47 protein-coding genes (1 of these 47 running past the window's edge) are annotated in these 57,671 nt (G+C 36.2%); 13 read left to right on the plus strand and 34 right to left on the minus strand.

Features of this window, described 5'->3' with window-relative positions; all coding sequences use genetic code 11:
• From istA to C8K15_RS15115, 13 genes are all read right to left on the minus strand, one after another.
• Positions 1 to 731 (minus strand): IS21 family transposase (gene istA / locus C8K15_RS15055; RefSeq protein WP_108587258.1); only part of this gene is annotated, 731 nt, incomplete at its 3' end.
• Positions 732 to 1,364: 633 nt separating this feature from the next.
• Positions 1,365 to 2,669, minus strand: a complete 1,305-nt coding sequence (locus C8K15_RS15060) for an O-antigen ligase family protein (protein ID WP_158268331.1) — start codon at positions 2,667 to 2,669, stop codon at positions 1,365 to 1,367.
• Positions 2,670 to 2,828: 159 nt separating this feature from the next.
• A complete protein-coding gene (locus C8K15_RS15065) occupies positions 2,829 to 3,986 on the minus strand; it encodes a DegT/DnrJ/EryC1/StrS family aminotransferase (protein WP_108587206.1) in 1,158 nt (385 codons plus the stop codon).
• The gene (locus C8K15_RS15070; protein ID WP_255421125.1) at positions 3,987 to 4,619 is read right to left on the minus strand and encodes an acetyltransferase; all 633 of its coding nucleotides are present in this window, start codon (positions 4,617 to 4,619) and stop codon (positions 3,987 to 3,989) included. It lies immediately after the preceding gene.
• Positions 4,620 to 4,621: 2 nt separating this feature from the next.
• The gene (locus tag C8K15_RS15075) at positions 4,622 to 5,236 is read right to left on the minus strand and encodes a sugar transferase (protein ID WP_108587208.1); all 615 of its coding nucleotides are present in this window, start codon (positions 5,234 to 5,236) and stop codon (positions 4,622 to 4,624) included.
• Positions 5,237 to 5,262: 26 nt separating this feature from the next.
• The gene (locus C8K15_RS15080) at positions 5,263 to 6,552 is read right to left on the minus strand and encodes a nucleotide sugar dehydrogenase (RefSeq protein WP_108587209.1); all 1,290 of its coding nucleotides are present in this window, start codon (positions 6,550 to 6,552) and stop codon (positions 5,263 to 5,265) included.
• Positions 6,549 to 7,781: a glycosyltransferase family 4 protein gene (locus C8K15_RS15085; protein ID WP_108587210.1), complete on the minus strand. Its 1,233-nt coding sequence runs from the start codon at positions 7,779 to 7,781 to the stop codon at positions 6,549 to 6,551. The genes C8K15_RS15080 and C8K15_RS15085 overlap by 4 nt, the downstream gene beginning before the upstream one ends.
• Before the next feature lie 381 nt (positions 7,782 to 8,162).
• Positions 8,163 to 9,257 (minus strand): glycosyltransferase, encoded by a 1,095-nt coding sequence (locus C8K15_RS15090; protein ID WP_108587211.1) that lies wholly within the window; start codon positions 9,255 to 9,257, stop codon positions 8,163 to 8,165.
• Between the two features lie 147 nt (positions 9,258 to 9,404).
• The gene (locus C8K15_RS15095) at positions 9,405 to 10,835 is read right to left on the minus strand and encodes a lipopolysaccharide biosynthesis protein (protein ID WP_108587212.1); all 1,431 of its coding nucleotides are present in this window, start codon (positions 10,833 to 10,835) and stop codon (positions 9,405 to 9,407) included.
• 81 nt (positions 10,836 to 10,916) lie between these two features.
• On the minus strand, positions 10,917 to 12,749 hold the full coding sequence (locus tag C8K15_RS15100; RefSeq protein ID WP_108587213.1) for a polysaccharide biosynthesis protein: 1,833 nt from the start codon (positions 12,747 to 12,749) through the stop codon (positions 10,917 to 10,919).
• Between the two features lie 106 nt (positions 12,750 to 12,855).
• Complete coding sequence (locus C8K15_RS15105) at positions 12,856 to 13,626, minus strand: tyrosine-protein phosphatase (protein WP_108587214.1); 771 nt, start codon at positions 13,624 to 13,626, stop codon at positions 12,856 to 12,858.
• Positions 13,627 to 13,682: 56 nt separating this feature from the next.
• Positions 13,683 to 14,384 (minus strand): CpsD/CapB family tyrosine-protein kinase, encoded by a 702-nt coding sequence (locus C8K15_RS15110; protein WP_108587215.1) that lies wholly within the window; start codon positions 14,382 to 14,384, stop codon positions 13,683 to 13,685.
• Between the two features lie 4 nt (positions 14,385 to 14,388).
• Complete coding sequence (locus tag C8K15_RS15115) at positions 14,389 to 15,117, minus strand: YveK family protein (RefSeq protein ID WP_108587216.1); 729 nt, start codon at positions 15,115 to 15,117, stop codon at positions 14,389 to 14,391.
• 161 nt (positions 15,118 to 15,278) lie between these two features.
• On the opposite strand from C8K15_RS15115, the gene C8K15_RS15120 reads away from it, so the two are divergent.
• From C8K15_RS15120 to C8K15_RS20390, 4 genes are all read left to right on the plus strand, one after another.
• A complete protein-coding gene (locus C8K15_RS15120) occupies positions 15,279 to 16,118 on the plus strand; it encodes an SGNH/GDSL hydrolase family protein (protein WP_108587217.1) in 840 nt (279 codons plus the stop codon).
• Between the two features lie 13 nt (positions 16,119 to 16,131).
• A complete protein-coding gene (locus C8K15_RS15125) occupies positions 16,132 to 17,061 on the plus strand; it encodes an LCP family glycopolymer transferase (RefSeq protein WP_108587218.1) in 930 nt (309 codons plus the stop codon).
• Between the two features lie 494 nt (positions 17,062 to 17,555).
• Positions 17,556 to 18,854, plus strand: coding sequence for a C40 family peptidase (locus C8K15_RS15130; protein WP_108587219.1), 1,299 nt, complete (start codon positions 17,556 to 17,558; stop codon positions 18,852 to 18,854).
• Between the two features lie 237 nt (positions 18,855 to 19,091).
• Positions 19,092 to 19,253, plus strand: coding sequence for a hypothetical protein (locus tag C8K15_RS20390; protein WP_233260516.1), 162 nt, complete (start codon positions 19,092 to 19,094; stop codon positions 19,251 to 19,253).
• Between the two features lie 71 nt (positions 19,254 to 19,324).
• On the opposite strand, the gene C8K15_RS15135 is transcribed toward C8K15_RS20390, so the two are convergent.
• The 13 genes from C8K15_RS15135 to C8K15_RS15195 form a co-directional block, all read right to left on the minus strand.
• Complete coding sequence (locus C8K15_RS15135) at positions 19,325 to 20,776, minus strand: S1C family serine protease (RefSeq protein WP_108587220.1); 1,452 nt, start codon at positions 20,774 to 20,776, stop codon at positions 19,325 to 19,327.
• Between the two features lie 113 nt (positions 20,777 to 20,889).
• On the minus strand, positions 20,890 to 21,702 hold the full coding sequence (locus C8K15_RS15140) for a hypothetical protein (RefSeq protein ID WP_108587221.1): 813 nt from the start codon (positions 21,700 to 21,702) through the stop codon (positions 20,890 to 20,892).
• Positions 21,703 to 21,719: 17 nt separating this feature from the next.
• Positions 21,720 to 23,990, minus strand: coding sequence for an N-acetylmuramoyl-L-alanine amidase (locus tag C8K15_RS15145; RefSeq protein WP_233260517.1), 2,271 nt, complete (start codon positions 23,988 to 23,990; stop codon positions 21,720 to 21,722).
• A 39-nt stretch (positions 23,991 to 24,029) separates the two neighbouring features.
• Positions 24,030 to 26,423, minus strand: coding sequence for a SpoIID/LytB domain-containing protein (locus tag C8K15_RS15150; RefSeq protein WP_108587222.1), 2,394 nt, complete (start codon positions 26,421 to 26,423; stop codon positions 24,030 to 24,032).
• A gap of 180 nt (positions 26,424 to 26,603) precedes the next feature.
• Positions 26,604 to 27,944 (minus strand): cell wall-binding repeat-containing protein, encoded by a 1,341-nt coding sequence (locus tag C8K15_RS15155; protein ID WP_108587223.1) that lies wholly within the window; start codon positions 27,942 to 27,944, stop codon positions 26,604 to 26,606.
• 159 nt (positions 27,945 to 28,103) lie between these two features.
• On the minus strand, positions 28,104 to 29,150 hold the full coding sequence (locus C8K15_RS15160; RefSeq protein ID WP_108587224.1) for a glycosyltransferase family 4 protein: 1,047 nt from the start codon (positions 29,148 to 29,150) through the stop codon (positions 28,104 to 28,106).
• Between the two features lie 148 nt (positions 29,151 to 29,298).
• The gene (locus C8K15_RS15165) at positions 29,299 to 30,417 is read right to left on the minus strand and encodes a glycosyltransferase family 4 protein (RefSeq protein ID WP_108587225.1); all 1,119 of its coding nucleotides are present in this window, start codon (positions 30,415 to 30,417) and stop codon (positions 29,299 to 29,301) included.
• A 25-nt stretch (positions 30,418 to 30,442) separates the two neighbouring features.
• Positions 30,443 to 31,159 carry a WecB/TagA/CpsF family glycosyltransferase gene (locus C8K15_RS15170; RefSeq protein WP_108587260.1) on the minus strand — a complete coding sequence of 239 codons (717 nt, stop codon included), beginning with the start codon at positions 31,157 to 31,159 and terminating at the stop codon, positions 30,443 to 30,445.
• A gap of 58 nt (positions 31,160 to 31,217) precedes the next feature.
• Positions 31,218 to 32,501, minus strand: coding sequence for a nucleotide sugar dehydrogenase (locus tag C8K15_RS15175; protein ID WP_108587226.1), 1,284 nt, complete (start codon positions 32,499 to 32,501; stop codon positions 31,218 to 31,220).
• A 450-nt stretch (positions 32,502 to 32,951) separates the two neighbouring features.
• Entirely contained in the window at positions 32,952 to 34,811 is a 1,860-nt protein-coding gene (locus C8K15_RS15180) for an LTA synthase family protein (RefSeq protein ID WP_233260520.1), read from the minus strand.
• A 183-nt stretch (positions 34,812 to 34,994) separates the two neighbouring features.
• Positions 34,995 to 36,617 carry a M20/M25/M40 family metallo-hydrolase gene (locus tag C8K15_RS15185; RefSeq protein ID WP_108587227.1) on the minus strand — a complete coding sequence of 541 codons (1,623 nt, stop codon included), beginning with the start codon at positions 36,615 to 36,617 and terminating at the stop codon, positions 34,995 to 34,997.
• Between the two features lie 31 nt (positions 36,618 to 36,648).
• A complete protein-coding gene (locus C8K15_RS15190) occupies positions 36,649 to 37,818 on the minus strand; it encodes an aminotransferase class I/II-fold pyridoxal phosphate-dependent enzyme (RefSeq protein WP_108587228.1) in 1,170 nt (389 codons plus the stop codon).
• Positions 37,819 to 37,824: 6 nt separating this feature from the next.
• Positions 37,825 to 38,484: a GntR family transcriptional regulator gene (locus C8K15_RS15195; RefSeq protein ID WP_108587229.1), complete on the minus strand. Its 660-nt coding sequence runs from the start codon at positions 38,482 to 38,484 to the stop codon at positions 37,825 to 37,827.
• Positions 38,485 to 38,747: 263 nt separating this feature from the next.
• On the opposite strand from C8K15_RS15195, the gene C8K15_RS15200 reads away from it, so the two are divergent.
• Together C8K15_RS15200 and C8K15_RS15205 are read left to right on the plus strand one after the other, a co-directional pair.
• Positions 38,748 to 39,302, plus strand: a complete 555-nt coding sequence (locus C8K15_RS15200) for a helix-turn-helix domain-containing protein (protein WP_108587230.1) — start codon at positions 38,748 to 38,750, stop codon at positions 39,300 to 39,302.
• Between the two features lie 58 nt (positions 39,303 to 39,360).
• A complete protein-coding gene (locus tag C8K15_RS15205) occupies positions 39,361 to 39,588 on the plus strand; it encodes a hypothetical protein (protein WP_108587231.1) in 228 nt (75 codons plus the stop codon).
• A 485-nt stretch (positions 39,589 to 40,073) separates the two neighbouring features.
• Here the strand turns inward: C8K15_RS15205 and C8K15_RS15210 are convergent, their stop codons facing one another.
• The 4 genes from C8K15_RS15210 to C8K15_RS15225 form a co-directional block, all read right to left on the minus strand.
• Positions 40,074 to 40,991: a nuclease-related domain-containing protein gene (locus C8K15_RS15210; RefSeq protein WP_108587232.1), complete on the minus strand. Its 918-nt coding sequence runs from the start codon at positions 40,989 to 40,991 to the stop codon at positions 40,074 to 40,076.
• Between the two features lie 338 nt (positions 40,992 to 41,329).
• Positions 41,330 to 42,256 (minus strand): DMT family transporter, encoded by a 927-nt coding sequence (locus C8K15_RS15215; protein WP_108587233.1) that lies wholly within the window; start codon positions 42,254 to 42,256, stop codon positions 41,330 to 41,332.
• A 103-nt stretch (positions 42,257 to 42,359) separates the two neighbouring features.
• Positions 42,360 to 42,797, minus strand: coding sequence for a MarR family winged helix-turn-helix transcriptional regulator (locus tag C8K15_RS15220; protein WP_108587234.1), 438 nt, complete (start codon positions 42,795 to 42,797; stop codon positions 42,360 to 42,362).
• Between the two features lie 142 nt (positions 42,798 to 42,939).
• Positions 42,940 to 43,551, minus strand: a complete 612-nt coding sequence (locus C8K15_RS15225; protein WP_108587235.1) for a 3'-5' exonuclease — start codon at positions 43,549 to 43,551, stop codon at positions 42,940 to 42,942.
• Between the two features lie 171 nt (positions 43,552 to 43,722).
• Here C8K15_RS15225 and C8K15_RS15230 point away from each other — a divergent pair, with 171 nt between their 5' ends.
• Both C8K15_RS15230 and brnQ read left to right on the plus strand, forming a co-directional pair.
• Positions 43,723 to 44,286: a biotin transporter BioY gene (locus tag C8K15_RS15230; RefSeq protein ID WP_108587236.1), complete on the plus strand. Its 564-nt coding sequence runs from the start codon at positions 43,723 to 43,725 to the stop codon at positions 44,284 to 44,286.
• A gap of 580 nt (positions 44,287 to 44,866) precedes the next feature.
• Positions 44,867 to 46,186, plus strand: a complete 1,320-nt coding sequence (gene brnQ / locus C8K15_RS15235) for a branched-chain amino acid transport system II carrier protein (protein ID WP_108587237.1) — start codon at positions 44,867 to 44,869, stop codon at positions 46,184 to 46,186.
• Between the two features lie 152 nt (positions 46,187 to 46,338).
• Here brnQ and C8K15_RS15240 read toward each other — a convergent pair whose 3' ends face one another.
• Together C8K15_RS15240 and C8K15_RS15245 are read right to left on the minus strand one after the other, a co-directional pair.
• A complete protein-coding gene (locus tag C8K15_RS15240) occupies positions 46,339 to 47,631 on the minus strand; it encodes a YflT domain-containing protein (protein WP_108587238.1) in 1,293 nt (430 codons plus the stop codon).
• Between the two features lie 141 nt (positions 47,632 to 47,772).
• The gene (locus tag C8K15_RS15245) at positions 47,773 to 48,603 is read right to left on the minus strand and encodes an STAS domain-containing protein (RefSeq protein WP_108587239.1); all 831 of its coding nucleotides are present in this window, start codon (positions 48,601 to 48,603) and stop codon (positions 47,773 to 47,775) included.
• 65 nt (positions 48,604 to 48,668) lie between these two features.
• On the opposite strand from C8K15_RS15245, the gene C8K15_RS15250 reads away from it, so the two are divergent.
• Entirely contained in the window at positions 48,669 to 49,400 is a 732-nt protein-coding gene (locus tag C8K15_RS15250; RefSeq protein ID WP_108587240.1) for an NADPH-dependent oxidoreductase, read from the plus strand.
• Between the two features lie 489 nt (positions 49,401 to 49,889).
• Here C8K15_RS15250 and C8K15_RS15255 read toward each other — a convergent pair whose 3' ends face one another.
• The gene (locus C8K15_RS15255) at positions 49,890 to 50,849 is read right to left on the minus strand and encodes an NAD-dependent epimerase/dehydratase family protein (protein WP_108587241.1); all 960 of its coding nucleotides are present in this window, start codon (positions 50,847 to 50,849) and stop codon (positions 49,890 to 49,892) included.
• A gap of 253 nt (positions 50,850 to 51,102) precedes the next feature.
• On the opposite strand from C8K15_RS15255, the gene C8K15_RS15260 reads away from it, so the two are divergent.
• Complete coding sequence (locus tag C8K15_RS15260) at positions 51,103 to 52,602, plus strand: UDP-N-acetylmuramoyl-L-alanyl-D-glutamate--2,6-diaminopimelate ligase (protein WP_108587242.1); 1,500 nt, start codon at positions 51,103 to 51,105, stop codon at positions 52,600 to 52,602.
• A gap of 213 nt (positions 52,603 to 52,815) precedes the next feature.
• Here the strand turns inward: C8K15_RS15260 and C8K15_RS15270 are convergent, their stop codons facing one another.
• Positions 52,816 to 53,541: a gamma-glutamyl-gamma-aminobutyrate hydrolase family protein gene (locus C8K15_RS15270; protein WP_108587244.1), complete on the minus strand. Its 726-nt coding sequence runs from the start codon at positions 53,539 to 53,541 to the stop codon at positions 52,816 to 52,818.
• A 502-nt stretch (positions 53,542 to 54,043) separates the two neighbouring features.
• On the opposite strand from C8K15_RS15270, the gene C8K15_RS15275 reads away from it, so the two are divergent.
• The 3 genes from C8K15_RS15275 to C8K15_RS15285 all read left to right on the plus strand — a co-directional run.
• The gene (locus C8K15_RS15275) at positions 54,044 to 54,442 is read left to right on the plus strand and encodes a GNAT family N-acetyltransferase (RefSeq protein ID WP_233260518.1); all 399 of its coding nucleotides are present in this window, start codon (positions 54,044 to 54,046) and stop codon (positions 54,440 to 54,442) included.
• A 116-nt stretch (positions 54,443 to 54,558) separates the two neighbouring features.
• Positions 54,559 to 55,878 carry a copper resistance CopC/CopD family protein gene (locus C8K15_RS15280; RefSeq protein ID WP_108587246.1) on the plus strand — a complete coding sequence of 440 codons (1,320 nt, stop codon included), beginning with the start codon at positions 54,559 to 54,561 and terminating at the stop codon, positions 55,876 to 55,878.
• Positions 55,879 to 55,938: 60 nt separating this feature from the next.
• Positions 55,939 to 57,671 carry the 5' portion of a collagen-like domain-containing protein gene (locus C8K15_RS15285; protein WP_158268334.1) on the plus strand. Its footprint extends 1,555 nt past the window's final position, so the window shows 1,733 of its 3,288 coding nt (coding positions 1-1,733); it begins with the start codon at positions 55,939 to 55,941; the stop codon falls past the right edge of the window.

The raw sequence follows: 57,671 nt of genomic DNA on the forward strand, positions 1-57,671 counted from the left end.
ACTTGACCCTTTTCATTGCCTTTTGCCGGTGCACAAAACTGTGCATCAAATAAGAAAGCCGATCGAAATTGGATAAAAGCATCTTGTTCTTCACGTTTGGAGCCTTCGAGTACTCTTTTTACAGCTGTTTTCATGTTGTCATAAACGATTGTTTTTGGCACGCCACCAAAGTAATTAAATGCATCCATATGTCCTTGAAATAGAGCTTCTTGCCGTTGATGAGGAAATACCTTCACGAAGATTTTCCGACTATACAAAAGACGGATACAGAAAAGCATGCATTTGACTTCGACCCCATTTAGTTCAATGATCACTTCTCCCCAATCAAATTGAGCGAACTCTCCTGGACTGTATTCCAGCGGAATAGAGGCGAGTGGTGTTAGTAAATTCCACTCCAATTTTAACTGTCGCACAAAACGGCGTATGGTTGATTCACCACCAGTAAATTGATACTCACTAACGAGGCGGCGATAAATTTGCGCAGCTGAATGGCGCTGTTTCTGAGGAGCTGTTTCATCATCTTTAAGCCATTGAATAATTAATGGTTTAACAGAATCTACAGCTGGCATTTTTGTGGTGACGGTGCGAGTATACTTTGGAATTTCAGTCTGTTCTAACGCTTTTCGAATGGTTTGACGCGAATAACCCAGGTCTTTTGATATTTGACGAATAGACCTACATTCCACAAAGTGAAGTTTTCTGATAAGCTCAATATTAGCCATCTTTATCATTCCTTTTCCTCCCATATCATGCTTGTTCTAGACAAACATTATGATACGGGATTGGGTGATAAAGGTGGTCAACTTTTTGATGAGCGAAACCTACTAAGGTGGTCAACTTTTATATTAGCGTTTACAACGGTCTTAAACAAAAGGTGCCAACCATGCTAAATATTAATAAAATTTCTAGTTAAATCGACTGCATTTAAAGCATAAAATTGATACACTTCAAAATTGTTCATCAAAAATTTCCAATTAAATTGTCATGGGTGGCACCGCTTAAATTATGACAATTTACAGGAATGATAATTCATGCAGGATCAATTATGTAAAAACCATTGCTTACCGCTTTCAGTAAAGTCTTCATGCAATTGTAGTGAATAATTTGAATATTCTTTTGCACAGGTACCCGATTTATAAATTTCAGAATCGTTTAAAGTTGTTTTCAACACTTTACATGTTTAATTGGGTCACATTGTATCAATAGGGTATCAGGCCGCTTTGGACGTCAATCCAAAGGAATATAAAAAGCACGACTCGTAGGGAGTCATGCTTCCGTGTTTTGCTTATTTTGTTACCTCACAGTTTGCTCAGACAGTGAATCATGCTACCAAACTTCGATAGTTCAATAAATCCAAATTGATTTCAAATATTAGCCACTTTTGAATCCATATCAACACACTTCTGACTTTTAACCTTTTTATAATAGACGTTAATAACCGCAATCGCGAAACCGAACATCAACCACATTGGGAGTAAATAGATAGTACTACTTGCGCTTATAGCCGCTGGAATAAATCCAATCATTGCCAAACACGACGAAGATGCGTAATAACCGAGAGTTTCGTTTTTTGCTCGATATGATATACGAAAAAGCCGAAATGTTATAGTCGCATACCATATAACAAATAAGAAGAAGAATAATACGCCACCCTCAACTAATATCTCGATCCAAAAATTATGCATTGATGCACTCTCGCCAAAGCCGCTATGAATAGTTTTAGAAGCCCCACCCCCAATACCTATTCCATAGGTATCCTTCAAGGACTCCAACCCTTGGTTAATTAATGTTCTTCTTACATCTATGGAGTCACCTTTTTCGTTTTCTCCCGTAAGTGTATTGGCAAAAGCAACAACTGAATATTTTACCCCTATCCCAAAAGAACTGTTATAAAAATAATTTGTGATAATCGGGATAAAATAATAAAAAGGTAGAATAATTGTGATTCCAATTAAGAACTTTATCTTTTTGTAAAAAAGAAGGCTTAAAAGAAACATAAGTAAAATAGCTAATAGATTTGCTCTAGAGCCTGAAGCATTTATAATTATTATGACTGCCACAACGCCTAACCATTTAATTCTAGCGTTTTTGTGGAATAGAAAAAATGGAAAGATAATTGCCATGGTTGTTGATAGGTTATTGGGATTCCATTGGAATCCCGTCGGCACACCCTCCGAATTTGCTAAGCCAGCAAGAATATAAGTATCAGACGATGCTCTTCCAAATAAATGAAGATAAGAAGAGAATGGAGAAACAGGCAATCTAAACGGTGTGTAAACTTCTAAAAGAGAAAGAAAAATCTCTAAAGAAAAAGCAACGCATGAAATTTTAAAAATATTAGATAATGTTTTTTCATTATCTCCATAGTAAACAATACTAAGTGCTAATACTCCTCCGCATGTGATATAAAAAATATACAAAGCAGTGGAGGAAGGGCTAATAGACCAAAGCAACGTAAATGTATAATATATAAACATGAATACAAAAAAATAATGAAGTTTCGTTGACTGGACTTTTATTGGTAACGGTTTTTTAGTTGCGATTACGATTAAAGAAAGAAACATTAATCCCATGGCTAAATGGAATAAATATAAAGAAGAGAAGCTGATTGCAGCTCCACAAATCGCGGTAAAAATATAAAAATGTATGATACTACTAAATTTTATCACAGCGTCTAACCATCCTAATAAATGTACATACCATCGTATTCTAATACGATATATGTCATTTCTCATATTATCCTAATAATAAATATTTGTATTTAATGTTATATTCAGACCTTGGTATACAAAAAACCAGTCTGTAAAACACTGACTAGTCATCATAATTTAAACTTTACTGTTAACTACAATTAAATGCTTTTTAAGCACTTCTATTACTTGTTCTTGCTCTTCAACAGTCATATTCGACCCACTAGGCAAACAAAGTCCTCTTTCGAATAATCTTAGACTTACATCATCATTCTCTCCATGGGAATAATACTTACAACCTTCAAACAAAGGCTGCAAATGCAGTGGTTTCCAAACTGGACGAGCTTCGATATTTTCTTCTGCTAAAGCATCAATCAGATTATAAGGGGTTAATTCTATTTTCTCTGGATCTAACGTCAATGTTGTTAACCATCGGTTTCCGTAAGTATCTTCAAGTTCTGGCATAAACTCTAAGCCATCTATTTCACCTAAAGCTTCCACATATCTTTCAAACACAGCTCGACGAGCATTTACACGTTCATCTAGTATTTCTAGTTGTGCACGACCAATGCCTGCTAACACATTGCTCATTCGGTAGTTATAACCTACTACACTATGTTGATAGTGCTTAGCTTGATCACGTGCTTGAGTTGCCAAGAAGCGAGAACGTTTTAATTGTTCAATGTCATCCGACACTAGCATACCCCCGCCCGATGTTGTAATAATCTTATTCCCATTAAATGAAAAGACACCAAACTTACCGAATGTTCCACTCTTCTTCCCTTTATAAGAAGCACCCAGTGATTCTGCTGCATCTTCAATAACTGGAACGCCGTACGCATCACATAGTGTCATCAATTCATCCATTTTTGCACTTTGTCCATAAAGATTAACAATCAAGACTGCCTTTGGTAAATTACCTTCCGCTTTCGACTCAACAAAAGCTCTTTCCAAAGCAATTGGTGACATATTCCATGATTCGTCGTCAGAATCAATAAATACTGGCTCTGCCCCTAAATAAAGAATAGGATTAGCGGTAGCAATAAATGTTAGGGATGAACAAAACACGCTGTCCCCTTGTCCAACTCCTAATAGATCCAAGGCTAAATGAATAGCTGCTGTTCCTGAACTAACTGCGGACGCACCTTCACTTCCTGCATAAGTAGCAATTTCAGCTTCAAATCCATCCACATTTGCCCCAAGTGGTGCAATCCAGTTAGTATCAAATGCTTCTTTTATGTATGCTTGCTCATTTCCGCTCATGTGAGGGGAAGATAGAAAAATACGATTGTTCATTTACAGTCCTTCTCTCTTAATAACTCTTGCAGGAACTCCAACAGCAGTAACTCGATCTTCAATATCTGAAACAACGACAGAACCTGCTCCAATAACTGACCAATTGCCAATAGATTGCAAAGGAATAATTGTTGAGCCTGCTCCAATATGTGAACCTTCGCCAACACTGACTCCACCGGTTAGGATACTTCCTGGAGAGATATGGACACAATCTTCCACGATACAGTCATGCTCAATCACAGAATTAGTATTTAGAATAACGTGATTTCCAATCCTTGCATCTGCATTAATTACAACACCAGGCATAACAACAGTACCGATACCAATAACAGCACTATCACTAATTACAGCATTTTCATGCACAATAGATATAAAATCGCTATCTACAAAATTAAATTTATCAACTATATTCTTCCGTACCGTATTATTACCTATAGCAATTAATACTTTTGCGGAATACTCAATCATAATTTCTTTCAAGATTGCTAAAGGACCCTTAATAAATCCTTCAGCAAAGTGCTTTTCTAAATATTTGTCATCAAGTTTAGCTACAACTCGAAAACCCTTAATCGAATGCACACAATCTGTAATAACTTTTGCATGACCACTATCACCAACTAAAATGATATTCAAAATTATTCACAACCTTCGTGATTGGATTGACGGCTTCCTTGAAACTTAGTCATTGTTGCTTGTCCATCTTGACTAATGCCTTCAGATTTAAAAACCTTTAAAACAGTCATAACTAGAATCTTCATATCTAACAAAAATGATTGATTTTCCACATACCAGATATCATATTCAAACTTTTGTTCCCAAGAAATTGCATTACGACCATTTACTTGTGCCCACCCTGTAATTCCAGGTCTGACATTGTGCCTCATAGCTTGCTGATCATTATATAAAGGTAAGTACTCAACTAGTAAAGGTCTTGGACCTACAAAGCTCATATCACCTTTAAAGACATTCCATAACTGTGGAAGCTCATCTAAACTATATTTACGGATTGTTTCCCCAAAAGTAGTAAGACGAATATAGTCGGGTAGTAATTGTCCAAGTCCATCTCGTTCATCCGTCATAGTTCTAAATTTATAAACATAAAACGATTTACCATTTAGTCCAGGTCTCTCTTGTTTAAATAATACTGGTGAACCTATTTTCTTTTTAATTAATAGTGCTGTAATTCCGATAATAGGTGAGAAAAAAATTAATGCTAATGAACTTACTAAAAAATCAAAAATTCTTTTCATTTAAAATCTCTTTTCTTGTTCTTTGATTACCTACTAACCACACCTGAGTTATTTAGAACTGCTACCTCTTTTAAATTCCCAAAGTTAATATAAGTAATTTTATCCGAAGTTACATTTACACAATTCCTTGTATCAAAGATTAGTGGGTGTTTCATAATCTGAATCAATTTCATTTCATCTAAATCTTTAAATTCGTTATGATCTGTAAGAACTACTACACATTCTGCATCTCTAATAGCTTCTTCAAAACCTGATAATTTAAATTGAACTTGGCTCTGATTTACATGTGGATCAAATATTGCGAGATTAGACCGAGATTTCAATAAACTATTTACTATATCCATAGCGGGACTTTCACGAACGTCATCAATATTTCCTTTATAAGTCAATCCCAAAATGGCAATTTTGCCATCTAATTCAGGAACAATTCGATCTAATTGTTTTATTACAAACTCAGGCATAGAATTATTAATCATTCGACTGTCAGCAATTAAAATCGCTTCTTCTGGAGCTTTTTCAATAATAAAATATGGATCTACTGCTAAGCAGTGACCGCCGACACCTGGTCCAGGGTGATGCAAGTTTACTCGGGGATGATGATTTGCTAATTTGATAACTTCTAAGGCATCGACACCAAGTTTTTCTGAGATTTTGACCAGCTCATTTGCTAAAGCAATGTTTACATCACGATATGTGTTTTCCATTAACTTAGACATTTCAGCACTTAATGCGCTTGTTTGCAATAAGTCACCTTCAACAAATGTTGAATAAACTTCTGTTGCTTTAACGGTAGATATTTCATTAAACCCACCTATAATACGGTTATTTTCAACCAATTCAATTATTATTCGTCCAGGTAAAACACGTTCAGGACAATGCGCAAGGTAAATATCCTCACCAACTGACCATCCAGCGTCATTAAATATTGGTGCAACTACATCATCAATTGTTCTTGGAGGAATAGTTGATTCAACAATTACAACATCACCTTTTTTCACTGTTTGTAAAACGGTTTTTGTTGCTTGAATAACATAACTTAAATCAGCTGTATGATCTTCGTTATGTGGAGTAGGAACCGCAATAATAAAACAGTCCGCTTCTTCTATCTGAGTTGAAGCTTTCAAACTATTATTAGCAACTGCTCGTTCAACGAGTTCTCCTAATCCAACCTCTTCGATATGAATCTTACCTTGGTTAATCATTTCTATTGCTTTTTGATTCACATCAATACCCTGTACCTGCCAGCCATGATTTGCAAACATGGCAGCGGTAGGTAATCCTATATAACCAAGTCCAATTACACATAGTTTTTTCATGACTTAACCACCTTTTCAAGTTCATCTATATATCTCATCGCTAAAACCTCACGGCTAAAATTTTTACTAACAAATTCAAGGCCACTGATTCCCAGCTCTTCCAAATGAGAAGGATTTCCCTTTAATTCTCTTATCTTTTCAGCAAACTCTTTTGCATTTTCTGGGTCTACGTAATAACCTGATTTACTTTCTTCAATTAACTGTCTTGCGACACCATCAATACCTAATAGAATTGGTTTTGCACACGACATATAGTCGAAGACTTTATTCGGATAAACCGTCTTAAATGTTTCAACCTTCTTTAATACGGCTGTACAAATATCTGAAGCATTACAAAAGTCCGGAATGGTTTGTTTTGGTTGAGATTCAATGAAGATTAAGTTCATGATACCTTCTTCTTTTACTCTTTGAACTAATTCCTTTTTCTGCATACCATCACCAATAAGCAAGAAAACAACGTTTTCTTCTAAAGTAAACTCTTTTGCAACATCAAGCAGTGAATGTAAGTTATTGGCTACTCCATGTGCACCCATATAGGTAATTACAAATTTATCTTTCAAGTTATACTTTTCTCGTACCCAGTTATTTTTTTCTCCTGGGTTGAAAATGTCTAAATCGGCACCATTCGGAATAAAAGTGATTTTTTCCGAATTAATATTCTTTTTATCAATTAAGGCTTGTTTAAATGCTGGTGTTAGTACATTTATCTTATCTGCAAATCTATATGACATTTTCTCAACAAAATAGGCCATTTTAATTAGAAAACTATTAGTCAAAACACCAGTATCGATTGCTGATTCCGGCCAAAGATCTCGGATTTCAAAAACTAATGGAGTTCTTTTTAAAAACTTTGATAATATTCCTGTTATACCTACAAATAAAGGAGGTGAGGTTACTATTAATACATCATGTTTTTTCACGTGAAATAGTATTGCCCATAACGAAGAAACAGTGAAAGAAAAATATCCCCACATTCTTCCTATAAAAGACTTATTGTAAGCCTCGGATACATAAGTTCTGATTAGATTAACTTTTGGGGAATACTGTTCTTTAGTTACCCATACCCCTTTGTATTTTCCTTCTTTTTCTCCTGTGGCATAGTGAACTGTTCCTGCAACTACGGTAATATCATGGCCCATCTCTTCCCAGTACTTCACTAATTGGTTAAATCTGGAGCCACCAGGATCATTTTTGCCTAAAAAGTATTGATGTAAGATTAGTATTTTCAATTAGCAACATCCTTGTATAAATTAATATTATCATCATTTTTTGTTACAACACTATATACCCTGAAATCCTTACTTTTGGTTCCGTAATAATTGTTCTTCAGCTTTTCTCAATTCTATAACTGAAGATCCAATAACCAAAATTTCGTTCTATATCTCTTGATATAATGCTTCTACCAACTACAGGACAACCTTAAAAATTGTCTTTTCTAGTAATTACGGATTGGTTCAGAGCCGTTAGTAACTCTCTACCTTATTAAGTTTTGCAATATCTGATTCCGAGTTTCAACTTAATTTCCAAGTATGAATTGAGAGGCAAACATCACTTAATAGAGGACAATTTTTCGACTTATTGTACTGATAACGAGCATAATAATCTTCATTTTATACAAACTTACTTAAAGTATTATTAATAATATCAATTTCTAGTTTCACAGTATTAGATACATTAAATTTAGAATTTTTAACAATTGATTTTTCTATTCCTTTCAAATTTAATTTTATATTTTCCGCCAAATTCTCATTAGAGATGTATTGCACATTGTTAAAATCTCTTAACATTTCTCTACAAATAGGGATATCAGAGGTAATAAGAGGTATTCCATAAGTAGCCATTTCACACATCATTACCCCCTGAGAATCAAGCCTCGTTGGCATTAATGCAAATCTATATTTATCGAATAAATTAGGAAGTTCATCTTGTGTAAAAAATTCACTAAAAACTTCTATATTCTCTGGCATATCATGATAATCAAAGTATCTTCCTTTGCCATAAATATGGAATTTATACTTTGGATAATCTTTAGCAAATTCTACAACAATATCTATAGCATATTTAGAATCGTCTAAAGGTCTTATAGTAATAAAATCGGCCAATATATTTGTGGTATTTAATTCATAAGAATTATTATTAAATATTTCATTTGAATTATTGTTTATTATAGATGAATTATGAGTTATTAAATCCTGATTAAGATTGACATTTTTTATAAAATGTTCTTTCATCCACTCACTCACAAACACTAAATGAATATTTTTTAATTTTAATGACTTTTTTATAAATTGATGTAAAAAAAATAATTTAAATACATCGTATAGTTTTTGAATCATTTTCCTGTTTTTTCTATAGGAATAAGGCATTGGATAATATTTATCAACCCTAAGGGCTTCATGACCATGAAAAAACATTAACATTCCCTTGTAATATCGTCGGTATTTCATTAAAAATTTGATATGATTTTTTATATTTGGTGCGTGTGAAATTATAAGGTTATAATCGCCTTTTTTAATTTTATTTATAGCATCCTTATAATTTAATATATTAATATTTTCATAGACATAACTCTTTTTGGAACTAAAATTTAAAACTTCAAATTTTATGTTCTTATCTGAATAAACACGACTCCTTGAATGTACATAAGGCATAGCGTATTTATTTTCACTAGAAGGATAATCTTGGGTAAGAATGAGAATAGACAACTCTAACACTTCCTAACTACCTATAATCAATGAGGCAAATTCATTATTAAATCTGAAATTATTGTGCTTCAAATTATTTCTTCCTATTCCAATAAAAAGCCACAACGAAATAATAAAAACAACTATAAATAAATTTTTTTTATTAATTTATTTATAGTTGTTTTTCGTTCCTTTTAATATACTAATTATTAATGGATAAATTAAGCGTAATTCTTTATTAAACAAAATAACAATTAATACTATACAAAACATAGAACCAATAATATTTATATATAAATTATTTATGAACATCGTTAATAATATATAAATTAATAATAGGATTAAACAAAAAGATGTTTCTAATAATTTATTTTCAATATAAAATAACTTTTTCCCATAATAGGTTCTCATATAATAAAAGACCATATACGAAATAGCAACTGCTATAGCTGCACCTTTGCTACCAAAAATCGGAATAAGAATTAATGATAAAAGAGCATTAGTAGCCAAAGTTCCTATAGCAATATAAATATGTAAATGCGATTTTAATTTAAAATTAATTCCTAATACAACCGTTTCAGACATTGTGAATAATACTGGCATCATTATTAATGCTGGGAGAATTAATGCAGCCTCGTTATATCTTTCATCTAAAAATAGGATTAAAAAATCTTTAAAGGAAATAAGTAATACTGAAAGAATAAGCATAACAATCGTTATTATTTTAGAAATTTCTCCAAATAATTTATTATTCTTTTTATTTTCCTTATATTTTTCAAGGCTAAAAGGTGTCCAAAAAACAGAAAATGATGTTTGTACAATATTTAAGACTGCAGCCATTTGAAAAGCAGCAGTATATATTCCCAATTCACTATTACCTGAGAAATGATTCAACAATATTTTATCAATCGACTGATATAAAGTAGCAATTATTCCAGAAATCATTAAAGGAATGGAATATTTAGATAGAACTCTTATTGTAGAATTGGTAGAATTATTTTCTTTCATTATTTTTTCTTTCCAAAAATCTTTAGACAATAATAAAGATATTATACTCATAACAATAAATGAAATAATTGATCCAAATATTATTGCTTTATTATTAGGAGTAAATCGCGTAATTATGGTGATAATAACAATAAAATCAATCAATCTTTGACCTACAATTACTAAAGAATATCTGATTCCCATTTGCATCATTCTTAATATTAATATTGAATATCTAAAAAAAACATACGAGAAAATATACAATACCAAAAGAATAAAGTACGAATTGTCTTTAAAAATTCGGTTCAAAATATTACTATCGAAAATCCATATTATTGTAGCTAAAATAAATAATACACATATTGATGTACCAAAAGTTTTCAATAACAATAATCTCTTGTTATTTTCCACATAAAAAAATCTAATAAATGCTTGATCTAATCCTGCTAATGAAATTGATGCAAGAATGATTCCAATTGTAAGAAATATTGTTGCAATACCGTATTCTTCAGGAGTTAAGATTCTTGTTACAATAGGTATACTTATAAACCCAATAACTGCTGCTCCTAGACTTCCAACTGAAAAAGATAAAAATTTTTTTATTAAATTCAAAAGACTACCTTCTTCTTATAAAATATTTCACGATGTCTCGTAATCTAGATGTTCCATGTAAAAGACTTCTTTCGGTTTCCTTTATTGACCCACTACATCTTTCCTAACTTCAACATTTTTACGATTTGCAGTTCCAACTAGCAATTCTTTCAATTCACTACCTTCTAACGTAGGAATCTTCTCCAACAAAAACAAAAGCTCATGTTTAGTAATTGGCGTAGCCTTTCCAACATAAATCTTCGGAAACACAACCTCACTCTGCTTCTCACTATCATTCATCAACTCTTCAAACAACTTTTCACCAGGTCTTATACCAGTCTCTCGAATTTCAATCTCATTCTCCGAATAACCGGAAAGTCTAATAAGATTCTTCGCAAGATCAGAAATTTTTACGGGTTCTCCCATATCTAACACAAAAACTTCTCCGCCATTCGCAAGCGTACCCGCTTGTATTACAAGACGTGACGCTTCTGGAATTGTCATGAAGTACCGTGTCATTCGCTCATCTGTAATTGTCACTGGTCCACCCTTAGCAATTTGCTTCTTAAACAACGGCACTACACTTCCACGAGAACCCAACACATTACCAAAACGCACTGCTGCGAACTTAGTATTACTTTCTTTCGCTAAATTCTGTACAATCATCTCTGCAAAGCGCTTTGTTGCACCCATAACATTAGGTGGGTTTACCGCTTTATCGGTCGAAACTAAAACGAAATTGGCTATACCGAATGTATCCGCTGCTTCTGCGACGTTCTTTGTACCGAAGATATTGTTCTTTACAGCTTCCATTGGATTTCCTTCCATTAAAGGAACATGTTTATGAGCTGCAGCGTGATAGATTACATCTGGTCTTAATTCATCTACAATATCAAATATTCTCGCACGATCTTGTACATCCGCAATGACAGGTTTTAGTTCTGTCTCACCAAGGAAATTATTTCTTAGTTCCATATCTATCAAATAAATCGAGTTTTCACCATGTCCAAGCAAAATTAACTGTTTCGGGTTGAATCTCATTACTTGTCGGCAAATTTCCGAACCAATGGAACCACCTGCTCCAGTTACTAAAATTGTTTTACCAGTTATGGTATCTGAAATCGATTTCATATCGAGTTTTACTTCTTCACGGCCAAGTAAATCTTCAATCTTCACATCGCGGATATCGGTTACCGATACTTTCCCAGTCATCAAATCTTCGATACGTGGAATCATTTGTGTTTTAACACCTGTATCTACTGATATTTTAGCTATATTAGTAGATTCAAGTTTTGATAGAGATGGAATAGCTAAAATAATATGTTCGATTTTAAATTTTTCTACAAGTTCTGGAATATTTTCGACTTGTCCTTTTACTCGTAGACCATAAATCTCTAGACCTTGCATTTGCAGGCTATCATCAACAAACATGACCGGATTAAGTTCAGTGTTTTCTTGATTGTTTAGAAGTTGCCTTGCGACCATACTTCCGGCTGCTCCTGCACCTACAATTAACGTTTTTTTCTTAATACTTGAATTGATTTTGAAAAACGAATCCCTCATTAATCGCCAAGATAATCTTGAACCACCAATGAGTAATATATGAAGCATCCAAGTAATCATAAGCGCACGAACTATTATATCCCCACGAAACACATATTGAATCAAAGCTACAAATAAAATGGAATAAGTCACTGCTTTAAAAATCCCTGATAGTTCATTAATAGATGCATATTCCCAAACCTTACGATACAAACCGTAATAACTAGCTAATAAATGGTGAGCGACTAAAAGAGACGCTGAACTTGCTAATAAATAACCGCTTGTTAAAGGATTAACTATTGGATGTAATAAAAAATATCCCAAAAATATCGAAAAAAGAACTATACATGAGTCTATAAACACTAGAAAAGATATTCTTTTTTTGATTGTCATACCATCATTCCCTTACTTTATTCCTATTTCGATCACTAGTACTTATTATACACACAATGTCAGGAAACAGTGACGAACTTTGTCGAATAATCATTATTAGTTAAGGTTACGAAAATACTTTCCACCATTTCGCTTTGCTTATTTCATTAGGTTCTAATAAGATCATTTCTTGATTCGTCAAAATTCGCGCATTATTTTCAAGTAAAATATCTACATTTTCATGCATTTTACACTTATCTAAATACTCAAGGCCTTTATCAAACAAAAATGGTCGTGTTGAATTATTGTGAACGTCTGACCCATACACATGGACTAAGTTTGATTCTACCAATTGAATAGCCGTCCGTTGAATTGTTTTACCGAAATGTCCTGCTAAACTTCCTGCTGTAACTTGAGCCAACGCTCCATGCTGAACGAGTCTTGCTAATCGACTCGGTTTTTCGACAATAGCTCGATTACGTTCTGGGTGAGCGATAATTGGGGTTTTATTTTGATTCATAATCTGTTGAATGATTTGTGTTGTGAACGCTGGAATTCCTTGTGATGGCAATTCGATTAATACATATTTCGAATTGGCGAGCGCTAGTGCGTCCCCTGTCATTAAATGCTGAGCTGTTTGATCGTTAATTCGTATCTCTTGTCCTGTGAAGATGTTAATTGGAATACCAAGCTTTTTACATTCACCATTTAAATAGCTTACCTGTTTATTAATTTCATCAACTGATGTATGGAATTGTTGATGATAAGCATGTGAAGTTGCTATAATGTCGGTTATTCCTTCTTTTACTGCTTCCTTCAAAAGACCTATCGATTCATCAATTGTTTTAGGGCCATCGTCCACCCCGTGCAGTATATGACTGTGCATATCGATAATCATGTCGTCCCTCTATCCTATGTAATTTAAACAAGACAAAAGAGCAAAGGTATACCCCTCTACTCTCTTGTTCCATAATATTGGTAATAGCCTTGATCTTTAGTTAATTTATAATTATTTATGACTACTCCTAAAATGTGAGCTTTTGCTGAAACTAGCAAATCTTTCGCTTTCTGCGCATGATCTTTATTCGTTTCTTTAGAGTTTACTACGAAAATAGTACCTTCACATTTATTACTTAATATTTGTGCATCTGTTACTGATAACGTAGGTGGTGCATCAAAGACGATGATGTCATACCGTTTTTTGAGTTCATTTATTAATATATCCATCGACGTGGATGATATCAATTCAGCTGGATTAGGTGGGATAGGTCCAGACGTTATGATGTGCAGCCCTTCAATACCTGTTTCTTTTACCGTTTCATCAATCGAACTTTGACGTGTCAGTAAATTAGATAATCCTAATGTGTTTGTTACATGAAATGTATAATGGGATGTTGGCTTTCTCATATCAGCGTCTACTAATACAACACGTTTATTTTCTTGTGCAAACACAACAGCTAAATTGGAAGAAGTCGTTGATTTTCCTTCTCCTGGAGAAGATGACGTCACTAAAACCGTCTGCAATTCACCTTTGGGCATTGAAAAATTAATATTTGTTCGTAACGTTCTGTATTGTTCAGAAACAAACGATGTCGGATTAGAGTTTGCAATGAGTTTGCGGGCTACTTGCTGTAAAACTTTTTTCTTCTTTGCCATTTCTTTATCCCCTCTTCCGTCGTTGTGCAATTGATTGATTCGTTGTGACCATTTCACTATCTGGGATTGGACTGATTAATCCTAGTATTGGGAATCCTAAAGAATCTTCCACATCTTGTTCTGTTTTAATTGATGTATCTAAGTATTCTAATAGAAAAGCAATTCCCACACCTAGCATTAATCCCACAACTGCTGCGATGGCCATATTTAACATCGGATTAGGTTTAATCGGTGATGGATTGTCTGGTAACTGTGCTGCAGCTAAGATGTTGACATTATTTACATCCATTAAGGTTTTGACTTCTTCTTGAAAAACAGAAGCGATAGTGTTAGCAATTTCAACAGCTTGTTTAGGGGTTTTATCTTGGACAGTGATATTAACTACCTGAGAGTTCTCTTCACTGTTTACAGTAATTTGGCCATTGAGTAAGGTAGAAGTTGTAGACAGATTCAATTCTTCTATCACTTTATCTAAAATCGCAGGACTTTTTATTATTACGTTGTATGTATTAATTAATTGTAAGTCACTTTGAATAGTAGCTGGATTTACCGCAGTTGCATCTACTTTTTCTTGGTTGATAAGTATCTGAGTTGATGCTTGATAAATCGGTGTTATAAGAACATAACTAATAACTCCGCTGATTGTAATGGCTAGTATGGTTAATATAGCAATTAAGGACATTCTTTTTCGTATTGTTCTACCTAATTCTTGCAAACTAATAGTTTCTTCCATCAATGATTGACTCCTTTTATTCACAAATATCGACAATAATCATCATTATATCACAATTTTTTTCCAATAGAAGGCTATTTTATGGAATTATATGTGCTACTTTTCGTGACTTTATGCTATTGTAAAGAAAATGGTGATTATTTAAATAGAAGGAGATGCACATGAATAAATCTAAATTAATTTCAACTTTCGTCATTTTTGGGTGTATTTTGACTTTATTTGCAAGTTATAATATTTATCAATCTCGTATACAATCGATAACCAATCCTTCTGTAAATGCGTCTGATAAAGTAAGTCCAAACAATAATGAAATATCCAAAGAAAATAGAACGTCTGATAAAAAAATCAATCAATCAAAAAGTGATTCACTTACTGCGGAAGAAATCACTTCTCTTACTGCTAATATGTCAGATGAAGCGAGGACTGTTTTCACTTCCCGACTAAAGTCTAAAGAGAAAATTCAGTTGTTAGTGATTGGCTCTTCTTCTATAGAAGAAGGAACTCCTGGTTATGGAGAATTGCTATCTACCGACTTATCAGAAGCTTATGGTGAGTTGATTGAAACCACTTCCATTACTTTTGATGGAAATACAGCGGAGTTAGTCGATGAACTAGATGGTGATTTAATTGATTGGTCAAGCGATTTTGATGTCGTTTTATTAGAAGGAATGAATTTATCGAATAATGGCGTAGTCGTTGTCGAGGATTCAATTGATCATATCGAAGAAATTAATGATCGGATGAAACAAAATGTAGTAGATTCCGTCTTATTAGTGCACCCATCACAACCTTTAGCAAAAGCAGCCTATTATCCAAAAGAAGTAGAATCATTTAAATCGTATTTAACTTCTAAAGGATTTACGTATATTGATCATTGGACAGAATGGCCAGTAGGTAATGAAGATGAAATGAATATATATTTAACTGAAGATAGCGAACCAAATGATAAAGGTGCTGCACTATGGGCATCTGCTTTATCAACATATTTAACAGGAAAATAATGGAGGTTAATTAATGAAACGTTCAGATGCAAAGAAGAAAAAGAAAAAATGGCCATGGGTCGTAGGTGTGCTTTTCTTAATAGGCGGTGCTTATCTGTTAAGCGTCTACATGAGTTTCACATCAACATTGAAAGATATTCATAGTCCAATTGAACGCGAAGTATCAGATATGCGCGTAGAAGAAGTCAAATTAGAGAAAAAACAACCGTTTTCTGTCTTAATGCTCGGTGTAGATGAACGTAAAGGTGATGCAGGTCGTTCTGATACAATCATCGTGATGACGGTAAACCCAAATGATAAATCTACTAAAATGGTCAGTATCCCTCGTGATACGTACACAGAAATTATCGGTAAAGGCTCTATGGACAAAATTAATCATGCGTATGCCTTTGGTGGCATCGAAATGTCGATGGAAACTGTTGAGAATCTATTAGATATTCCGATTGATTATGTGGTCCAAGTCAATATGGAAGGTTTCGAAGATATCGTTGATGCTGTTGGCGGTGTCCAAGTTAACAACACACTTGATTTTTCTGTAGACCAATATAATTATCCAAAAGGAAATATCACTTTAAATGGTGAAGAAGCGTTATCATATGTTCGTATGCGTTACGAAGATCCAAACGGAGATTTCGGGCGTCAAGATCGTCAAAAGCAAGTCATTCAAGCTGTCATGAGCGAAGGTGCATCAGTTAAAAGTTTGGTCAACTATCGCAGTATTTTTAATGCCTTAGGAGATAACGTCCAAACGAATATGACTTTTGATGAAATGATGGACGTGCAAAAAAATTATCGTAATGTTGTAGGAACAGTTGATCAACTGTACTTCAAAAAAGGCACAGGTGGCAAAAAAGATAACGGTGTTTGGTATTACAATATGGACGAAACTGAACTAGCCGAAAAACAAGGAATACTGAAAGAACATTTACAACTTAACGAATAATATATTGACCTCATTCGAGATTCTTGGATGAGGTTTTTTTATATAAGAGATAAAGTATGCAAAAAGCAGCCGAAATTGTATCTTCGGCTGCTTGTTTTTTATGAAGTGAGTGTCAATTCTCTAGTAAACCAATATAAAAATCCTGTTTTCATTAATGTTGTAGGGGAGCGACGAACGCAAACCCGCCGCAGGATTACCTACAAGAAAGAGAACGTTCTAGAGGCTATGGTGCAGCAAGTTTGCAGTCCATAGCGACCCGGAAACAATAGTCAACATTGTGTTTCTGCTCACTTATCCCTAAAACTCATTTCAACTTTATAGGTATTCAGATATATAATTGATATTTTTTCTATATCATTCGAATTAACTAGTATATATTATCTAAATATTCTACTAATCTATCAGATTTTGCAGAATTATATTGTCAAATCGTGGCATTACAATTAGAATAAAAAGTCAATGGATATAAAATTCGCTAAATAGGGAGATTATGTATGAAAAAAATTGCCTTTTCAGTACTAGCTACTTCTGCATTAGCAACAATGATTGCAGTTGGGGACGCGGAAGCAAGTTCTTATACCGTTAAACCTGGTGACTCATTATGGAAAATTGCATCTGCAAATGAAACCTCAGTTTCCCAAATAAAAGAATTAAACAACTTATCCACAGACTTTATTTTTCCAAAACAAACATTAAACTTATCAGAGACTAAGGTAACTGCTCAATCCACACCTGTTGCAGCTAAGACAGCTGAAAAGCCAGCAGCAACCTCTACTCACACTGTTAAAAGTGGTGATACTTTAGGTGCAATCGCAAACAAATATAAGACGAGCGTATCGTCTATCCAATCATTAAATAACATTTCAAATCACATTATTTATCCTGGACAAGTGTTAAAAGTACAAGGCACTCCTGCTAAAACAGCTACAGTCTCGACACCATTAAAACCAGCTGCACCTAAAGTAAATGCTCCCGCTCCTTCTACTACATCTACATACATAGTAAAAAGTGGTGACACATTAGGTCGAATTGCAAACCTTTATAAAACGACAGTAAAAAACATACAACAACTAAACGGCATTTCTTCTCATATCATTTACCCTGGACAAGCGCTTAAAGTATCAGGTACTGTGAAAGCTAAACCGACTGCACCTAAACCAGCTACACCTGCTCCAGCAGCACCAAAACCTGCTGTGCCAACAAATCCTGCAAACACAAATTACACAATTGTGAGTGGAGATACGTTGTCAGGTATTGCTTACCGTCACCGTACGACAGTAGACCAATTGATGAAGTGGAATAACTTAACGTCAACTTCTATTCGTGTTGGTCAAAAATTAAAAATTGGAGCATCTGGTGAAGTTTCACCTATCTCTGCACCTTCTAAAGTACCAACAGCACCTCCAACAGTAGTTGGCAACGCACTTTTTGAAAAAGTAATCGCAATTGCTACGCCTTTACAAGGGATTCCTTATGTATGGGGTGGTGCATCAACTTCAGGATTTGATTGCTCAGGTTTTATCTATTATGTATATAAACAAGCAGGTCTAGATGTCTCTCGTACAAGCACGACTGGTTTTGATGCTCGATCTTATGATGTGTCGAAGCCTCAACCAGGTGATTTAGTCTTCTTCTCGAACACTTATCGTCCTGGTATTTCTCATATGGGTATCTATATTGGAAATAACCAGTTCATCCATGCTGGTGGAGATCGAGTTCAAATTACAAGCTTGAGTAATACTTACTGGAATTCTAAGTTTGATAGCTTCAAACGGTTATATGCTGCAGATTGAGTTCATATCATAAAAACTTGCTAGAATGAAAGTTAAAGAAATTTAACTTCTATTCTAGCTTTTTTTATGCTTTGTCAGATCTATTCCCTGATAAGTCAACAATAAACATAGTTATATAAGAAATGCAAAATCTAGCTCGACTCCAGAAAAAAATGAGGGGAATGCCACTCAAATCCGACTTTGCATAGGAACTGGTGTCTTTCTCCGGAGGAATGGTGTCCGTCTCCAAGCGAATGGATGGAAACGTTGCGCGAATGGATGAAAAGCTATAATAATTGGTTGAAAACGTTACTTAATTGGTCGGAAACCCAAGTTGAATGGTTGAAAACCCAAGTTGAATGGTTGAAAACCCTCAGTGAGTGGTCGAAAACCAATCTCCAAGTTGAAGGTGTAGATTAATACACTTATACTTTCTCAAAAAAGGCGATTCGAAAGTCTATTTTTAAATAGACCTTCAGAATCGCCTTTTCTTATTCTGCTGCTGGTACTGCTGGTGCTTCTAGTTCTGAACTTTCACTTTCAGTCGATGGTGGTTCTTCTTCTATTGGTTCTTCTTCGACAGGTGGTTCTTCAGTTTCTTCATCTGTACTTTCTGTATCTTCTGGTTCTGTTAAGTTTGTTTTAGTCACGGCTTGAATCATATAATCTCCATATTCATCAATGATGACTTCGTAAAGAACTTGTTCTTTTATAATAGAAGGTTCTTTATCTTTTTGTGCTACTTTCGTTTCTATCGTTGTTGTCACCAGTGAACGTTTATCTTCAATAGTAATGTCATCGATTTGGAACTTCTCTACTGTAAAGACATTGTTTTTGCCTTTTAAACTATTAATTGCTTCCCGCTCTGTACGATATACTTGCGAGCCTGGTAGTAAGTAACCTTCTAAGTAGCTAAAATTCACTTCATTTTGCGCGTACGTATACAACGTCATGTATCCTTCGATAAAGTTCGCCAATAGCTCTTCGTCAAAATAGGCGTCTTCTAAGTTCGGTTGTACAGGTTCTTTTATTGCTAACGGATTTGCTTCCCAATTTTTCAGCATTTGATATACGGAATAAATCGGGATGCTGTATCCTATAGCCGGATTGTCCGTCAATATGATCGAATTAATGCCGATTACTTTTTCACTGAGCGCATCAATTAGTGGCCCACCGCTACTCCCAGGAGCAATACTTGCATCAATTTCATAAAGGTCCGTATAAATAAAGTTTTCGTCAAAATCTCTTCCTGTTGAAGTAACTTTCCCTGTTGTAGCCGTATTCGATTTATTGTTGGGACTACCAATTGCGATGACACTTGTACCAACAGTCGATTGCATAAGATCCATCTCCATCGGTTGTTTACCAGTGATTTCGTCAACTCTAATAAGTGCCACGTCAACCGTATCAGAAATACCAATTACATTTCCAACGAATTCTTGTCCCGTATTATTAACCACCGTTACTGTACTGTAACCTTCGACAACATGTGCGTTTGTCACAATGTCCCCTTTATCGTTATAAAGGAACCCTGAGCCTTGTTGTGATTCGGTATACACTGTATAGACAGTTGGTAGTAAAGAAGCTAAGATAGCCTCCTGATCACGTTCTTCTACCCGCTCCTCTTCCACGACTGGCTGTGTGACATCTGGTTTCGATATATCTTTCTCTGGTGGGGTTGGTTTTGGAGTTTCGTTTATAACAGTTCCTTCTGGATTTTCCGGTTTTTCCGTTTCGATTTCAGGGTCAGTTGGAGATTTTGCTTCTTCCGTAGCTTCTTCCACTTCGGGAGGTTTTTCTTTGGATTCCTTTACTGGTTCTGGAGCAAACTGTAACCACAGTATGAAACCTGCAACTAGCGCGATTGCAAGTAATAATATGACAGTTTTAATAGATGACCGTTTTTTTGAAATAGGTTCATTATATCGTTTAGGTTCTTTCATGCCATATCACACTTTCATTTATATTTCTCTTTCTTTAAGCCTATATCCCATTTGACGAGAGTGCAAACAAAAAGTTGCAGTCCGTTTATAAAAAATGGACTACAACTAATTTATTACTCTATTCGATTCATTTCCATAACAGAGGCTTCTTCTTTGTCTCCATTTTTAGTTATGACTTCTTCCTTGATAACACCTAACCCCTTCGCAAAATAAAAGCGAGAGATTGTTTGTTGTTTGGAAGTTTCCGAAGTAATCGTTTGTTCAATAACTAGTACATCCTTATATGTGCCAGCAGGTACCTTCAAGTCTAAATCGTCTTTAACAACTTTCCATGCTTGTGATCCTTTTTGTTCATTTAACATGTCAATATACACTTCTGGAGCTGACGTAGCTTCAAACTTATCAATGGTCACTCCATCAGTATCCTCAGAGTTATTAAACAGCATGGTAAGTTTTGTAGGCGTCCATTCGGAAATTTGGATTGTCTCTACGTCACCAAATGTTATGGATTCTAGCATACGGTTAGCTTTAACAGATTTAACTTCTCGTACAATTTCAAATTCTTCAAGTAAGAAGATTTTTTTCATTGCACGTTTCGGCATATATTCTACAAGCCCTTTGTTTGCCACTACTTCTTTTTCACCTTGAGTACTGTCAGTCACGCTGTCTTCCTCCGCTTCATCTGCTGATTCATCCGGATTCTTTTCCTCGATATTTTCAGTAGTCTCACCCTCAGTAGACTCTTCTTCCGTCACTTTTGGGTCTTTCTCTTCTTCTTTAGGCTCAGTAGAAGCCGTTTCTTGCTCTTTATTAACTTCTTCAGTGTTACCTGATTCTTTATCGATGTCATTAAATTTAAACGAGTTTTTGTCTGAACAAGCAGCGAGTACCAGTATAAGTGGCACGATGGCCAACAATTTCTTCATCGAACCCCTCTTTTCAGTTATTTTAATTTATCAATTTCTGCTTTAACAGCATTTGGAACGACTCCACCTGAATAAAGTGATGTTGATGTTACTCGTTCTTTTAAATAAGACGTTAAAGTTGGGCGTAATGTTTCAGAAATCGATTTCCCTACGATAAATAGTGGTGCTTGATACTTACCTGACAATGATGATGATACTAAAGCATCTGGATAGTTTGTGCCAGTTGAAACAACGATTGTCGGTGACTTCAATGTATCGGTAAAGTGTTTAATTAGCGCTGCATTAGTACCATAGCGGTCTATTCCAGCAAGTCGTGTTACATTATCTGCTCCAGCTTGAACTTTAATTTTTTCTTCTAGTCCTGTTGAAACTACCGTTTTACCACCAACGATGACTGTTGGCTTGCTGTAAACTTGATCGTTAATCGCATCTGTATAAGAAGTTCCATTACTTAATACAACATGCCATCCTTGCATGACCGCAATACTTGTAGCCGATAATGCATCTGGGAAGTTAGTTCCTGATGCTATAAATATACCTTTAGGCTTCGGTAATTTACTGTTAATGACTTCATTTGTTTCATAACGCGTTTCGCCGGATACACGTTCAATTACAATCGTCGGAATCGCTTTTTTCAATTGATTTACTACATTAGCTGATAAAGCTACTTCACCACCAACTAGTACTACCTTCGTTGATTTTAGACGTTTTATTTCATTCAGTACGTCTGTGTTTAATTTATCGACAGGATTTAACAAAATCGGTGCATTGTCATAATACATAGCCAATGGCCCTGCTGACAGTGCATCTGCATATCCAAAGGCAGTAGCTAAAACGACCGTTTTTTGAGATTTTGATGAGCTAAACCCAGATGGATACAATGATTTAGACACTTCAATCGCTGTTAAGTATCTAGTTGTCCCACTTACAGTTTTACTCACTTTATTCGGTGTAATTTGAACTGGATTCGTGTATGTAACTGTTTTTGTTGATGTGTCATAAACAGTCGTACCCGGCCACAATGCTGCATAGTTTTGTGCTAATGTTTTATCATAAAATGATTTAAGTGTACCTTTAACTTTGTGTCGAACTTCAAATGATTGTGGCAATACTGAAGACCATAGTGTGCTTTTCGTTTCTGTATTTTCAAGTGTTGCTTTTGGTAGTGATTCAGCCACTTCTCTTGCAACAGTTCGTTGATATTCTTGTTCTACTATATTTTGATTAGGATCCAATACTGAATATTTCTTTGGTAAATAGTTAGACCATTTAATTTCGCCCGTTGGATGATGCACAACACGTGTATTGCTATAATTTGCCGCGTAGGCTATAGCTTCTTTTTCTGTTGAGAAATTTCTTTTATTTAATTCAACTGATGTGTGATATGCCTGATAATCTTGCGAGGTATTGTCAAAAATGATTGCTCCTGCTCTTTTGTCAAATACCGTTACATTCTTTTGAGTGCCGGCATACGTTAAAGCCTCACTTTTTGATGTGAAGGTTTTAATTATCGTGCCTTGTTCGTTTTTCACTTGGAAGATTTTGAAATACTTGTCCACTCCATTTGCAATGGCTACAGCAATTCCTTGTTGGAAAGTAGCTGTTTTAACTTTCTTTTCCGCAGTTGGGTTTGACATGTATTCTACTTCTGACAAAATAGATGGAACTTGTGCATTTCTTGTAACGTAAAGACTATTGTGGATAATTCCTCGTCCTTCACTATTAGCACCTGAATTAATGACACTTTGATGAGTCATTTGAGCAAGTCTTCCACTCTCTCTTGAGTATTTTACTTGCATCGGATCTGGTGGATAGTCTGGATCTAAATAGTCTTTATTGTAATAATATGTTTCATACCCTTTAGATAATGGAGATGAACTTGCATTATGGTGAACCGAAACAAAAATAGAGTTATCATTGCGACCAGCAACCATCGTATTTGATAATTTTGTACGTGCTTTTAAGTCTTCTGATGAAGATACGCTTGAAAAGTGCTTATCTGTTGTACGCGTCATTTTCACTTCATATCCGCGAGATTGTAAAACACTGCGTAAACGTAAAGAAACTTCTAAATTTGCTTTTTTCTCATAATAACCGGTCGTAGAACCTGAATATCCACTTGTACCTGAATACATCCCACCGTGACCTGGATCAATCACAATTAATGGTTTTGTAGACACTTCAGCTGCTTGAGACTGTACCGGTATACTAAGGGCAAATAAGGCTACACATATTACTTTGATAAAGTTTTTCAACAATGTTTCGTTCCCCGCTTTCTCATTTCCCATAAATCTTGGAGGGGTATACCCCCTCACTTGTTATTTAATTTATTTAATATAGTCTTTAGCTTGTTCAATTGTTATACCTTGGTAATAGAATGCTAGAATCTCTTCCGCCTTAATTCCAGCTTTGCTTCGTCCATAAGCTCCATACTGGCTTAAGCCAATACCATGTCCGTAACCTGTACCGTTTAGAGCGAATTCACCATTTGAGGCTCTATCTTCAACGTTAAAGTCACTACTCTTCAATACCGTACTGCCAAATAAGCTACGTAATTGAGAACCTGTTAAGTTGATTTCAGTTGTGAACTTTTGTAATGTCCCACCGATATATTTAGACAAGCTGTATTTCAATTCTTTTGAAACTACAGTTTCGCCACCTAAGTAATATAATGTTTCTGGTTGGGCTACATCTTCTAGATAGCTAACTGGTATTTTCTTAGCATCAGGATGTAACAATAATATAGAAGAATTATTTTTTGCAGCTAATACTGAACCAGCAAGTGCATCTATAAATCCGTAAGCATTCCCTATTACCAGTGAGTCACCAGGCATTACGAATTTTTTATTGATCGCAATACTTGTATCTACTCGACTCGGTCCATAAGTACGATCAATTGCATATCCTGAGTTTTTCAAAGTCGTTTCAACTTCTGACGAAACAACATCTGATCCACCAATAAGATTTACAGTCGTTTTCTTGCTATTTTTCAAGTAATCTTTCGTATTTTGTGATACATTTATTCCCTTTTGAATGATGATTGGAATTTGGTTTCGCGCAGCATATGGGCTGATTGATAATGCATCTGAAGAGTTTTCGTCACCAGTTGCAAAGAATACAGATTGTGAGCTTCCACCCACAACTTTTGCAATTTCAATGGATGTATCGGTACGTGATTTCCCTGATACTCGTTTTATGTTAAACCCTAAATCTACTAATCTTTTTTCAACATTAGATGAAATTGCTGTTGTTCCACCAAGTAAGTAGACAGTTGCTTTTGGATTTAAAGAATCTTTTAAATAGTTCTCAACCGAAGCTGGTAAAGCGTTTGTACGTGTTAGCAAGATTGGTGTATCCAATTTGTTAGCTAACACTGAACCTGCTAGTGCATCAACAGGTAAGTCGCCACGACCTAACACTGCAAAGTTACGTTTACCCGACCAGCCTTCTTTTGCTACTTCAACTGCTGTTTCGTAACGTGTTTCGCCTTCTAGTGTTTGCGATTGAGCACCTAGCTTCATTGCATAGTACAAGCTATTATCTGGATTTTTTTTGCTAGCATAATAAGATAATTTAAATGTAATATCTTGTACTTTTCCTGTATTGCTGAAATCTACCGTTTTAATACTATTAACAGAATCAATTTTAATAGAGTCCATTGTTGGATCAATTACTTTTAATTCTTTCAAAGCTTGTGTTTTTAATTTTGAAAACGCTGTACGACTGTTCGCATCTGTCACTACTGAAGAAAGCAAATTGTTCTCCGTTGTTGTGTTCCACCAACTAGCAGGATTTGTTAAGTCTAATTCAGCTAGTTGGTTCTTTTTAAATTGTATTGGTGTTGGCCATTTATATTTATCGTAAGTATCTGTTTGAGTCTTATTGATATAGTCAAGACCGCTAGACCAATATTGTTGAGGTAATTCTGTTTGTCCACCATTTGAAGCAGAGAAAAATCCTGTAACAAACCCTTTGGAACCATTAGGTTTTTTATACGTCATAATCATACCTTTTGTTGTATCAACTGCATCTGTTGTGTATACGTTAAAACGATCGAAAGCTGGAGAGATCTTGTCCCACACAAATCCTTGATACACTTGGAAAGTTGTCGTATCATCAATTTCCAACTGAGTATTTCCGTTCATTTTAGCGAAAATATATGAACGAGCTGCAACCGCTTGTGCACGAAGTGCTTCTTGTCCACCGTTCGGTCCACCCCAACTTGCAGGCATTTCTCCAGGTAATACACCTTTTAAATAATCTTCAAATCCTAAATGGTTTACAGGTTGGATTTGTTGGGTATTTGAAACTGTATCAAGTCTAAAAATAATGGTTCCCATATGAGGTCTTTTTACTGTAGACTTCATATTTTCTAGTAATATATAATTTTCTTTTGCATATAATTTCGGTTCAATCGTCACAGTGGTTAGATCTTTTTTGAGTAAACTAGTACCTTCGAAAAGTGAGATTTTCGAGTTTTGAATCGCTAATTTATACGTCACACCTTTTTTCAAAACGATTGTACTATCTTCTTTTAAAACCGACCCACCCATAGGGGTAAATTGATAGGTTTTAGAAGGACCTAAGTTATTAGTTAATTTCACTTTAACAATGAAATTTTCAGTATCCGTGGCAGCATGAACGGGGTTAGAATCAGAGAATAGTAGAAGTATTGCAAAAATTATAGCTGTAGTGGAAATTAATTTTAGTACTTTAGACATTATTCGCCATCCTTTGGTTTTCTTTCATTATAATAAAAAATTGCCCATTATTGTATCTAAATATGACAAATGAGTAGTTTTACCTTGATTTTTCGACAAAATATGACGTAAGACCGATATAACCAATAGAAAAAAAGCCTTCTAAATTTTCATTTAGAAGACTTAGGATAAAATACAATTTTATTTAAAACGATTGTAACTTGTGAAATGGTCTTTCCAGTAATAATCAGTTACTTTATTAATCTGAACTTTGTCTCCACCGGCATGGATAAATGATCCATTACCAATATAGATTCCCATGTGAGAGATACCTGATTTATAAGTATTTGAAAAGAAAACTAGATCTCCTGGTTGTGGAGATGATACTTTATTTGTCATGCTGTAATAACCAGATGTATTCGTACGAGCTAATTCAATTCCTGCTGCATTGTGTACATAATAGATATAGCCAGAACAGTCAAAACCAGATGGTGTAGTACCACCAAATACGTATGGAGTACCCAAATATTGTTTTGCTTCTTCAACTAATTTTTCTTCTGCACTAGCTGCTGGTTTTGATACCGTTTGTACGACAGGCTTTGTTGCTCCTAGTGCATATTTAGAAACTGCTGCTTCTCCACCAACTACTTTAAGTGAAGGCATTTTTTTATTTTCGATAACTTTTTTAGTTGCTGCTGGTAATCTATCTTTTGCCACTAACAAAACAGGTACACCTTTATTTGCTGCGTACACTGAACCAGTTAATGCATCGGCGTAGCTTACGCCTGAAGCAACTAACGGTATCGTGTTTGTAGCTGGATAATATTTATCAACAACTGCTTTCATCGTTCCATAACGATCTTCACCTGAAACTCGAATAGCACCAGTTTGTTTTAGTTTATTTAACACTCTATCACTAACTGCTTTTGTTCCACCAACTACAATATAGTTCGAATATTTTTGTGTAAAACGAATTTCGGAAGGCGTTGTTAATAATATTGGCATTCCTTTTTGAGCTGCGTACGAAGCGATTGCTAAACTATCTGCGAAAGATGCACCGTTAGCAACAACTGCTGTCGAACCGCCAACTTCTAGTGCGATATTTTCAGCTGTTTCGTAACGATTTTCACCTTTAATACGTTCTACTGTAACAAGTGATTTTAGTTTATTTTCAACCGTTGACGAGATCGTGCCTGTTCCGCCAAGAATGATGGCTTTTTTCACGCCTAATCGTTTCAATTCTTTAAGAACATCTGCATCTATACTAGATTTCTTTACTAATAGAATTGGGGCTTTTAATTTTTTCGCTAGTGGTGCACCTGCTAATGCATCTGGGAAGTTTTCTCCAGAAGCGATGATAACAGTTGAGGAACTATTCCATCCTGTTTGTGAAACTTTAATTGCTGTATGGTATCTACTTTCACCTGAAATACGAGTGAAATCTCTAATAGTATCATCATTGGCATATGTAGGAGAGTTTGCTGCGACTAAGGAAAGGGTTGTTGCTATCACGATGGACCCGAGTATTTTCTGAATTTTCATAGGTTAAGGGTTAAACTCCTTTTATTCTCATAATTTACTAACTATTTTTGATTTTAACACGCAGAAAGTTAGATAAACATTACAGTATTATTACATTTTGTAACAAATGTGTATCAAAAAAAGTCGAAGTGCAATGCACTTCGACTTTTTTCTTCCTATTTAGTTGCCTTTATACTTAACAAAATTAAGTAGAGGACGGTAATTCTTACCTGCCAATCCGATTAGTTCGACAACGATTTCAATTGCGACAAACATCAACGAAATAATTAAGATACCTCCCCAAACTGTTGACTGGGAAAATAGAATTCCTGCTCCACCAAACATTGCGGCCATTCCATAAATTAATAATACGGTTTGTCTGTGAGAGAATCCTGAATTTAATAAGCAATGGTGCAAGTGAGATTTATCAGGTGCAGAAAGCTTTTGTTTTGTACGTAAGCGACGTATGATCGCGAAAAACGTATCAGATATTGGTACACCTAAAATAATAATTGGGATTGCTAAAGATATAAATGTAATATTTTTAAACCCTAGTAGCGACAGCACGCCGATTATGAACCCTAGGAAAAGTGCGCCTGTATCTCCCATGAATATCTTTGCGGGATAAAAATTATAAAACAAAAATCCAATAGTACTAACAGCCAACATCAACGACATTGCTAAAACAAACATATCTCCCATTAGAAACGCCATGATTGACAATGTTAACAATCCTATCGTAGATACTCCGGCAGCTAGTCCATCTAATCCATCAATTAAATTTACCGCATTGGTAATACCTACAATCCAGATGATCGTTAGAAAAGCACTTAAAAAACCGAAATCTAACTCTCCACCGAATGGTAAATTAATAAATCCAATTTCAATATTCCCTAAATATACGACAATTCCAGCTGCAAGAAGTTGTCCAGCTAATTTAATAATCGGACGCAACTCATATAAATCATCAAAGACACCTGTAAGCACAATAATGAATGCGCCAATAATGATATACATTGCACTTGGAGATTCGGGTTGATATATAAAAAATCCTATAATAAACGCTAAAAAGATCGCCAATCCGCCTAGTCTAGGCATGATTCGCACATGCACCTTACGATGATTTGGTTGATCGACAGCACCAATTTTAATCGCAAATTTCTTAACTAAAGGTGTAATTAATAATGAAGCAATAAATACTAATATTAGTGTTGTTGCCAAAAACATTTTCTTTCCTCCTTGCATGTATCGTGCGCCATTTAGACGAATACATCCACATTATTATAGCATGACCATGTTAAAGATAAAGGAGAATTTAAATCCTATTATTTTTACCCATTCCAGAGCCTATTCATTCAATAAGACGTGTATCTATTTATATAGTTTCAATAATCATATTTTTATAGATTTGATAAAGAGAATTTTGTAATTGTGCGTTAGAGAAGTTAGCTTTTGCATGGGCATTAAGCAATTGACCCATTTGTTGTAGTGACTCATTTCTTTTCGCTTCAATCGCTTCCATTAAGGAATGTGCTAATTCATCGACATTTCTGGGTTGTACAATCCACCCAAGTTCCTTGCTGATAATCAAATCACCAACTCCACCTACATCAGTGGTAATGATTGGCGTATGAGCATTTGCTGATTCTAACAAAACGAGGGGGAAACTCTCGCTATATGAAGTTAGCAATGAAACATCTGCCAAGGCCAATAATTGAGGAATGTCTTTTCTAAATCCGACCAGTTTCACTTGGTTCGACAAATTTTTCTGCTTAATAATAGATTCGATTTCTTTACGTTCAGGTCCTTCTCCAACGAGTAATAATTTAAAATCTTTTACAAGTTGCAATTTTTCTATTGCCTCTAGTAATACTGAATGTCCTTTAACAGGGTGTAATCGTGCAATATGAACTGCCACAAAATCTTTGTCAGTTATATTGTAATTATTTCTAAGTTGGACTACTTCTTCTTTAACGTCCAGCTCTTCAAAGTCTATTCCATTAAAAATGGTAGTAATTTTTTGTTCAGCAACTCCATATGACACGAGCATTTCTTTAAATCTAGTTGACACAGCAAAGATTTGATCTGCTTTTTTTATCGCCCGACGATTTAAATACTGAAAAATCATTGCCAATGGTTTAGGTTGATGTAAAAAATCAAGGTTCGGGTCACTATGTACGGTAATCGCCCAAGGAATAGTCAACTTAGAGGATATATTGGTCATGATGAAATTTGCACGTGGCCCATGTGAATGGACAATTTCTATGCCATTTTGTTTTATATGATCAAGAATTTTTTCATTTACGCTACGGTCAATTCTTCCTTGCTGCTGAATAACGGTAACTTTGATTCCTTTTTCTCTCGCGTCTTGTGCAAATGCACCTTCCGTTAAGAGTAGCAATTCCGCTTCAAATGGCGCATTGTGAAAAAGTTGTATAAGGTGCTTTTTAGAACCACCCGTTTCTCCTCCACTAATGATGTGTAAAATCTTCATGTATTTCCCTCCAGTTACCTCTGGTTTAACGATTACGGTTTCTTGCCACTTTCACTAAAAACATAGGCAGAGCCATTTGGCGTTTGATACGTGACGGTTGTTTTAGTAAACGGTATAACCACTCAGTTCCTGTTTTTTGAAACATCTCCGGTGCCCGTTTTACATTACCACTATAAACATCGAAGCTTCCTCCAACTCCTTGAAAAACATTTACATGAAGTTGATCCATATGGTTTTTGATAAACAACTCTTGTTTCGGACTTCCTAAAGCCACAAATAATATATGAGGCTTTGCTTCGTTGATCGTTGTAACTATTTGTTGTGTATCTTTAACATAGCCATCCAGAGTTCCTGCAATAATCAATTTCGGGAATCGTTCTTTGATGTGTTGTGCTGCTTTTTGAACGGTTTCGGGCGTTGCGCCATACATAAAAATTTTCCATTCATTGGTGTTTGCCAACTTCAATAAATTCCCCATCATGCCAATCCCTGTTACTCGTCCTCTTACGATCCCGCCACTTAGTTTTGATGCAATCGACACACCAATCCCATCTGGAATTTGATACGTAGATTCGTTTAATAATTGACGAAGACTTGGATCTTGCTCCGCCATTATAATTTTTTCAGGATTGACCGCTACAATGCGAACTTTTTGATTTTGTCTAATATCATCTTCAATACGTTTCATCAACTGTTGTTCGTTTAATGTTGTCACATCAACGCCCATAATATTTTCCTTCAATCTTTCATCTCCCTCAAAAGAAAAAGACATTCCAATAAGAGAAATGTCTTTTTTTCCTTTAACCAATTGGATTTCCTTTTCCATCTCCAAGTTTATACACGGTAAATCCTGCTGCTTCCCACTCTTCGCGATTAATGCAGTTTTTTGTATCCAAAACAATTCGTGTTGTCATTAACTCTGCAAGTGTATGAGGATTCAATTTTTTGAAGTAATCGTGATCTGTCAAAATGACTAATGTGTCAGCATGTGTAATGGCATCCTCAAATGATTGTGTTTGAGAAGGAACCTTATTTTCAAGAACATGCGGATCAAACGACACTAAATTTATGTCTTCATGTGATAACTTCTCGACAATTTCCATAGAAGGACTTTCACGAACGTCATCAATATTAGATTTAAACGTCAAACCTAATACGGCAACACGTGGGTTTCTTACATAATTAGATTTTAAGATTTCAAGTGTTTTGTTCACCGTGAAACTAGGCATGCCATCATTCGTTAAACGTGATAAGTGAATGATTTTTGCTAATTCAGTTTGTTTTTCTACTAAGAACCAAGGATCAACTGCGATACAGTGACCGCCAACGCCTGGTCCTGGAAAGTGAATATTAACTCGAGGATGATGGTTTGCTAAAGATATAGCTTCCCATGCATTGACGCCAAGATTTTCACTCATTTTAGCTATTTCATTTGCAAACGCAATGTTCACGTCTCTAAAAGTATTTTCAATTACTTTAACCATTTCAGCTGTCGTAACGTCGGTCATATGGAATTCACCTTTGACAAAGCTTAGGTAAAATTCTCTTGTACGTTCTGCAGACTCTGCATTAATTCCACCAATAATTCGACTGTTATTGACCAATTCTTCAAACACTTTACCTGGAATTACTCGTTCAGGTGAGTGAGAAACAAATAATTCTGTCCCAAACTCTAAATTCGCTTCCGCTAAAATTGGCATCATAACGTCCATCACCGTACGTGGTGGTACCGTTGATTCAAGAACGACCAAGTCACCTTTTTTCAAGAAAGGCACAATTGAAGCTGTTGCTGCTTCGATATATTTCATATCAGCCGTTTTTTCAGCTGTAATCGGTGAAGGTACCGCAACTATGAACATATCTGCCTCTTCAGGAGTAGTAGAAACAGTAAATGTTCCTCCAACTAATGATTTTGTTAAATATTCTTGAAGACCTGGTTCTTCTATATGCACTTGCCCTTTTGATAATAAATTAATCGCTCGCTCACTTACATCGACACCCAACACTTGATAGCCGTGATTAGCAAACATCACTGCTGTGGGTAAACCGATATAACCAAGTCCTACAACACAGATTTTTTTCAATTGTTTTCGCCTCGATTTTTATGTATATTGTTACTTTCCCTAATCAGTATATCTAAATTCCCCATAAAAAGACAGTATTAGCTAATAGGAAAGACCGCCTAATCATAGACGGACTTTTATACTCTATAAGTCATCATTGTCATACATAGCCTACAATTGGAGCCCATATTAGCTCATTTATTGGGATAAAAGCTGTTAAATAATAAATATTAGGAGCAGTATTTACCTATACTATTATATAATTGGACATTTTTTGGTACAGAAGTACTTTTCGTTTAAAAAAATATTTTCTAGATGGACTCAGTCACAGTACAGGTTGACGGAGTGATGCTACAGGTTGTACAAAATGACACAATTCCCTTTATTATGATCAATCTCCACGTGCAAAGGTTAGTTTCACAGAAAAATAGACTACTTGAATTCACAAGTAGTCTACGAAAGTATTTTATTTTAATCTGTTTGATTATCTTCAGATGTATATGGAATAAGTAAGCTATCTGATAGATTGAGTAGTTCTTGCATATCTTCGGTATTTTGAAGGATATATGGTAAATCTAAATCAGTCCGCTTCATATCTTCCAAATTGTAAAATCGTTTTGGAAAGCGAGCATTTTCAGCGATATAAAAGTTTTCGTTATTAATAAATGAACCCCCAGGGAGATAGTAACGCATGGTAAGTAGATTGTTTTTATAGTGAAATAAATTCTGTCCCATTATCGGTGTTTTTATTTCAATTCCCAATAAGTTTAGAAGAGTCGGCATCATATCAACTTGGCCACCCAAGTTGGTATTTATCGTGTGATTCTTAAATACACCGGGAACTGTGACAATAAATGGGATAGTGAACCTGTCTTTTAATGAATATTGGTGTCCTAATAATGAACCCATAAACTCATTATCTTTAGGCGTCATCGGTCTTCCATGAAGACCTGAGTGATCACCGAATACCACAATAACTGACTCATCATAAATCCCTAAATCTTTTAAATTTTGAACAAAACGACCAATCTGCTCATCCGTGTACCGTACTGACTGCAAATAGTTTCCTACATATGTGTCTTCGTATTTTTTGGGTAGATTCAAAAATTCGTCCTTTTTTGGCATTTCAAAAGGAGTATGACTTGTGAGGGTCATAATGTTGGCATACATCCGTTCATCTGCTTTGACTTTTTCCTTTACTTGTTCCGTAACAAAGTCGAATAAAACAGAATCAGATGGACCAAAACCAATGACATCTTCGTTTGGAATCTCATTCTCTGTAAATGCTTTTTGGAATCCAAGGACTGGATACAAAACATCGCGATTCCAATACTCAATCTCATCCGCATGGAAAGTCATAGATCTATAATCAGCTCTATTTAAATAATTGACCATCGAAGGCATGGGTTTTCCATTCAGAAAATTGACTGTTGCCTCCATTCCTTTAGGATATAAGGAAGTATGCAATAACCATTCAGAATCCGAGGTATTTCCTGCTCCAATTTGTTGGAATACATTGGTGAATTCCGTGCTTTCCCCCAATAATTTATTGATGTTCGGGGTGATTTCTTGGTTATTGATCTCTTGTCCAACAACAAATTCTTGCAGAGACTCAACTTGAATCACAAACAAATGTCGATCCTTTGCTAAGCCAAAACTAGTATGTTCAATATCTGGCACGTATTCATTGTTCTTCAATTCAATCAAGTTCTCATAATCAAAATCATTCTCACCCATTTGAGTTACCGTGATATTTTGGCTCATGTTTCGGTTCATCATTTGGGTAATTTGTGTATTCAAATATCCATATTCTTTCGATGTTGCAGAAACATCGTAAATGGTGTTATTGAACGCATTGCTTTGAATAATTATAGTTACTAGAAGTAACACCGATACCATCACAATGTTTACACGTGGTACTGAAAGTGTTTCAGACTTTCTGAAAACCACAAAAGCAACGATCAAAATCAATGTGTCGATGAAAAAAATGACATCACTAAATGCGTATAAATAAGGTAATATTTCAACGATTGAGCTAGCTTGTCCCGTTTGGCTCAAATCAAAATAAGATGGAACAATTAAAAAGTAGCGTTCATACCAAGTAATCATAAGCATTAGAACAGAGCTTAGTAGACTGATCACAATCATAAAGGGTATAGGATTTTTCTTGAACAATAGAAAAATGAAAAAATAGGGCAGTAACCAAAGAATTGATTCACTTAATAAACCAATTAAAGATAGATCATTGAATAATTCATATCTGAAATAACACACTTTTGCGATGACAATCGCTATGGTTATTGCTGTTAGTAGAAGGGGGGATTTCATCATTTTCACGAACTTCAAAAACTCCTTTTAGAAAAATTAACATTCGCTTTACATTTTGTCATAAACTTTACATGCTTTTAACATATTCTATCATATTAGTTCAATAGAAAGGTTATTTCTAGATGATAAAATCTGGAAAAAAAGAGACACAATTTGAGTTAATTGTGTCTCCTACAGGAAATGCCGTTATTTAATTAATGATGGTTTCAATAAAACCCTTTGAACCATGTTTTCAAGTAATTTAGGTAATTCAACGAAGGCACTTTGAATGTGCAGACGCTCCGTTTTTTTGTGAGCGTCTTTTCCAAATGGACCAACATTAAGAACTGGTGCGTTCAGTTCACGCATGCCAGCAAATGGAATGGAGTATGTGTCTCCCCATACTGGTGTATTCGCTTCGAATACTTGCCATCCACCTTTGTCATCTTCGTAATTTACATAGCTTAAATCAGATATCCCATTAAAATAATGGATGCGTTCGATTGAAAGATTAAACTCAGATGTACCGAACTGCTTTACAAACCTAACACACTCTTCAACTAAAGGATCTTCGCTCGTGTTTACTGCTGGATAATAAGGCGGCGCATAAAGTAGAACCATTGCCGGTGCAAGTTCTTGGCATTGAATCATCAGCGTATCTACAATGCGGAATGATTTTTCACGATCGTCCCATTCCATATGGTCGCGAACAGTCGTCTTCACAGTATCTACATAATCTGAACCGAATTTGTCGACTGCATGTTTTAACAATTCTTCATATTTTAATACTCGAATTTCACCGACTGGATTTACTCCTTCACGGGAGCAAATACGTTGATAGTTTGCGTTACAATCATCTGCCGCTTCATTTGCTACTTGTTTAAATAACTCCATAACTTCTGCTGCGGTGCGTTTCATGACAAAGACGTTATACAAGGCTGTTGCTCGATAAGATGTTTGTGCAGAATACTCCATTTTCAAGTCGTTTTGCTGAATCGTTACAGGTAATGGCGTCGTTTCTCCTAAAACAGTTTCTTGGAATAACGGATTGAATTCCATTCGTTGCGTTAAATAGGACGCGATATAATTGGCCGTGATTCCACTGAGTGGTTCCCCCACATGTGTTTCCATCCCATAAAAAAGAGAGGACGGCATGATTTTTCCAATTGATCCTGTATATAAATAATATTTATCATCACCAGGTTGTTGAGCGAAAATTGGTTCACTATTTAAAAACAGTTTGTATGTTAGACCATGCTGGTCGCGTAAATCATTTAATTTCGAAACAGCCGCTCTCATCCCAGAACTATTTACTTCTTCATCTGGTACTGTTAGCAAAATGAGGTTGATTGGCCATTGTTCTTCACTGGCTTTCTCCACTAAACTCATGTGTAACACGAGTCCCATCTTCATATCCATCGTGCCTCGACCGAATAAATAATTGCCTGATTCTAAATCGATTCGTGCATCATCTGGTAATTCGTCTTTTCTCTCATGCAACGCTTTCGTTAACATTTCAGGTTCGAATGCCAATGCCTCTAGGTCCCCATATTCTTCCGTATTGACGGTATCGAAGTGACTAATTAAGACAATCGTTTCTGTTGCCTGCGGATGTTTATAAAAAGCAGTAAGAAATTTACGCCCTTGGTCCGCATCTGTCAGTTCGATTTGTTCAGAATGCTCCATGAAATATGGAATGTTCTGCAGTTTTGACTGAATTTTATAGGGAAATTCCCGTTCACCATCTGATAGAGTCATACTCTTCCAACTTACTACTTCACATAATAATGAGCGGAGCTTTTCTGGTGTTGACCACATTAGTTCTGTCATGATGCTACTCCCCCTTGCTACGTCTATTATTTCACTGTTGCGGTTGTCTTAATTTGTTAATATACGCTTCTAATCTATCCATTCCTTTGACTAAAACCGGCATTGCATATGCATACGAGATGCGAATAAAACCTTCACCATGTTCACTAAAAGCACTGCCTGGCACACATGCTAAGCCGCCTTCTTTAAGAAGTTTAGTTGCAAATTCAAACGATGTCATACCGAATTCTTTAATAGAAGGAAAAATGTAAAAAGCTCCGTTTGGTTTTACAACGTCTAGTCCCATATCTGTTAGTCGTCCATAAATATAATCTCTACGAGCCACATACTCTTTATTCATTTTTTCAGGAGCATCCTTACTCTCCCCAAGTGCTTCAATCGCAGCATGCTGGCTAGGAAGTGGAGCGCAAACCGAATTGTATTGATGAATTTTAATACAATGTTGCATTAGTGCTTCAGGACCTAGCAAAAAGCCGATACGCCACCCTGTCATGGAATGCGATTTCGATAATCCGTGAATGAGGAATAAACGATCTCGTAACTCTGGATAACACGCAAATGATCGATGTACACCTGAGAACGTATTTTCACTGTAAATTTCATCCGATAATACATAAATTTCTTGCTCTTTTAACACTTCCACTAAAGCATCCATTTCCTGTGGTTCAATGGTGACGCCAGTTGGGTTCGATGGGTAATTGAATAAGACAGCCTTTGTCTTCTCTGTAATCATGCTTTTCAAGCGTTCCGGAGAAGGTTTTAAGCCTGTATCGGAAGTATCGAGATACTTAACCTTTGCACCACACATCGTGATAATCGGTGCGTACCCTGGATAACAAGGCGCCGGTAAAATGACTTCGTCCCCTTCTTCCAGTATGGTTCGGAATACGTTGTCGATGGCTTCGCTTGCGCCGATGGTAATGATGATTTCCGTTTCAGCTTTGTAGGCAAAGTTGTATTTTTCTTTAAAAAATTGACTGACTACGCTACGTAATTCGATCAAGCCAGCGTTATGAGAATATCCGGTAAGGTTGTTCTCGATTGCCGAAATTCCCGCTTGTTTGACTCGCTCTGGTGACGGAAAGTCTGGTTGTCCGACTGTTAAATTCACTGCATCCGGATAATGGACTAGCTGATTGGAAAATTGACGAATGCCTGAAACGGCAATCTTAGTTATACGTTCATTTATTGTAAGAGGCATGGTTTTTCAACCTTTCTTATAGTAATGAAGAAATCTTCTTTCGATATTATCCATATGTTCCAGCATGGCTTTTGTTGCAGCGACTTCATCTTTATTTTCAAGTGCGGTAAAGATATCTTCATGCTCCCCACTCGCTTCCATTGCCGAGATTGGGTACGTATTTGCTAGGATCAGGAAGGCGCGATTGACGCCAGTATTAATGGTATGAATCATTTCGCGTAACTTCGTATTTGGATTTTGATTTGCCAGTATTAAATGAAACTCGCGGTCTAGTTCCATAAATTCGTGAAAATCATTTTTGTCAGACGCTTGTTTTTGGAGTTTGAGATTATCTCTTAGGGTATTTAAGAACGTAGGCGTCACGAAACGTGCAACTTGTTCAATATTGTATGTTTCAAGCAATTTACGTACTTCCATTTGATGTAGTGCATCTTCTTTCGTGAATGATGAAACACTTGCTGGCTTGCCTGTTTTCAAAACGACGAGTCCATCAGTCGCTAGACGACGAATGGCTTCACGAAGTGGTGTTCGGCTAATCCCAAGTTCAATCGCTAATTTTTCTTCACGCAGCTCTTCATTAGGCGCCAATATACCCGTAAGAATATCTTTGCGAATTAAGTTATACGCTTGATCCGCGAGCGATTCAGGTTTTTTAATCTTCTTCAACGCGGTTCAACTACTTTCTTAGTTGTTGTGTATTCTGTATACAGTATATGCGAATAGTAAGTGTATGTATAGGGATTTTCTTTGCTGCAATTTGAAAGACAGTTGAGGGATGTTCCGTCTATGGTTGAGCTGTGAATGCAGTTATCATGCATTAACTATTTGTTAATTAAGAATATTTAATATTTTTCTGTCAGATTGGATAAAAATGTGTAAAATAGAATATAGTTATATAAATGATTATCGAATTATGGAGGTTTGGTTAAATGGAATTTCCAAAAGAGGAAGTTGGCAAACGAATACGGCATTTACGCAAATCTCAAGGATTCACTGCGGACGATATAGCAAAGAAAGCAGGAGTCAGTCAAAGTATGATCTCTCAAATAGAGCGCGGACAAGTGTCTCCTTCACTTGAAACCTTATGGAAAATGAGTCATTGCCTAAAAGTACCCGTCTTCAGCTTTTTCGAGGCGAATAATCAACAAGACGTAACTGTAACCCGAAAAAATGAACAAGTTGAGTTGAAACGAATTCGTCCAAACGCCACTTATCAAGTCCTTTCACCTAGTTTTGGCAAGCAGATCAGCTTATTTAAATTGAGTTTAGCGCCAGGCGAAGTTTCGGACAATCCGTTAGTTTTTCACACTGGTGAAGAGTGCGGAGTTGTTTTAATAGGATCCATACAAGTAGAAATTGACAACAAATTTTATGACCTTGATGAAGGCGATAGCATCTACTTTGATAGTCATCTTTCCCATCGTTTTGTAAATAAGAGTCCACAAACCTCCATCGCTATTTGGGCGATGACGGATCCAATGTGAAACTTTTTCGCTTTTCATCCGTATACATAAGTATCGGAAAAGTAAGGAGGTATATCTTATGTTAAAAAATCCTGGCATCGCCGCCGTATTAAGTTTCTTTTGGACCGGCGTCGGACAAATATATAATGGACAGATAATGAAAGGCTTAATTTTAATTGTTGTCCAAATGATCAATGCTGCTCTAATGTTCGTCTTAATCGGATTCATCACCTTCCCACTCGTGTGGATTTGGGGAATCTACGACGCATACAAAGAAGCAGACAGAATGAATAAACGTAGTTATTGACCACAAAAGACAAACCACTTCCATTTGGAAGTGGTTTGTTTTTTGTGGTTTCTATTTGGTTTCCTTTAAAGTGACACTCTCTATGAGCGGTTTCATGTCGTCTATGAGCGGATCTCTGTCGACTACGGCGCAAAAGACGTGGCTACGCGCGAATCTCTGTCGACTATGAGCTGTTTCGTGTCGTCTATAAGCGGATTTCTATCTACTACGAGCGCAAAAGACATGGCTACGCGCGAATCTTTGTCGACTATGCGCGGTTTCACAAAAACAAGGGACATCCAACAACGGTGGATGTCCTTAACAAATCAGCTTTTCTTTCTTTATTGCTTGCACATGCTATGAGCGGTTTCGTGTCGTCTATGAGCGCAAAAGACGTGGCTACGCGCGAATCTTTGTCGACTATGCGCGGTTCTCTGTCGCCTATGAGCGGTTTCACAAAAACAAGGGACATCCAGCAAAGCTGGATGTCCTTAACAATTCTGCTTTTATTGTTTTGATAATGGTTTGCGATATCTGCGCCATCTTCCTTTACCGATCTCCTTTAAATTTAGTTTTTTTAACATGCGTGCTGCTACATCTTTGCTATTTATGTGAAAAAATCTTCGGAATTCAGTATTGTTAATTTCCGGTCCAAAGATATAGAAGTAGTCTTCTAACGTTTGAAGATGTGCATTCGTAGAAATATGGTTATTGGAACACACCCATTTTCGCTTCGACCATTTCATACCGATTTCAAAACATACCGGACATTCGACTCCTGTTATGATATCTGTTGAAGTAAGATTATATTTTGCATGCAATGCTTTTTGTTCATAGTCCCTATGATTTATTAACAATTCCTCACCTAGCCGAATTAGTTGCTCCTGGCTAAGAACTTCCTTGATAGTCACCATTTTTCTAATCTTTTTTGTTAAATATCTCGGCCTGACAATATCATACTTGCAGTTATTTGGAATGATATGAGAATCTGAATTTGTAAAAACGATTACTCCTACTACTGGTAAAACCCAATTTCTTCTTAACAACCAATCTTTTAACCAAATGATATTTTTATCTAACTGTTCTTCTGGACTATCCATAATAACTACTTTACCTTCTGGACTCGTTTGCTTCATAAAATGAGGGTTTTGCATTAAATCAACAGTGTGTTTAATATTTTTCACTTCGATAATTAATGCGAAGGATTGAGTAACGAAAAGATTATCAATCTGAAAAAACGAGGATGCTTTTAAATGCAAATCATGAATAATAAAATGCGGTTCAGGATGTTCATACCGTGCCAATTGCTGATCGACAAAATCTTCACCTGAAACACCTGCTTTCGATCTAAAATAGTTACTTTCCACATCATTGAATTTGTGGTGAGCAATATCAAGCCTTTTCTTTAACGCTGCTTGGCCCAAGAAATTTAACTGAGCAGATTTCTTTTTATTATCATGAAAATCCCCTTTTTAAAAAATGTAGCACAATTAAAAAATTGTATACAAATGCAGTAAAATTTCATTTTGGGCAATATCATGATCATAATTTAATTATTAATCACTTTTTTCAATCAAAATTGAAATGTCTTGATAAAAAATGAATATAAAGAACTACATGTTTTTTTGAGACCATTATAAAATTAACGAATTTATTTTCTATGAGCGGTTCTTTGTCGACTATGCGTGAATCGGGCAGTTCTTCATTAAAAAATGGTTCTCCAACTAAAAAAAGCCCTCCACCTAAGCGGAAGACTCTTACATTAAGATGATTCTGATAGAGATTTTTTTAGTTTGTGCTTTCGCCACATGTCTTCTGCAGCACCGGAGCCTAAAATTACTCCTCCTACAATTAAAACAAGTCCAAATATATGTCGACTTGAGATGACTTCGCCTAAAAATAAGGCAGACCCTACTAATGTAAACAATGTATTCAAGTTCATGAAAATGGCGGCTTTTGAAGGTCCTGCTTGACCAACTGAGTAGTTGTATAGCATATGACCGACTGCTGTTCCAACCATGCCACTTCCAAAGAAAGCAACCCAAAACATTGGTGGAACATCAAAGAATGCTTTTATTTCTCCTGGTTCTTGAACTAAGCTAATAATAAACAAGACGATTGAACCTATTAAAAACATATAGGCTGTGAGTAATCTTGGATCTAAAGTTTTCGCAGCTTTACTAATGACCAAGTAACTAAAAACTTGAGATAATATAGATAGGAATACGAACACATCCCCATATGATAAGCCAGATGTCCCATCTCCTGCAGCTAATACTGTCGCACTTACGCCAAGTAGACCGAGAATAACGCCAACCCATTGTAATCTAGATGGGTAAATTCGCATGATTAATGATACTAGTACAGCCGTTATGACGGGACCGGTTCCGAGAATTAATCCAGCATTCGAACTCGTGGTTATCGAAAGACCAATCGATAAAAAGTAATGGTGAAATACTACATTGAGGAGTGCCCCCAAAAGAATAAATTTCCATTCTTGCTTCGTCGGTTTTCTTACCATACGTAGCGTAGCTAAAATAGCGAAAACCGTTATACTCGCTAATAATATTCGAAATGCAGACAGCGTAACTGGCCGAACTTCACTCACTAAGAACTTTACGGCTGGTAAATTAAAGCCCCAAATGAACATGACAAAAACGAGTATTCCGTAAATCTTCCATTGTTTCACGTGGTCAGCACCTCACCGTTTCTTTCGGAAACCGAAAAATAATATTCATTAAAATATACATTCCAAATCTTTTTTGCTTTTCTTACAAACCTATTAATATTGATTATGATATATCTCTTTCGATTGGCTTGAATTTTTTCAAGATATTAATAACCGAATTCATTTCTTCGTTCGATATATTACCAAACGTTTTGTCATAATAGGCATACACGATTTCATCCATTTGTTTAACGAGATTTATTCCCGCTTCAGTTAATGTTAAATAAACTGTACGTCGATCGGTATCACTACGCTCGCGAATGATGTATCCTTTTTGCACTAATTTTTCACTCGTCAACGTGACGTAACTGTTTGTTGCATTTAATCTACGCGCCACATCTGAGACCCGGAGTGTTCGATCATCTTCTAAAGCTCGTAATACTGTAAATTCATTATATGGAATATATCCTTCAAATTCGACGGCAAAATCTTGACGAACTGTACGAACTAAATAACGAAATGACCTTGTAAACTCATATATTAAGTGTTTTCTTTCGTCCATAGTTTACCCCTTCAATAGTAAATAGTTTAGAAAACTTTACTAACAGAACATATTACGCTGACCGAAATGAATTGTCAAACATGTAAAATCTATCGATAAACTCTTAAATTCTATAACAAAAAAACTCTATTCAACTGAGTAGTTAAATAGAGTGAGTGGAGCAATATTGATAAATTTGGGCTGTTACAAGGCAATCGCTTAATGCATCATGTGCATTATGTTCAATTTGTAAGTATTGCGCTAATGTTGTCAATTTATGATTAGGTGTATGATTGATGATTTTCCTTGAGAGTTTTAACGTATCAATTACTGTATAAATCGGGACTTCCATTTTGCTCTCTAATGCATATAAAAATCCCATATCAAAGGAAGCATTGTGAGCGACAATTGGAAGATCACCTATAAATTCAATTAGTTGATTGATTACTAACTCAATCTTCGGTTCATTACTTACCATTTCGTTAGTTATTCCAGTTAATGAAGTAATCCGTGTAGAAATTGATCGTAATGGATTGACTAATTGATTCATGATATCCATTTGCTCATGATTTTTATATTTAACTGCTCCAACTTGAATAATTTGGTCAGCACCTGGTCGTAATCCCGTTGTTTCAAAATCAAGCACCACATAATCAGTCACTTTTCTGACGGAAGGATTATATTTCTTTGGGGTTGGCGTTCGTCTTGGTGTCGCCCAATATTGTTGACGTGATTTTCGTCTAAGAAGCTCTGCTGCATCAATCTGATAATCCATCGCATTTCCCTCCGAATCTCTTCCAGCTAGAAGACTATCATCTGCTTGAACTATATACCCAAAAGATAGAAAAGTTAAGCACTATTGACGAAATAGCCATCTTTTATTATGATAATCTTTGTGTTAACTTTCATTAATATCGAGTTAACATAAAAGAAGGAGGTTATCATCTTGAGAAATAATCAATTAAAAATGTTGATCGTAACTGCTCTATTTGCAGCGATTATCGGCATCATGGCACAAATTACTATTCCTCTTCCGCAAGTTCCGATTACTGGACAAACACTAGCTATTGGATTAGCAGCAACGATTTTAGGGAAAAAATACGGAACTTTATCTGTAATTGTTTATATCATGCTTGGGATAGCAGGATTACCTGTATTTAGCGGAATGTCGTCAGGATTAGGGGTTGTATTTGGTCCAACTGGTGGCTATATTATTGGTTTTCTGCCCGCTGCATTCTTTATTGGATGGATTTTAGAGCGTTTTGGATTTACGGTAACTACAGCAATCATTGCAAATATCATTGGTATGATTATTACATTATCATTCGGTTCAGTTTGGTTGAAATTCGTCGCAGAATTAAGTTGGATGGCTGCAATAACTGGCGGTGTCATTCCATTTATTATTGTAGGGATTATCAAAGCAGTGTTAGCTGCAATTGTTGGGATTTTGGTACGTAATCGTTTAACATCTGCAAAATTACTACCCACTTCTTTTGCAAATGCTAATTAAAAAACATCTAAAAACAAGCAATGGAATAAATCCAATGCTTGTTTTTTTTTGATTTTCTTCTATATAAATATACATTGTTCATTTTCTAGCTAACATATGACAATACATCGCAAATATTTCCCGGGTAATAATGACATAGTACTACAATATTTTGACAGCATTCTATGTAATTTTAGGATGTTTATTTGAAATAACATGTAATATGTCATTTTCAATTACCAATCTCCAGTTTAAGAAAATCCTTCAAAAACCTTATTACTTCCATTTCATTCCTTCATTGTTTGTTATTCTCTTTTGCGTTTTGAATTTTCTCGCATTTGTCACAATTTCGATAGTTATATGAAAAGGCTTCATGTATAATAGGTGATTGTTGCTTGAAATTAGAAAAATCAAATAGTGTTTTTTTAGATTCTACGATAAATTGTGGAACGAGTCGTCGATATAATCTGACACGAGCAGATGAATGCAGGACAAATATGTCGCCTTCTTTCGAGTCAATGGACATACGCTTTGGTGCTTGGAGCTAGCTAGTTCAAGAATCCAAGTTTATCTTATATTTTTTAAAAAGGAGTTTTTTAAAATGCAATCTAAAGACAAATTAACAGTTGGAGAAAATATAGTAGTTGGTTTGATGTTATTTGCATTATTTTTAGGGGCTGGGAATATTATCTTTCCACCTTTACTTGGCCAATTTGCTGGAGAATCATTAGTAATCGCCATATTTGGTTTTTTAATTACTGGAGTAGGGTTACCTTTGCTAGCAGTTATCGCCATAGCAAAATCTGGTGGAGGTTTGCAAGAAATTGCGAGTCGAGCCCATCCAATGTTCGGCTTGATATTCACAGTAGTTGTTTATCTCGTTATTGGACCGCTTTTTGCTATTCCACGAACAGGGACAGTGTCATTTGAAATCGGAGTTGCTCCCTTTTTACCGGATGCACTTTTAACGGAATCATGGCCTTTGATTATTTTCAGTATTTTGTTTTTTATTATCACTGTGTTATTTGCTTTAAACCCAACTAAATTAGTAGATCGTATTGGGAAAATTTTAACCCCTATTTTAATTGTGGTAATCAGTTTATTAGCAATAAAAAGTATGGTTACACCAATGGGTGATATTGGCCCATCACAAGGTGCTTATAAAGAAAGTCCATTTTTCGAAAGCTTTTTACAAGGCTATTTAACAATGGATGTTCTTGCTGCTTTAGTATTTGGAATTGTTGTTATCCATGCCCTTCAAGACAAAGGAGTTCGTGATAAACAAGAATTAGTCAAATCAACCATTTTTGCTGGTGTAATTGCAGCAATCGGTTTATCACTTGTTTATATTTCATTAAGCTTTATAGGTGCAACTAGTACTGAAGCAATTGGTATACAAGACAATGGTGGTTCAATATTAGCGTTATCTTCAAATGTTTTATTCGGTAACTTAGGTAGCATTATTTTGGCTATGACCATTGCATTTGCTTGTTTAACGACTTCTATTGGTTTAGTGGCAGCTGCTTCTCAATTTTTTGAAAAGTTAACACCTAAAGTGTCTTATAAAAAGTATGTGTTCATTTTCTCTGGATTTAGTGCAGTTGTCGCAAATGTGGGCTTAACTCAGCTCATTAGTTTCTCGGTGCCCGTTCTATTGGCCCTTTACCCATTAGCAATTGTATTGATGATTTTATCTTTTATTGATAAATCATTTAATCGCTCACCTATCGTTTACCAGTTGTCATTACTATTCACAAGTTTCATTAGTGTTTTTGATGGATTTAAAGCTGCAGGAATTAAGTTCCCAGTTGTTGAAACCGTGTTGACTAACCTACCACTTTACAGTCAAGGAATTGGATGGCTTATTCCTGGAATCGTTGGCGGTATTATTGGTTTCATCATTTATATAATCAAAAAATGAGAATCCCATTTCGGGGTTCTCATTTTTTTCTGAAACTCTCGGTTTCTTATAGCAAACGTGAAAAACCCCTCGCAGCCGCTGAATTCTGCAAGGGGTTTTAATCTATAAGGGGGTCTTATAGCAAGGTCATTGTTTTAGTATGCTCTTAATGTTTAAAATAATTTATTATTTGGATGAACTTCGTTGCGAATTTTATCACTTTCTAAGCGCTTGTACTGGTCCGTTGTTATATCTTCTTCTTCATCGTCAACTCCACCAGATAGAATTTCATTTTCAGTGGAATTTGTATCAAATGCAAATGCATTACCATGTCCATCTGTTTCATAACCAGTATCTTCATATTCATCAGTTTCTTTGTTTAGCTTAGCTTCTTCGAATTCATTCGTCGGTTCATTATGTTTACCAGCTGTATATTCTGTTCCGAAAACTCGTTCTTCATCTTCGGCTTGAATTCGAGAATCTTTATCAAAGTCGTTTTTCATGTCACCTGAAGGGAATTCGTTTTCTTCATTAGTAACTCCAAAAGTAGCTGGTCCTAAATTTGGATCCGCACCAGGTGATTGGAAGCCATCTGTTTGTTGCTCATTTGTAATGGCTTCATTTGTTGTAGGACGTTGTTCTTGAACCATTTTATCTTCTTGCATCGAATGGCCAATATGGTCTTCTTCTCTAGCTAAATAAGGATCCGTTGCAAAAGTTTCTCCTCGAGCAAATCGATCTTGTGGTTCATCCAAGCGACCATCTGTCTCATTTACTAAGTCATTTGTCGATGGTGCAAAGCCTTGCTGTTTCGAATATTCACTTTGTGGTTCTTCATTGTGGTTTTCTAATGTTGTTTCGCTCCGTGGTTCTTCCGCTCCAAATGTTGTCGAATCATTTTGCACACTGAACTGTTCATTACCTGTTACATTTGAATCGGTTTCATTAAATCGTGATTCAATAAATTCTGTTTTTGTAGTAGCAGCCACTTCACTACTGGATGTATCTTCAAATCCAGGTTCAGATGGTTGCACGTGGCGTTCTTCTCCACTGTACGATTCATAACTGTGTCCAGTAGCACCAAATGTATCGTAACCTTGTTCAAATTCACTTTCTGGTGAATTGATAACTCCTTCTTTCAAGCCTTCTGTATAAAGGACAAATCCTCCACTTGCTACATCTTTTGAGTAACGTTCAGTTTCAGCTTCATTTAAATCTAATTTTCTTAATCCCTCAGTTACTGCATCTTCTCCAGTGAACCAAGATTTAAACTTGTCCATAAATGTACCAGCTTCGTGTGTGGCAACTTCCGAATGTCGATTTAATGTGCTCATATGCGAATGATCCTTAGAAATCACATGAATATCGCTTTCATTGTATCCATGGGCTTTTAATTGCTCTAACTTTTCATACATTTCATCTTCTGTACGAGCTACTACAATTTTGCGGTTTGATTCTAAGTTCATGGTGGTTCCTCCTATTTTTTGTGTTTACAATCTATCTACCCCACCAATTTAATAACTTAAACACTTTTTGAAATTCTTAATTTATTTGTAATATACGACATAATAAAAACCTTTGTTAATGATAACAAAGGTTTTGAGGATTCATTTTAATTGTAAAACTTGCGATAAATTTCCTGCGATTTTGATATCTTTAAAGTCTAGTCCAAGATTTATGGCTGTTAAGGCTATTTCAGGTCTAACACCTGACAATGTTGTTTTAACACCAACAATCTTTAACGCATCTATTAATTGGAAGATTTGCATAGCTACCATCGTATCAATCATATTTACACCAGATAAATCGATGTATAGATGTGTAATCCCTTTATTTGTACATTCGCTAAGTGTATTTTCAAGTAAATATTTTGCTCGTTGGGTATCAATTTCTCCAACTACTGGAAGTAATCCCGTATGATGTTGTAGCTGGATGACAGGAGCACTCAATTCATTAATTAATGTTTGTTGGCTTTTTAATCTTTTCGTTGCTAACAAATCATGAACCTCAACAAACCTCGTCATAATTGTGCCGAATGCTTTAATAATAATGGCAATCCATGAATTCACTTTGGCATTAGAGTATTTTTCTTCACTTTCATTAGCAAATTCTGTAATCATACAAATATACTGGTCTTGAACATTTAAAAATTCTCGTAAAATGACGTGAGTTGGCGTTGATTGATGTCCGGTGTCTGAAGCAATCTCAATTACCCATTCTTCAAAAGACTGAAAAAATGCCTCCTCTTTTTCAATAAAGACTTGGATTAGATGTTCATGAAAACTATAGTTCTGAGCCTTTAATCGAGCGATTACAGTCTCATCTGTAGATGCGTATACACCAGTCGCTGTTGATTTATCAATCGAGTCATACCAGTCGTCCGTTAATTGTTTCGTTTTATTCATTAAGTACTTGTACAGTTCAACATTTTGATGCACTAAGCTCTCTCCTTTTCATATCTTGCTTCCTTTCTGGTACGATACATAAAAGGAGCTGATTTTTAATGGTATTAAATCTATTATCTTCTCATACATCTATTCGCACATATAAAAACACAAAACTTTCAAAAGAAGAAGTCTTCGAACTAATTTCTGTTGCCCAACATGCAGCAAGTTCACATTTTGTTCAAGCTTATAGTGTAATTTGGGTTACTGATGATCAAATCAAGAAAAAACTAGGTGAGTATTCTAAAAATCCGCATCAAATGGAAACTGCAGGTGCAGTATTTGTATGTTGCGTAGACTTTGAGAGACTTCATATTGCGGGCCTATTAAATGATACTTCTATTGTAACGGATAGTGCTGAAAATGTAATGGTCGGAACTATCGATGTTGCCCTTTTCGCACAAAATTTGGCCATTGCCGCTGAATCTAAAGGATATGGCATTTGTTATATAGGAGGAGTCAGAAATAACCCCGCTGAAATTAGCGAATTATTGAATCTTCCTGCAAAGGTATTTCCTGTATTTGCTATGACTATGGGTGTTCCTGATGAACAACATGAAGTGAAACCACGTTTACCCGTTGATGCGGTTCTTCATGAAAATGGCTATGACAGCGGAAAATATAATACCTTGTTACCCAAGTACGATAAAACGATCGAAGAATATTACGCGTCTAGAAGTTCTAATCAAAAATCTACAAACTGGACCAAATCTATGGCTGAATTTTTAAAAGTACCTCGACGTACACATTTGAAAAAATTCTTGCAAGATAGAGGATTTACTTGGAAATGATATTTGATTATGTATCACATCAGCAACTAATTTAGTTGCTGATTCTTTTAATGGAATTATTTGTTATACAATCATTTTTTTGGTACAAAATCCAAAAACAAATCAAACTTTTATCTAGCTAAAAATACGAACATATATTCTGTTTGTGTTATAATATTAAAAACAATGGCCTATGAGAGATAGCGGATGGTCACTTCCATGAGAATGGGGGTGATGTTATGACGTATTTTGAATCGATGACTTTGCTCATACAGCTTGCAACTGTGATGATCGGTGGGTTCTCAATTCTTGTTTCACTAGTCATTTTCTTCGCTAAAAAGAAATAGCCGTCCTCACTGGTTAGGCGAGACGACTATTTCTAACTTATATTGGACCAACCGCTATTTCGTACATGAGCGATTGTTGACTAGGTGCTGACACACCTAGTCTTTCTGAATCAAGTATACACTATATTATTGAACTTCTCAAAGGTTTCTCGTGACAAATCGACTACTTGTTTTTGAGAAATTCTTGTTCTTGTTGTAATGTCGGACCTGCCTTTAATTCGCGATTTAACGCCAACTCTCTTGTATCCTGGGCAGTTTCTGCTAATGTTCGGAAAGTTAATCCATTGGCAATTGCACGTTTATTTTCAACAACAAAAAAACCTTCAGGAAAATCTTTGGAAATTGGCATCCAAAACGGATATCTTCGCACGCCTAAATCGACTGATTCCAATTCTGCATCAGTCACCCACTCTTTTTCAATTTCGTCGTTGGCAATTTCATCAATAAATTCATCCATCGACAATGGGTTTGAAGCCACATTAAACGTTCCTGCTTTGCTTTCTTCAACCATTTGCACAATCCATTTTGCCATATCTCGTGCATCAATCCATTGAACTTTCCTATGTGGTTCATTTCCTCCTGGTACAGCGACTTTCCCAGCTTCACCTAATTTTTGAGCATAGTAGGTAAATCGATCTGTCGGGTCATGTGGACCAACTACGATACAAGGACGAATGATTAAGGCATGTTTTTTAAAGGTGTCATTTACTAGTTGTTCACACATCACTTTTAATGGACCATACGTAGCGCCCGTTACTTCATCAGTTTCAATGTTTTGAGTGAAAGTCGAACTTGATTCGTTTGGTCTGCCATTTTTATAATCATCATAAACCGAAATTGTTGAAATAAACATATAGGTTTTTGTTTTATTTTTTAATACATCCAGCATTGGGTGTAAATCTTGCGGTGAATAAGCGCAAGTATCAAATACTGCATCCCACTCTTCGTCCCCTACTAAATGTGCATCTTTCCGTCGATCACCTTGAATATGTCTTAAGTGTTTATAAACTTCTGAGTTTGTTTTCCCGCGATTAAATAACACCACTTCATGTCCACTTTTTTCTGCTGCTTCGACTAAATAACGTCCAACAAATGACGTTCCACCCAATACTAATATTTTCATTAATCGAACACCTCCTTATAGAAGAAGTTCTTCGTGAAATAAAAAAATCCTTTAAACAATATTTGTAAAGCATTGGTTGTGGATTTTAAAGCATACTAATTTATAGTAAATGACGATTTAGAAAGTAGGAAAACGGATACAGAAAGAGAAGGGTTTTTTCTGGGACGAAACTCGTATTTTGTCGAACTTTGCAACATTTTGTCTTATGAGATGTTACAATCAAACTTATCTTATTGAACAAAAGGAGCATTTTATGGATATTCAATGGACACAACTTCCCCAAATTAAAACGCTCCAAGTATATGGACCTACCACTCAATCCACGGATGGAATTGTATACGATTCAAGAGATGTACAAAACCAGTTTGCCTTTTTTTGTATTATCGGAGAAGAAACCGATGGTCACTTATACATAGATGAAGCGATTCAAAATGGAGCTACAACGATAGTTGGATCCGATAAAGCTACGATCGAAAAGTACGTACCCTTACATGCCACTATTTCATTTGTATTGGTTCGTAATTCACGTGAAGCATTGGCATTTACAGCCATCGAATTTTATCATCACGCTTCTGATAAATTATTTAAAGTAGGCGTAACCGGTACAAATGGAAAAACTACAGTCGCAACATTTGTCAGAAACTTATTCAACTTGTTAGGTTTGCCTTGTGGAATGCTTGGAACTAATGGCATTTTCACATCAAAAGAAGTCCTTCATATTAAGAAAAGCACACCGACAACGCCGATATCTTCAGATGTACAAGCGATTTTTAGTGAGCTTATCAAACGTGGAGATGTTGCTGCTGCCATGGAAGTTTCTTCAATTGCATTAGATCAATATCGAGTTGGTGGATTTGAATTTGATGTAGCCATTCATACAAATATTTCCGAAGAACATATGGAGTATCACAAAACATTCGACCATTATAAGATGTGTAAACTGCGCTTATTTACTCAAGCAAAAGCAAGTGTAGTCAATTTAGACGATGCTGGCATGAGCAAAGATATTATTCGAGTTGTTCAAGGATCGGTAATCACTTACTCAAATAACATTAATTCCGATGCAGATTTAATTTGGACAAACATCCAGCACTTAGCCGATGGTATGGCATTTGAATTGCTTTATAAAGGGCAATCTTATCAAATTCGCATCCCAATCTACGGAGAATATAATGTTGGAAATTTAGTTTCTGCCATAGGAGCTGCATTATTGGCTAAAATTCCACTTGATAAAATCTTATTGGCTTTGCCAATGATGGAACAAGTTGATGGTCGTTTTCAAGTCATTCATGGACCTGATGATCGGATAATCGTTTTAGACTATGCCCATACACCAGTCGCTTTAGAAGCCATTATGAAAGCTGTAAAAAAATTGCCGCACAAACGGTTGATTACTTTAATCACCGGAATTGGCATTCGAGATTTTGCAAAAATGCCGAAAATGGCGAAAACCGCTGAAGGTAAGACTGACGTCATAGTCGTATCTGTCGATCATCCTGGGGACAATGATCCATGGCAAGTTGTTGATGCTGTGTTGAAAGGTTTCAGACTTCCTTATTTGCAAGAAGTGCTAACTGCTCCGTCTCGTCATGGAGCCGTAAACAAAGCATTAAAGGCAAGTAATCCGGGAGATATCGTTTTACTGACTAGTGGTTGCATTAACGGTGCGCAAATAGTGCGTGGCGAATATATTCCACATTCTGATGAAGACATCATTCATGATTTCTTTTACAATTCAAAACTTAGTGTGTAAAACCTTCTGGCCCTCGAGCCTGAAGGTTTTTTTGAAAGGATGGAAGATGGCATTTAGAGGTGAGCAATCGCTCAGTTGGAATTTTTGTCGTCCAAGTTGGAAAATATCGATGCCAAGTTGGAAAAATCGAGCTCCAAGTTGGAATCACTCCGTTGATTGTGCATTCCAAACACAAAAAAAGCTTCTGGCAAATGCCAGAAGCTCTCTATATCACTATTTTTGATTTTTTTCTTTGCGTTTCGTTACTGCTTCTATATATGCTTTGAATAAACGTTTTGATCCTTCGTCCCCAGCTTGCGCAAATTCCTCAGGATGCCATTGGAAACCAAAAACGAAGGAATGTTCCGTACTTTCAACACCTTCAATGATACCGTCTGTTGCACGAGCCACAACTTTTAATGGACCAGTTACTTCATTAACAGCTTGGTGGTGGAACGAATTCACTCTAAATTCGTCTTCTTGTAGCATTTCGTACATACGGCTACCTTTTTCAACTTTTACAGGATGTGAACGATGTGTTCTTTCCGCTTGTTGTTTATGTTGCATCACTTCTTCTTCACGTTGCGAATGGATACTTTGATATAGCGAGCCTCCAGTAGCAACGTTTAGCATATGCAGTCCTCTACATACACCGATGTAAGGTTTATCAAGTTCCAACATCTTTTGAACAAGTGCATGCTCCATCGCGTCTAACTTTGGAGCAATCTTACCTAAATGTACATGTGGTTCTTGACCATAATAAGAAGGATCAATATCTTCGCCACCTGTTACAAATAGCGCATCGATTTGTTTGCACATTGCCTCTAAATCTTCTCCCGGTACAAGTGGGATTAATAACGGAATTCCTCCCGCTTGCGTAATTACATTAGGATATACAGGCGGCATATAGTAGCTACCATCTTTTTGTACTTCTGCAGTTATTCCAACAATTGGTTTCATCTATATTCTCCGTTCTTTAGTTAGCTTTGCTCTACATCAGAATATACCCTTAATAGCTATATCAAAAACGTAACAATCTATTCTAATAATTTCTTTAATGCGGGATTCTTGTAAAAACTGTTTTTTGAGATGCAGTATCAAAGGTAATGTTAGTGGTAGAATTATATAAATATGACTACTTTCATTTACAATTTCATGTTCACAGAACAATAATGAAAGAAATCCGAAGACGATGACCACGATTTAGAAAAAACAATATTCGACATATGATATTTCTCAAATGTAGAACACCCCTTTACATCAATAAATTTACTATCCATCTTTACAACTCCAGTATATTTTCACTTGTGATGTGAACTTCGAAGAATTATGTATTAATACGTTTGATATTAATCATTATAGAAACATCAAATTCGCAAAGAAAGTTGTGATTCCTTTGGCAGTAAGTACAGATGTTTCGGTTAGAAAAATGACCAGTGCTGATTTTTCATGTTGGCTTGAAATGAGAACCTTATTATGGCCCGATTGCCCAAAAGAAGAACATAAACAAGAGATTTTAGAACAATTGAATTCTCCACAATCATTGCAAGCTTTTATTATTGAACTCCAAAGCGAACCAATTGGGTTTTTAGAGGCTGCAATCCATCAAAATGCACATCAGCAATTTGGACAAGCTGGTTACATAGAAGGATGGTTTGTTAAAGGCTTATATAGAATGCACGGGTATGGAAAGAATTTAGTTGAAGCTGCTGAAACGTGGACTGTTGAAATGGGGTATTCGCAAATTGCCTCTGATACAGAAGATTTTAATGTAGGAAGCATCGTCGCTCATAAAAAATTAGGATACATTGAACAATTTCGTGCAGATGGCGAAGTGAAATTTATAAAGTCAATACATTAAAAGAGTGCTAGCTGTGCTCTATTTTGATATGTGTTGAATTTTTTTCGTTGGTTACTAATCTTTTAGAGCCTTTCTTTCGTATTCTATATAAGGACTTAGAAAATGAGGTGTGTAGGATGAAAACAATTATTATGTTTTTATGTATGGCAATGAGTTTATTTACATATTCAGCCATCGTAGATGCACATGCGGATTTAGCTTCGAGCTCTCCTGCTGACGGAGCCATTTTGGAAACTGCACCTTCAGAAGTAGTGCTTACGTTTACTACGACAATAGACAATCAAGTATTTGAAATAGATGCCTTAAATGTTAAAGGTGCCTCTTTAGTAAATGGAGTACCTCATTTAAGCTTGGCAAGAAATGAGTTAACCCTTCCTCTTTCTGATCAAATAAGTGGATTAGTAACCATTCCTTATTCAGTCATCTCTAAAGATGGCCATCCGATTGAAGGAAGTATTTCTTTTACAGTCGAAGCTAAAGAAACACCTCCAGCTTCTTTAAATGAGGCCAATGAAAATCCGGTAGTCGTATCATCAATTATTGAAGAGACTGAGAATGCTGATAAGACTGAAACATCTTCTTCAAATGAAACAGTTGAACAATCTTCAATGACGAAGGCATCAGCAAAAGATATGAACCAAGATGCAAGTGAACAAACTGCTACTCCCCTTTCTTCTATAATTAAGTCAGTATATTTACTGTCATTATTATTATTAACAGGTTCATTATTATGGAGATTCCAGGGACACAAAGTTCCTTACTTAGCGAACATGCAATTGCTTCATTTGGCATTGCTTGGTCTTTTCACTTGGTCACAAGCTCGTAACTTTACTCGTGTTTTTGAAGGTGTGTCATGGCAAGATTTATTTCTTCGAACAGAGATTGGCCAATTTTGGACAGCAGCTCTTGTAATCACAGTTTTGGGTCTATATATTGTAGGACGTAATCGATATGTAAATCTTGCATGGTTATCAGGAATTTTAATGGCAAAAAGCTTAAACAGTCATGCAATTGCTACGGATATACCTGCTTTAACAGTTGGCTTGAATTTCATCCATTTATTGTTGTCAGCACTTTGGATAGCAGGTTTATTTTATGTCATTATTTTGTGGAAAAAAGGAACGGCTAAAGCGTTTATTCCCACTTTTTCAAAAACCGCCCTGCTTAGCATCATTAGTTTAACAGTTACGGGTAGTATTTACGCTTGGCTACTAGCTCCATCCATTTCAGCTTTATGGACCACAACTTGGGGGTACTGGTTAATTGCGAAAATTGTCGCTGTCATTGGGGTGTTCATCTTAGGAGCTTTCATTCGACGTCATATGAAGAAAACTGATTCACTTTCAGAGCGACGCTACCTTTACTTTGATGTGGTTCTTGCTATCACAATTCTACTTATTGTAGGTGTGTTAACACAACTTAGCTCTTCAATATAGGCAAACGTCCAACTCCGCCCATTCTTCATGAATACGTTATTGAAGAATGGATGTGAATTCATGGGCGAGCGAAAAAAAACCAGATCTTGTCAATGTGCGGCATGTAAAGAAAGACGAAGTTCAAGAGTATACTCCCAACGAGAATATGTTGGAACTCAAGGTGGGCACGGTGAAAACGAATCTCCTAGAATAGATGGTGAAATTGGTTCATCTGGCATTCCTGGTGTCGAAGGAACTCAAGGAAAACCTAGCTTTCCAGGCGAAGCAGGGCCACAAGGTGTTCCGGGCATTCAAGGTAAAATGGGGTCTCAAGGTCTTACGGGCAAACAAGGTGAAACTGGACCTCAAGGTATTCCTGGTGTAAAAGGCGAAACTGGGCCTCAAGGTCTTACGGGCAAACATGGTGAAACTGGTCGCCAAGGTGTTCCCGGCATACAAGGTAAAATGGGGTCTCAAGGTCTTACGGGCAAACAAGGTGAAACTGGACCCCAAGGTCTTACGGGCATACAAGGTAAAACTGGACCCCAAGGTGTTCCGGGCATTCAAGGTAAAACTGGACCTCAAGGTGTTACGGGCATACAAGGTGAAATTGGGCCTCAAGGTGTTCCTGGCATAAAGGGCGAAACTGGGCCTCAAGGTAAAACTGGACCTCAAGGTGTTCCGGGCATACAAGGTGAAACTGGACCTCAAGGTGTTCCTGGTGTATGCTGCGAAACTCGGTCACAAGGTCTTACGGGCATAAAAGGTGAAGCTGGGCCTCAAGGTGTCCCTGGCATCCAAGGTGAAACTGGCCCTAAAGGTGTCCCTGGCATCCAAGGTGACACTGGGAGACAAGGTCTTACGGGCATACAAGGTAAAACGGGGCCTCAAGGTCTAAAAGGCAAACAAGGTGAAATTGGCCATCAAGGTATTCCGGGCATACAAGGTAAAATGGGGCCACCTGGTCCTACGGGCGTACAAGGTGAAACTGGATCTCAAGGTCTTACAGGCAAACAAGGTGAAATTGGACCTAAAGGTGTTCCGGGCATACAAGGTGAAACTGGGCCTCAAGGTCTGACAGGCATACAAGGCGAAATTGGACCTCAAGGTGTTCCGGGCATACAAGGTAAAATGGGGCCTCCAGGTCTTACGGGCATACAAGGCGAAATTGGACCTCAAGGTGTTCCGGGCATACAAGGTAAAATGGGGCCTCCAGGTCTTACGGGCAAACAAGGTGAAAGAGGTCCTCAAGGTGTTCCGGGTGTAAAAGGCGAAAATGGACCTCAAGGTGTTCCGGGTGTAAAAGGCGAAAATGGGCCTCAAGGTGTTCCGGGCACACAAGGTGAAATTGGGCCTCCAGGTCTTACGGGGAAACAAGGTGAAACTGGACCTCAAGGCGTTCCGGGCATACAAGGTAAAATTGGGCCTCCAGGTCTTAAGGGCAAACAAGGTGAAACTGGACGACAAGGTGTTCCGGGGATACAAGGTAAAATGGGATCTCAAGGTCTTAAGGGCAAACAAGGTGAAACTGGACGACAAGGTGTTCCGGGCATACAAGGCGAAATTGGGCCTCAAGGTCTTACAGGCAAACAAGGTGAAATTGGGCCTCAAGGTGTTCCGGGCATACAAGGCGAAATTGGGCCTCAAGGTCTTACAGGCAAACAAGGTGAAATTGGGCCTCAAGGTCTTACAGGCAAACAAGGTGAAACTGGGCCTCAAGGTGTCCAGGGTATACCAGGTGAAATTGGGCCTCAAGGTCTTACAGGCAAACATGGTGAAATTGGGCCTCAAGGTCTTACAGGCAAACAAGGTGA

The organism is Paenisporosarcina sp. OV554 (genome assembly GCF_003058165.1).
In the GTDB taxonomy this organism is placed as follows: Bacteria; Bacillota; Bacilli; order Bacillales_A; family Planococcaceae; genus Paenisporosarcina.

Coding starts and splice junctions, on each gene's coding strand:
- C8K15_RS15065 (WP_108587206.1), bottom strand. CDS start 3,986: ATGAACAATCGTATTTTTCTATCTTCCCCTCACATGAGCGGAAATGAG.
- C8K15_RS15075 (WP_108587208.1), bottom strand. CDS start 5,236: ATGAAAAGAATTTTTGATTTTTTAGTAAGTTCATTAGCATTAATTTTT.
- C8K15_RS15080 (WP_108587209.1), bottom strand. CDS start 6,552: ATGAAAAAACTATGTGTAATTGGACTTGGTTATATAGGATTACCTACC.
- C8K15_RS15100 (WP_108587213.1), bottom strand. CDS start 12,749: ATGACAATCAAAAAAAGAATATCTTTTCTAGTGTTTATAGACTCATGT.
- C8K15_RS15105 (WP_108587214.1), bottom strand. CDS start 13,626: ATGATTATCGATATGCACAGTCATATACTGCACGGGGTGGACGATGGC.
- C8K15_RS15110 (WP_108587215.1), bottom strand. CDS start 14,384: ATGGCAAAGAAGAAAAAAGTTTTACAGCAAGTAGCCCGCAAACTCATT.
- C8K15_RS15115 (WP_108587216.1), bottom strand. CDS start 15,117: ATGGAAGAAACTATTAGTTTGCAAGAATTAGGTAGAACAATACGAAAA.
- C8K15_RS15120 (WP_108587217.1), top strand. CDS start 15,279: ATGAATAAATCTAAATTAATTTCAACTTTCGTCATTTTTGGGTGTATT.
- C8K15_RS15125 (WP_108587218.1), top strand. CDS start 16,132: ATGAAACGTTCAGATGCAAAGAAGAAAAAGAAAAAATGGCCATGGGTC.
- C8K15_RS15130 (WP_108587219.1), top strand. CDS start 17,556: ATGAAAAAAATTGCCTTTTCAGTACTAGCTACTTCTGCATTAGCAACA.
- C8K15_RS20390 (WP_233260516.1), top strand. CDS start 19,092: ATGGAAACGTTGCGCGAATGGATGAAAAGCTATAATAATTGGTTGAAA.
- C8K15_RS15135 (WP_108587220.1), bottom strand. CDS start 20,776: ATGAAAGAACCTAAACGATATAATGAACCTATTTCAAAAAAACGGTCA.
- C8K15_RS15140 (WP_108587221.1), bottom strand. CDS start 21,702: ATGAAGAAATTGTTGGCCATCGTGCCACTTATACTGGTACTCGCTGCT.
- C8K15_RS15145 (WP_233260517.1), bottom strand. CDS start 23,990: ATGGGAAATGAGAAAGCGGGGAACGAAACATTGTTGAAAAACTTTATC.
- C8K15_RS15150 (WP_108587222.1), bottom strand. CDS start 26,423: ATGTCTAAAGTACTAAAATTAATTTCCACTACAGCTATAATTTTTGCA.
- C8K15_RS15155 (WP_108587223.1), bottom strand. CDS start 27,944: ATGAAAATTCAGAAAATACTCGGGTCCATCGTGATAGCAACAACCCTT.
- C8K15_RS15160 (WP_108587224.1), bottom strand. CDS start 29,150: ATGTTTTTGGCAACAACACTAATATTAGTATTTATTGCTTCATTATTA.
- C8K15_RS15165 (WP_108587225.1), bottom strand. CDS start 30,417: ATGAAGATTTTACACATCATTAGTGGAGGAGAAACGGGTGGTTCTAAA.
- C8K15_RS15180 (WP_233260520.1), bottom strand. CDS start 34,811: ATGATGAAATCCCCCCTTCTACTAACAGCAATAACCATAGCGATTGTC.
- C8K15_RS15185 (WP_108587227.1), bottom strand. CDS start 36,617: ATGACAGAACTAATGTGGTCAACACCAGAAAAGCTCCGCTCATTATTA.
- C8K15_RS15190 (WP_108587228.1), bottom strand. CDS start 37,818: ATGCCTCTTACAATAAATGAACGTATAACTAAGATTGCCGTTTCAGGC.
- C8K15_RS15200 (WP_108587230.1), top strand. CDS start 38,748: ATGGAATTTCCAAAAGAGGAAGTTGGCAAACGAATACGGCATTTACGC.
- C8K15_RS15205 (WP_108587231.1), top strand. CDS start 39,361: ATGTTAAAAAATCCTGGCATCGCCGCCGTATTAAGTTTCTTTTGGACC.
- C8K15_RS15220 (WP_108587234.1), bottom strand. CDS start 42,797: ATGGACGAAAGAAAACACTTAATATATGAGTTTACAAGGTCATTTCGT.
- C8K15_RS15225 (WP_108587235.1), bottom strand. CDS start 43,551: ATGGATTATCAGATTGATGCAGCAGAGCTTCTTAGACGAAAATCACGT.
- brnQ (WP_108587237.1), top strand. CDS start 44,867: ATGCAATCTAAAGACAAATTAACAGTTGGAGAAAATATAGTAGTTGGT.
- C8K15_RS15240 (WP_108587238.1), bottom strand. CDS start 47,631: ATGAACTTAGAATCAAACCGCAAAATTGTAGTAGCTCGTACAGAAGAT.
- C8K15_RS15250 (WP_108587240.1), top strand. CDS start 48,669: ATGGTATTAAATCTATTATCTTCTCATACATCTATTCGCACATATAAA.
- C8K15_RS15255 (WP_108587241.1), bottom strand. CDS start 50,849: ATGAAAATATTAGTATTGGGTGGAACGTCATTTGTTGGACGTTATTTA.
- C8K15_RS15260 (WP_108587242.1), top strand. CDS start 51,103: ATGGATATTCAATGGACACAACTTCCCCAAATTAAAACGCTCCAAGTA.
- C8K15_RS15270 (WP_108587244.1), bottom strand. CDS start 53,541: ATGAAACCAATTGTTGGAATAACTGCAGAAGTACAAAAAGATGGTAGC.
- C8K15_RS15275 (WP_233260518.1), top strand. CDS start 54,044: ATGAGAACCTTATTATGGCCCGATTGCCCAAAAGAAGAACATAAACAA.
- C8K15_RS15280 (WP_108587246.1), top strand. CDS start 54,559: ATGAAAACAATTATTATGTTTTTATGTATGGCAATGAGTTTATTTACA.